Genomic DNA, 52,419 nt, shown 5'->3' on the forward strand with positions numbered 1-52,419 from the left:
GTGTTCGACGACCACGCCCTTCGGCCCGCCGGTCGAACCCGAGGTGAAGCTGATGTAGGCCGCGTGCTCCGGCCGGTGGGTGCCGATCGGATCGGCTGAGAGTTGTTCGATGACGTGGGTTACCAGGGGGGTCAGAGTGGCCATGCCGTCTCGGACCGAGGCTCGGGAGCCTGCGAGGTTGACCACCAGGGTGCTGCCGGAGACTCCGACCAGGCCTCGCGAGACACCCGCTTCGACCGCGCCTGCTGCCAGGCCGGACGCGCGGAGGGCTTCCGCGATGCCCGGGATCGGGCGGTCCAGGACACCGGCCGTGGCGTCCGGGGTGACGTCCCGCGGCGACACACCGGTGCCGCCGACGGTGATCACCACGTCCACGCCGCCGATCACCGCGGTGTTCAGCGCGTTGCGGATGTCCACCGTTTCACCGGCGACCGCGACGGTGCCGTCGACGATGAACCCGGCCTCTTCCAGCAACTCGGTCACCAGCGGACCGATGTTGTCTTCCTGCTCGCCCTGTGCGACCCGGTCGTCCACCACGACCACCAGGGCCCGTCCCAAACGCTGCGCGCTGCGTTCCATGTCGGTAACCGTAGTGCCAAGGGGCGGGCTGGTCAGAGCAAGCGAGTCCGTGACTTCGGTCAACCCCCGAGGCCCCGCCAAGCGAATCCCGTCCAACATGTTCCTCCCCATCCCAAAGACCCGACCACTCAACAGCGGCCCAGTCAACGAACCCAGTCCTGCCCTACGTTTTCGTCCCTAGAAACGCCATGAAGCGTTCTGAAGTGCCTCGGCCTTGACCTTGTCGGTCATGGTCTTGAACTCGTTCTTGATCTTTTGCCTTGGAAACGCCGAAGGCGTTTAGCCCACCCCCGCAAATTGCACCTCCAAGAAAAACGAGCCCGGAAAACAGAATCCCGAACCGTCGACCGCTCCGGGGGCACGGAGGGGGCAGGCCAGCCCGGTGGGCGGTCGACGGTTCGGAACGCGGCCCGGCGGTGCCGGGCCGCGCGTTCGGTTACCCCTGCCCGCCGAGCGTGGCGTCCACGGTGCGCTCTCCGCCGTTCCCGCCGATGGTGATCTTGACGCGGTCGCCCGGGGCGTGCGAGCGGACTGCTGCCACCAACGAGTCGGGGTCTTGGATCGGCCGGTCGTCCACCTTGGTGATCAGGTCACCGCTGCGGATCCCGGCCTGTTCGGCGGAGCCACCTGGCACGACGTTGCGGACCAGTGCCCCCGGCTGGTTGCCGGCGCCGATCAGCACGCCGAGCGTGCTCTGGGTAGCCGAACCGTGGTCCTTCAGCTCGGTGGCGATGCGCTTGGCCTGGTCGATCGGGATCGCGAAGCCGAGACCGACCGATCCTGCCTGCCCCTGGCCGTTGCTGGGGCTGTAGATCGCCGAGTTGATGCCGACCACGTTGCCGTCCATGTCGACCAGCGGACCGCCGGAGTTGCCCGGGTTGATCGCAGCGTCGGTCTGCAGCGCGTTGAGGACGGTGTCCTGGCTGCCCGACTCGCCGCCGGCGCGCACCGGGCGGTCCTTGGCGCTGATGATGCCGCTGGTCACGGTTCCGGACAGGCCGAACGGCGAGCCGATGGCCACCACCGGTGCGCCGACCGGCAGGTCGTCGCTGCGCCCCAGCTCGGCCGGGGTGAGCCCGCTGATGTTGTCGGCCTTGACCACTGCAAGGTCGGACTTCGGGTCGGTGCCGATCACCCGGACCTGCGCGGTGCGCCCGTCCTGGAACTGCGCGGTGAGCTGGCCGGCGGAGCCGTCGCCGCTCACCACGTGGTTGTTGGTCAGGATGTAGCCGTCCTCGCTGAGCACGATGCCGGACCCCTCACCGGAGCCGCGCGAGGTGACCATCTGCAGCTGGACGACGCTGGGCAGCACCTTCTGCGCGACCTGCTGCACCGAGCCCTGCGGCGCGTTGTTAACGCTGCGCGCCGGGCGCGGCTGGTCCAGCGACGTGGCACCTGACGACCGGTCGCCGCCGAACTGGTAGCCCACGAACCCGCCGACCCCGCCGCCGACCAGACCGCACACCAGCGCGAGCGTGGCCACGCCCGCGACGAGCCCACCGCGGCGGCCGTGCGCCTTGTGCAGCCCCGGCTGCACCGCGGTGTGCCCATCGGCGGAGGGCCAGGGCGCGTGCTGCGGGAACTGCTGCGTCGCATGCGGCTGCGCTCCCTGCGCCGCGTACGACTGCTGGTTCTCCGACGGCCCGTACGACGGCTGGCCCTCCGGCTGCGCCGCGTACTGCTGGGGCGAGTACGGGCGCTGTGACTCGGATTGCTGCGCACCGTAGGGCTGCTGGCCCTCCGGCTGCGGCATCGCGTGCGACTGGGCGGGATCCGGCTGCTGCGTCTGCGGTTGTTGTGGCTGCTGCGGCGGCACCCCGGCAGGCGGCGTGTCGCCAGTAGTGCCCGCAGGACTGGCCTCGGTCTGCGGCGTCGGCTCTTCCGGCTGGTTGCCGGAACCCGGGGTGTGATCGGTCATGACTCCACTTTGCGTCACGCGGCTGAGAAGTGCCTGAGACCGACCTGTGGAGCTGCCGGGCAAACGCTGATTCCGGCTGTGATCTATACCGCGCCAAACGAGTGCGTCAGACAGGTCCTCATGCCCGAAGGCGATCGGCGATCTGCTCCGGGGTGGCGTCGTTGATCCAGACGCCCATGCCCGATTCGGAACCGGCCAGGTACTTCAGCTTGTCCGCGCTGCGCCGCACCGAGAACACCTCCAGGTGCAGCCAGGACAGGTCCCGACCCACGCGCACCGGGGCCTGGTGCCAGGCGGCGATGTAGGGCAGCGGACCGTCGTAGAGCCCGTCCAACCGCCGCAGCACGTCCAGGTAGGTCGTCGCGAAGTCGTCGCGCTCGGCTTCGGTGAGAGCCGCGATGTCCGGCACCTTCCGGTGCGGAACGACGTGCACCTCGACCGGCCAGCGCGCGGCCGCCGGGACGTAAGCCGTCCAGTGCTCCGAGTCGACGATCACCCGCTGCCCGGAAGCGCGTTCCGCGGCCAGGACATCGCCCTGCACGTGACGGCCGTGCTGCGCCAAGTACTCCTCGGCGACCCGCAGCATCTTCCCGGTCTTCGGTGTGACGAACGGATATCCGTAGATCTGGCCGTGCGGGTGGTGCAGCGTCACGCCGATCTCCTCGCCGCGGTTCTCGAAGCAGAAGACCTGCTCCACACCGGGGGTTTCGGCCAGCGCAGCGGTCCGATCGGCCCAGACGTCCAAGACGTCGCGCACCCGGGACGGGCTGAGCGCGCTGAACGAGGAGTTGTGGTCGGAGGTGAAGCAGACGACCTCGCAGCGGCCGCTCGCCGGGGCGGACGGCACCACCGGCATGCCCTCCACAGTGGACTCCTCGCCGGGAATCCCCTGCGCGAATGACGGGAACTGGTTTTCGAAGACCACCACGTCGTAGTCCGGTTCTGGGATCTCGCTGGGCCGCCCCGGAGCGCTCGGGCACAGCGGGCACATCTCGGCCGGCGGCTTGTAGATCCGCGACTGCCGGTGGGCGGCGATCGCCACCCACTCGCCGGTCAGCGGATCCCGCCGCATCTCCGAGGCAGGGGCCTGCGGCGGCAGCTCGCGGGTGTCGACGGCCTCCCGGACCTGCGCCGGGTCGGCGTCGAAGTAGATGATCTCCCGGCCGTCGGCCAGCCGTCGTGCCGTGCGCTTCACAGCGCCGCCTCCCCCGCGATTCACACTGGTGGTCACGTTCGGAATTAATCTCACGTTCCGAGGTTTCTCGTGGCTAAGTTGCGCCACGGTCCCCTGAGGTGCGGTTGAGCTGTGCTGGGGTTGGCACGAGGTTGCTCATGACTCCTCCTCGGCGCCTTCGTGATCCGCCAGCTCCAGCTCCACGTGCTCGCCCAGCAGCTGCCGGGCTTCGGCTGGCAGGCCTTGGTCGCTGATCAGCAGATCGACTTCGTCGAAGTCGACGATCGTGGAGATCCCGACGGTCGACCACTTGGAGCTGTCGGCGACCACCACCAACCGGCCAGCCGCCTCGGCCAGCGCGCGGTTCGTCTCGCCCTCGTTGAGGTTCGGCGTCGTGAAGCCCGCGCGGGGCGCCATGCCGTGCACGCCGAGGAAGACCATGTCCAGGTGCAGTGAGCGCAGCGCCTGCACCGCGACCGGCCCGACCAGCGCGTCCGACGGGGTCCGCACCCCGCCGGTGAGCACGACAGTGCGGTCGGTGCGGCCACGTCGCTGCAGGGCGTCGGCCACGCGGACCGAGTTGGTCACCACGGTCAGGTCCGCGACGTCGTCGAGGTGGCGGGCCATCGTCCAGGTCGTGGTGCCCGCGGACAGTCCGATCGCCGTACCCGGGCGGACCTGCTGGGCGGCGAGCGCGGCGATGGCTTCCTTCTCAGCGAGCTGGCGCACCGACTTGGCCTCGAAGCCGGGCTCGTCGGTGCTGCGGCCGATCACCGAGGTCGCACCGCCGTAGACCTTCTCGACCAGACCGCGGCGGGCCAGCGCATCGAGGTCCCGGCGGATCGTCATGTCCGACACGCCAAGCCGCAGCACCAGGTCACCGACCTGCACCGCGCCGGTGCGCCGCACTTCGTCGAGGATCACTTCCTGGCGCTGCCGTGCGAGCACACCCGCCCCCTTGAGATCACGAACGAACAAGAACCAACACTACCTGAACGGGTGATACACAGAAGCGTGGCATAGTTCTACCGCTTCAGGCGTATTGCTGTTCATTGCTGTTCGGTCTGCGGGGTGTGCCCGGGCAGCGACATGCGCAGCAGGGCGCCGCCCTCCGGTGCTTCACCGGCCCAGACCGAACCGCCGTGCCGCTCCGCGACCTGCTTGACGATCGACAGGCCCAGCCCCGATCCCGGCAGCGTCCGCGCGTCCGACGAGCGGTAGAAGCGCTCGAAAACGTACGGCCGGTCCACCTCCGCGATGCCGGGACCGCTGTCGGCGACCTCCAGGACGATCTGCCCGGTGCTCTGATCCGGCAGCAGGTCCACCCGAACCCGGCCATCGTCCAGACTCCACTTCGCGGCGTTGTCCAGCAGGTTCAGCACCGCTCGCTCCAGCGCGGTGGCGTCGCCCATCATCACCCAGGGCTGCACCCGCACGTCGAACTCGGTGCGCGGCGCACGCCGTCGAGCCCGGCTCAACGCGCGTTCCAGCACGTCCACCAGGTCCACCGGCTCGTGCACCGCCTGCGGGGTGTCTTCCCTGGCCAGCTCCACCAGGTCGCCGACCAGCGCGGACAGCTCGGTCACCTGGGCCTGGACGTCGGCGAACATCTCCTGCCGGTCTTCCTCGGCGAGCTTCGGAGCGTCCGGCCGGGCCGAGGCCATCAGCAGTTCCAGGTTGGTGCGCAACGAGGTCAGCGGGGTGCGCAGCTCGTGCCCGGCGTCGGCCACCAGCCTGCGCTGCCGCTCCTGCGACTCTGCGAGCGCGCTGAGCATGCCGTTGAAGCTGGTCGTCAGGCGGGAGAGCTCGTCGTCGCCGTCGACCGGGATGGGGCGCAGGTCACCGGTCAGCGCCACGCGCTCGGTCGCGGCCGTCAGCCGCTGCACCGGGCGCAACCCGGCGCGCGCGACCGCCGTCCCGGCCGCTGCGGCGAGCAGGATCCCAGCGCCGCCCATCACGACCAGGACCACGCTGAGCTGGGCGAGCGTGCGCTGAGTGGGATCCAGCGACGTGGACATCACCAGCGCGGCGTTCTGCCCGGTCGGCACGGCGACCACGCGGCTGTTGGTGCGCTCGTCGGTGCGCAGGGACTGCGGCGCTTCGCCTCGCGCGACCGCGAGTTCCGCGAAGCTCAGCGGCGGCCGCTGGTCCTTCGGGCCGATCTCGGAGCCGTCCGCACCCAGCACGCTGATCTTGAAGTTCGTCGCGGTGAAGAAGGCCACCGGCACCTGCTGCAGGTCCGAGGTGCGCACCAGCGGCCCCTCGGCGGATTCCACCGCGCGTTCGGTCAAGTTCTGGTCCAGCTGCTGGTAGAGGCTGTCGCGCACCGTCACGAACGCCGCGACCGACACCAGCGCGACGGCTCCCGCCACGCACATCGCAGCCAGCCAGGTGACCCGATTGCGCAGCGAAACGCGCTGGAAGCGGCCTCTGGGCTGGTGCAGGCCGAGGTCCGGCGGCGGTGGGGCGGGAACGGTCACGGCGGCGTCTCGCGGAGGACGTAGCCGACGCCGCGGACCGTGTGGATCAGCCGGGACTCACCATCGGCCTCGGTCTTGCGGCGCAGGTATCCGATGTAGACCTCCAGGGCGTTGCCCGAGGTCGGGAAGTCGTAGCCCCACACGTCCTCCAGCAGGCGGCTGCGGGTCAGCACCTGCTTGGGGTGCGCCATCAGCAGCTCCAGCAGGGCGAACTCGGTGCGGGTAAGGCTGATCGGGCGCTCGCCGCGGCGGACCTCGCGGGTGCCGGGGTCCAGCTCCAGGTCGGCGAAGCGCAGCGCGGCCGGGTGGTCGTCGAGGCCGTCCTCCAGTGGGCTGGCGCGGCGCAGCAGCGCGCGGAGCCGGGCGAGCAGCTCCTCGAGCGCGAAGGGCTTGGGCAGGTAGTCGTCGGCGCCCGCGTCGAGCCCAGAGACCCGGTCCGAGACGGCGTCGCGGGCCGTGAGCACCAGTATCGGCAGGTCGTCGCCGGTGCTGCGGAGCCGCCGGGCGACCTCCAGCCCGTCGAGCCGGGGCATCATCACGTCGAGCACCATGGCGTCTGGCCGGCTGACGGCCAACTGGTCCAGGGCCTGTTGACCGTCCGCGGCGAGCTCCACCTGGTACCCGTTGAACTGCAGGGACCGACGGAGGGACTCGCGCACGGCACGATCGTCATCGACGACGAGGATGCGCATAGGGACAGTCTTACCCCTGGCCCTGAGAACGAGCTGAGAGCCTCACCTGACGACGCGAAATGCCGTGATGACCGTCTCATAGCCGGCCCGCGCCGATCACCCGCGGTGATCAGCACGGGCCGGACGGGTCACCCCTGGTGGAAGTGCCGGATGAGCGCGCGCGGCACCAGCTTGCGCTTCCCGTCGACCACGATCGGCACCAGATCCGGCGCCGCCGCCTTCCACTGCGACCTGCGGTGCCGCGTGTTGCTCCGCGACATCTTCCGCTTCGGAACTGCCATTGTTCGCTCCTCTTCTTCAATTCCTGTCTTTGAAACGCCGGAGGCGTTTAGCCCACCTACGGCGCTGGCACCGCCGCGGGTTCTCAGCGTTCGCCTGGCGAGGACGGCCCGGCCGCCGTGTATTTGGCATACATAAGGCTGGGCACCCGCAGTCCAGGCGGGCGCTGAGGTTCCGCTACCGGCACCGCCACGCAAAACGAGCTCGTCAGACGGGTACTTAAATCAGCGGGTCCGGCCGCCGTAGCGGCGGCGGAACTTCTCGACTCGGCCTTGGGTGTCGAGCACTCGTTGGTCACCGGTCCAGAACGGGTGCGAGTACGCGGTCACGTCGATCACGATCAGCGGGTAGGAGTTGCCGTCCTCCCACTCGACGCGCACGTCGGACGTCGCGGTGGACCGGGTCAGGAAGCTCTGGCCGGTGGCCCGGTCCTGGAACACGACCGGCCGGTACTCGGGGTGGATTCCGGGTTTCACGATGTCTCCTCGCGGTTCAGGGGTCGTGAGTGCGAAAGCCGGTTGGAGCCGGTTTCCGCACTCACGACCGGTTGTGCCGTTCGCCGGCGGCGTCGGCGGAGCGCTCCGCCGGGTCGTCGCCGCACGGGTCGGTGTGCCACTCGCCGAACGGGTCGGTGTAGTTCGCCCAGGCCTGCTCACCGGCAGCCAGCTCGTCGTCGGTCAGCAGGGCGTGGCGGAGGGCGTGGACGATGTCCTGCGGGTTGGCCTCGTGGGCGATCACGACCATCTCCTGCATCCGGTCGCCGTAGTAGTCGTCCCAGCTCAGCGAGGCCCTGACCTGACGTTCGGCGGAAACCTCGGCCCACTGCCCGGATTCCAGCGAGGCCAGCCACGGGCCTCCGTGCGCGATGCCGAGCCCACCGCCAGCGGACTCGATCCACAGCGCCACGTCCGGCTGGCTGGCCACCCAGACCCGGCCGCGGGTGCGCACGACGCCGTCGAGCAGCACGTCGATCGCCTCGTGCAGGCGCTCCGGGTGGAACGGCCGGCGCTCCTCGAACAGCACCGTCGACACCCCGGCATCGGTCTCCAGCGACGGCTGACCGCGCAGCAACTGCCCCTGCGGCCCGTCGATCTCACCTCGCCGCGCACCGCCCGGAATCCGCCCCAACAGCGCGGCGACGTCCAGGTCCACACGCGATTTCAATGGAAATCGGACGTGCGATTTCCATTGAACTTGCGTGACCGGAGCCGTCGGGGTGAGCCGGGCGATCACGGCTTCGGTGCGCACCTGGGTCCAGCGGTCCTCGGCGTCGCCGAGCAGCACGATGGCGTCGGCGAACTCGACCTGGCCGACCGCGACCTGGGCCACCGTCCGCTCGTCGTCGGGACTGCCGCCGATACCGCGCTCGACCAGCTCGTCCTCACCGGTCGCATCGGCCAGCCAGGTCGCCGCGTCGACCGCGGTGATCACGGCTTCGACGCGGACGTCGGTGATCAGCGGACGACCGTCCACCTCGACGTGCTGCAGCGCCCAGCAGATCATGTCCGGCTCGAGGGCCGAGTCGAGCTGCACGACGATCCTGCTCACGTCCGGCGCGGCGGTGAGCCTGCGCAGCAGCGGCAGCAGGTCCTCCCGCAAGGTGCAGGACACGCAACCGTGCGCCAGCTCGAGCACCTCGACCTGCTCGGAACCTCCGTGGCGGATCAGGCGCCGGACCACGCCTTGGGCGACTTCGCGCAGGTCGTGGTGCACGAGCGCGGTGCCGGCCGGATCGTCGCGCCGCACCGCCTCGGCGGTCGACGCGGTCTGGTCCGCGCGGATCCCGGCCACCGCGATCAGCGGCGTCCAGCGGTCGGACTGGGTTTCCATCCCCACCTCAATCGACAACGGTTTTCATCTACGTCGACCACACGGTACCCTCGTCCGAGTCATAATGAAAATGGATGTCATTATCGAGAGGAAGGTCATGTCCGTCCGCTGCCAGGTGACCGGGATGCGCCCCGGTTACGGCAACCAGGTCTCCCACTCCCACCACCGCACCCGTCGACGCTGGCTACCCAACGTCCAGCGCAAGCGCTACTGGCTGCCCACCGAGGGCCGCTGGATCCGGCTGCGGGTGTCGACCAAGGGGATGAAGACGATCGAGAAGCGCGGCATCGAGGCGGTCGTCGCCGAGATGCGCGCCCGAGGAGAACGATTCTGATGGCCAAGAGCACCGACACCCGCCCGGTGGTCAAGCTGCGCTCCACCGCGGGCACCGGCTTCACCTACGTGACGACCAAGAACCGCCGCAACGACCCGGACCGGATGGTCCTGCGCAAGTTCGACCCGGTCGCGCGCAAGCACGTGGAGTTCCGCGAAGAGCGGTAGCCCCCGGTCAGGACCCGTGAGCACTTTTCGTTGCTATAGCCCCGCAAAGTGCTCACGGCTGCCCAAGCCGAACACTGCTGGAAGACGAGAGGAAAGGCCAGTGGCCAAGAAGTCGAAGATCGCCCGCAACGAGCAGCGGCGGGCGGTCGTGGCCCGGTTCGCCGAACGGCGGGCTGAGCTGAAGAAGATCATCGCCGCTCCGGGCACCAGCCCCGAGGAACGCAGCGCGGCCCAGCTCGAGCTGCAGCGGCAGCCGCGGAACGCGAGTCCGGTCCGGGTGCGGAACCGGGACGCCATCGACGGTCGACCCCGCGGGTACTTCCGCAAGTTCGGGGTGTCCCGGGTGCGGCTGCGCGAGCTGGCGCACTCCGGCCAACTGCCCGGCGTGACGAAGTCGAGTTGGTGAGCCGTGCCCAAGACCGACCGGCGCACGTTCCGCCGCAAGCCCAACCTGCTCCAGCGCGAAGGGGTCACCGAGGTCGACTGGAAGGACACGGCGCTGCTGCGCAAGTTCGTGTCCGACCGGGGCAAGATCCGCTCCCGGCGGGTCACCGGCCTGACCGTGCAGGAGCAGCGCGAGGTCGCCAAGGCGATCAAGAACGCCCGCGAAATGGCGCTCCTGCCCTATCCGAGCGGCCGCAAGTAACAACCCGGCGGGGGTGGCGGTTCGGCTCGATGCCGCCACCCCCGTCCGCTCGTGATGATCCGGCAGGCAACATAATCGCGATGACGATCACCGGACGCTCCCAGTTGACCGATCCCGCCCCCGCCGCCGACCTCTACGAGGTCATCAACCGCCGCCGCGACGTGCGCCGCGAGTTCACCGGCGCCGAGATCCCCGAGCCGGTGCTACGCCGCGTGCTCACCGCCGCGCACAGCGCGCCCAGCGTCGGGCTGTCCCAGCCCTGGGACTTCGTGCTGGTCCGCGATCAGTCCACCCGCCGCGCCTTCCGCGAGCACGTGCTCGCCGAGCGCAGCGTGTTCGCCGCGCAGCTCGACGAGGAACGCGCCGGAACGTTCTCCAAGATCAAGGTCGAGGGCATCGCGGAGTCCTCGCTCGGCATCGCCGTCACCTACGACCCGAACCGCGGCGCGCCCCAGGTGCTCGGCCGCCACGCGATCGCCGACGCCGGCCTGTACTCGGTGTGCCTGGCCATCCAGAACCTGTGGCTGGCCGCCACCGCCGAAGGTCTGGGCGTCGGCTGGGTCAGCTTCTACCGCGAGGAGTTCCTGCGCAGGTTGCTGGGTATCCCGACCGGAGTGCGACCGGTCGCGTGGTTGTGCGTGGGCCCGGTACGTTCCCTCGCCGATGTGCCCGACCTGGAACGACACGGGTGGCGGCAACGGCTGCCGCTGGAGCAGGTCGTCCACTACGACAAGTATGGTCACGGACGCAGCCGGTAACGTGTAACCCGGCAAGACGGCACCGGCACGCGAATCCACGACGGTGCGTTCCTTTGCGAGGAAGCGGTGCAGCACGATGACCCACTGATGGTCGGCTACATCCCGGCCCAGGACCGCCAGGTGCGGTTCTTGCTGGACTGCGGCCGTTTCGTCGAAGCCGACGCGGCCTTCGACGAGCTGATCGCAGTCGGCGCCAACCGCGTCGACGAGCAGTGGGATCGAGCGGCTGTGCTGGTCTCGCGTGCGCAACTGACGTGGCGGCTGGGGCGCATCCCGCTCGCGCTGGAGCTGCTCGCCGAGGGCTGGACCGCGCTCGACGCGCACCATCCTTCGGGTGCGGGCGCGGCCCACACCCTCAGCATCCTCGGCTACCTGCTGGAAACCATCGATCAGCGCGGCAACGCGCTGGACATGATGACTCTTGCCGTGCAGATCGCCCGAGGCAGCGAGGACCGGGCGGCGTTGGCCCACTGCCTGAACCGGGAGGGACAGGCGCAGGTGTTCCGCGCCGTGAACTGCTCGCCAGAGCACGCCGCAGTGCACTTCGCGCGGGCCCGCGATCTCTGCGGCGAGGTGCAGGCGATCGCGCAACCGGGGCTGGTGAAGCGCTCCGCGATGGCCGTTCTCGGGCGAGCACTGGCCGGGGTGGGCGAACTGGAGGCTGCGGAGCGGACCGCCCAGGAAGCACTCGAGCTCGGCGTGGCCGCCGACGACTGGTTCAGCGCGTCGTTGGCGAACTGGGCGCTCGCCGTGGTGCGTCGCGAGCAGAACCGGCTGGAAGAGGCGCGCACGCTGGCCAGCCGGGCGCTCGACAGGGCGGAGCACGTCCGGTTCACCAACCTGATCAGGCAGTTCTCCGTCGACCTCGCGTCGATCTGCGAGGAGCTCGGCGATCCGGTCGGCGAAGTCGCCGCGCTACAGCGAACGGTCGCCGCGAGCAACACGGCGATCAACGTGCTGCAGGCAGGTCTGGGGCAAGCCCTGGAACAGCGCCGCGTGGCCGTGCAGGCGCAGCGCATGGCGGCGGCCGCGCAGGAGGCCGCGCTGCGCGACCCGCTGACCGGCCTCTCCAACCGCCTGGGACTGGAACGGCGCGCGCCCGCACTGCTGGAGAGCACCGCCGCTGCCGGGCAGGTGCCATGGCTGGTGCTGCTGGACGTCGACTGGTTCAAGGACGTCAACGACCTCGGCGGGCACACCGCGGGCGATGTCGTGCTGCAAGAGGTAGCGCACCTGCTGCGCCACGAATGCCGCGCCGACGACCTGATCTGCCGCTGGGCCGGGGACGAGTTCGTGGTGCTGCTGGTCGGCTCCAGCGAGGAATCCCGCGAAGCGGGGCCGGTGGTCGCCGAACGCATCCGCGCAGCGGTGCACAACCACGACTGGCGCCTGGTGCTCGGCCGGATCACCAAGGCGCCGACGGTGAGCATCGGCGTCGCAGCGGGCCCGGCGAACCTGGACCACCTCTTCGCGGCCGCGGACATCGCCCTGTACCGGGCGAAGCGAGCGGGCCGCAACCGCGTGGAGATCGATACGAGCCCGGCATCCGGCCCCTCGAGCACGGCGTCGTGAGCGGCGGCGGTGGTCCTCACGACCATCGCCACTCACGAGATCAGCAGCGCCCACCGCAGTACTAGGATCGACCGTCATGCGCACCGCGCGAGAGCCCTTCCGGACATCGAATCACCCCTCCCCACCAGGTAAGATCAACGTAGGGAGCCGGGAGCCGGGAGCCGGGAGCCGGGAGCCGGGAGCCGGGAGCCGGGAGCCGGGAGCCGGGAGCCGGGAGCCATGAACCGGGCGCGTCGGTGGGATTCCGCGCCGGTCGAGCGGCGAGTACTCGGCGTCGTCCGCACCCTGACCGCCCTGGACCGTCTGCTGGACGTGCTGCCGCTGCTGGCCGACGACATGCGGGTGGAAACGCGGTTCACGGTCGCGGCGGGATCTGAGTTCGCGACGAACCTGACCGAGCAGCTGCACCGCTCCGGCGCCCAGGTCGTGTCGTGGGAGGACGTCGGCAAGGACTTCGACCTGGCCATTTCCCCCAGCGGCAACGGCCCGCTGCACGAACTCGAAGCGCCGGTCCTGACACTCCCGCACGGCGCCGGCCACAACAAGCTCCGCGCCACCGAAACTGGTGTCGCAGAAGAGGTTTCGGGACTCTCCCGAGCGCAGCTCGTGCATGAGGGCCGCGTGGTCCCGACGGTCATCGGACTGTCGCACCAGAACCAACTGCCCCAGCTCCAACAGCACTGCCCGGAAGCGGTGCCGCGCGCTGAAGTCATCGGCGACCCCTGCTACGCCCGCCTGACCGCCAGCCTCCCGATGCGGGAGCAGTACCGCAGCGCCCTCGGAGTCGGCGACCGCAAGCTCGTGGTCGTCGCCTCGACGTGGGGACCGCAGTCCCTGTTCGGCGAACGCGGAGACCTGGCAAAACTGCTGACCACGGCCTTACCGGCGGATCATCGGACGGCACTCGTGCTGCACCCCAACGTCTGGGCCAAGTACGAACAGCTCCAACTCGAAACCTGGCTGCGCACAGCCCTCCGCAACGATCTGCTCCTGGTGCCCCGACTCCGCAAGTGGCAGGCCGCGCTCATCGCCGCAGACGTGGTGGTAACCGACCACGGATCCCTCGCCCTGTACGCGGCATGCCTCGGAAAACCGTTGCTACTAGCGGCATTCGGCGACCACGAGGTGGCACCGGGCTCCCCGGTCGAACTGCTCGGCCAACGCGCTAAGCGCCTGGACCCGACCGGAGACCTGCTGGCTCAGCTCACCGCAGCAACCCCGGTCCCAGATCACCAGCAGCTAGCCGAGATGTCCTTCCAGGAAAAACCCGTTCAACACCTGCGCGAACTGATCTACCGCCGCCTGGAACTACCCGAACCAGCCTGGCCAGCCCGACCGGAACCGGTCGACCTGTTCACTCCGCGCTGAGCTTCTCCCGGACCCGCTCAGCCTTCGGGCTGTGCGACTCCTCGTAGATCGCCAACGCTTCGGCGAGGAGTTCCTGAGCTCCGGGACGTCCGGTCGCGTTGAGCGAGTCGGCCAGCAGCTCCAGTGGCTCGGCCAGGTCGAAGGACGCTCCGCGCTCTCGGATCGCTGAAATCGACTCTTGCAGCAGGGAAATCGCCTGGTCGTGCTGGTTGAGAACCTGGTGGGCGCGGGAGGCGGCGACGCGGATCCGAGCGGGGGTTCGCTTGTCCTCGGGGAATTCGGCGGTCCGGTCCAAAGCCGTCCCCAGCACCTGCAGAGCTTCGTCGTACCGCTCGAGACCGGAGAGCGACTTGCCGATCAGATACTCCTGCAGCGCCATGCCGCGTTGCTGGCCCAACTGCTCGTTGAGCTGACGTGCGCGCTCGAAGTTCTCGACGGCTGCGGCGAATTCCTCGCGAGCGTGCAAAACCTTGCCCTGGAACTCCAGCGCAGAAGCCAAGATGCGCCGATGGCCAGCACCTTCAGCTGCCGAAACAGCTTGCGCGCACTCCACATCCGCCTCGTCCAGCTCTTCGCACTCCATCAACAGCTGGCCGCGCAGGCTGCGCATCCGGGCCTCAGCGACCAGATCGCCCAGCTCCGTCGCCGACGTGATCGCCAGCCCCAAGGCCGCGAGCGTGTCCGAGTAGTGCTTGTCCTGGTTGTGCAGGGCCCACAGCGGTCCGTCGCAGAGTGCGATCACATCGATGTGGCGCGCACTTTCGGCCGCCAGCCGGACGATGCCGAGCAGATTGACGCGCTCGCTCCGCAGCCACTCCAACCCGGTCTCCGCCGTGAACGGGTTCTCCTCGTCCAGGTCCTCCTCGACGACGCGGAGCCGGTCGGGTGGTGTCACCGCCCGATCCGCGAAGCCGCCTTGCTGCCGGTACCAGGCGAAGAGGCGCTCGACGGCGTCGTCGGACTGGCCACCGTTCACCTCGAGGGTTTCCGCGGCGTGCTGGCCCACCAGGGCGTGGAGCAGGAACTGCTCCTGATCGTTCTCTTCCACCAGACAAATCCTGTGCAGCTCGGCGAGATGGGTTTCGGCGTCGATCTCGTTGAGACCGGCTAACGCCGCGACCGCCCCCACCGGCAGCGCGAACCCGCTCCAACGCCCCAGCAACGCGTACAGCCCGGCTTCTGCTCGCGAGAGCTGCGAGACCAGGAGATCCAGCTCGGAGAACGCCTCGCGGAAGTGCTTGCGCCGTCGGCTCTGCTCAGACAGCTCCTGGACCACGCGCGCAATGCGCCAAGACGTCCGCCGGTTCAGCAGGCCGACCATCACGTGCAGCGCGATGGGCAATCCACCGCACTGTTCCACCAGCTCCCCAGCGGCGTCGGGCTCGGCATCAACGCGTTCCCGCAAGTTGTTCCGCCGCAGGTAGTCGAGCGCGTGCTCGCGCTTGAGCGGCTCCAACCGAATCGGCTCAACGCCATCCGCGACGAGTTCAGCGCTGTCCTGGTGGCTCGTGCACAGCACGAAGCTCTCCTCCGACGCGGGCAGCAGCTTCACGACATCTTCCAGCTCAGCCACGTTGTCGAAGAAGAACAACAACTTCTGCTTCTGGGTCCGGCTCCGCAGCAGTGCCAACTTGCCGCTCGTGGCACGCGGAATCCGGTCGCCCTCGACGCCGAGCGAACGCAGGCAGTGGTCGACGGCGTCGTCCAGCCCCCACCGCCCGAGCTCGAAGTCGAACGCCACCTGCCCGTCCGTGAACACGTCGATCTTCCGGTGCGACCAGTGCGCGCCCAACGCGCTCTTCCCAACACCGTGAAGCCCGCTGATCACCGCACACCCCGCCCGACCGCGCCGCGGCTGGTCGAGCAAGCCGTCCAGCACGGCCACCGGAGCTTCCCGATCGACGAAGTTGGCCGGCGCGGCAAGCCACTGCCCGCGATCCTCGGTCGGCCCCTTGGCGTGCACGTGCACATCCCCGTAGATCGCCCCGGCCTGCACCAGGTTGTCCACCGACCCGTGGTTCACGTTGCCCATACCCCACCCCAGAGGCGCCGAACGGTAACGATCACCTGACGATACGCGACAGGCGCCTGCGCGCGGGCGCGGTCCGCCACCCCACCACGTGTCGGCCCCGAACCCACCCCAGGTACGCTCCAGTCAGGCCCTCGTAGCTCAGGGGATAGAGCACCGCTCTCCTAAAGCGGGTGTCGCAGGTTCGAATCCTGCCGGGGGCGCAAGCCAGGTCAGCCTGCTGACCTGCGGCGGGACGCCAGATCGATGATCTTGGCGCCGCCGGTAAAACCCCCGAATGGGGGCAAAATGGGGGCAGCATCGGGCGCCTGCTCCCCGTCGAGGGCTGCGGCGACCGCTGCCCACCGCTCGGGTGCCGCCTCGGCCAGTGCGCGCACCGCCGCGGCGATCGCATCGGAACTCAGCTCATCCGGAGTCGGTTCCGGGCCGCCGATGATGTCGCGCACCTGTGCCCAGCGGGCATCCGCCAGGTGCGCGTACCGCATGGTCGTCGTCCAGGATTTGTGACCCAACAGCGCCGACACCGTCTCGATGCCGGCACCATCCTGGATCAGCCACGACGCGTACGTGTGCCGCATGTCGTGCGGCGTGACTCCTGCCAGCCCCGCGCGCTCCGCGACGGAGTCCCAGTGCCGACGGCGCACGTTCCCGTAATTCAGCGGCGTTCCGACCTTGGACGCCAGCAGCAGCGCCCCGGTGCAACGTCCCCCGCCACGGTGCCGGGCCCGGCATCGCTTCGGCGGATTCCGCTCCACGTAGTCGTCGAGCCGGCCGCCGAGCCGCTTCGTGAACGGCACTCCTCGGCGGCGACGCCCCTTCGGGTAGGGCTTGATCTCGCTGCTGTGCTTGTCCCAGACCTCTTGCACCTGGATCACGAGTCGCTTGGTGTCGACGCGTTCCAGGTGCAGCCCGGCGAGTTCTCCCCATCGCAGACCGGTCTCGGTACCGATGTCGATCAACAGATCGAGTAGTTCGCTGTCCTCTGTCGCGACTTCGCGGAACCGTGCCACATCGGCGCGCGTCATGAAGTACTCGTCATCGGCGGTGACCGTCTCCAGCTTGATCCCGGCGCTCGGCGAGGCCGGGATCAGGCGCTCGTCGACCGCGCCTCGGAGCGTGGTGCCGAACGTGGTGACGATCTTGTTGATGGTGCGGGGCGCAAGGGGTTTGGGTTCTTCTCCCTTCTTTGTTCCCTTGGCATGTGTTTTCCGGAGCACCTTCACCCAGGACTTGATCGCGGCTGGCTCGATCTCATCGAGCGGCACCGCACCCCAGTGCGGGCGGATGTGCTGTTCGATGCAGGACACCGCGCGCTGCCGGGTTGACGGCTCCGCCGCCCAGCCGTCTAGCCACTGGTCTACCCATGTGCCCCACGGCGTACGGCCACCGTCGATGTTGATTGCACCAGGCTTGCGCTGCTTGTCTTCCTCGATTGCAGCGAGCCGCTCCGCCTCACTGGCGTGTGAGTAGGTGCCTCTGAGGTACCGCTTCCGCCCCTGCCTGTCCCGGTACACACCGCGGTAGCGCCCGTTCGGTCGTTTCTCTGACCATGCCATGCAAACACCTCCTTTTCTGTTGCGAGAAAAGAAAAAGCGCGCCTGCGTGGGCGCGCTGCTGTTGCGTGTTGGCCTACTCGGTAGCGCCCTTGTCGAGCAGGTCGCGAAGCGTGATCGCTTGGTCCGTCGTGAGTTCGATCGGTTCGACCCCGACGGCCCCCTCAAGGGTCAGCGTCACGAGGTGTTCTCGGCGGGGTGATCGGTGATGTTCGGTGCATACCTGGATCGTCCAACGCGGATTCCGGGTGTTTGCGTACCCGATCTGCCGGATCTGTGCACCGCCCGATTCGCTGTCCCCGCTCACTTGCCTCTGCCCCATTCCATCGTGGACTCCTAATGCCCTATGTGCATTGGAGCACGCGAACGGGAGTTCGAGCACTAGCCGGAACGGGGGACCCCGTGCGCTCATCATCACCTCTGCCTGCGGTAACAATTACGAACCCTGGGACGATTCGCCCAAAAGTTCGAGTTCGGCAAGTCGGCGCGCCACCTCGCGACCGAGCTCGTCGGCCGAGAAGTCGCGCAGACTGACCGGCGCCGGAAGCCCGCCGGGCACCTCATGTGGAAGCAGAATCCCGGCCGCCACAAGCCCGTGCCAGATCGGGCGATCAAGGTACTCGCAGACAGTGCGCACGGCATCGACGCCGACACCACCCTTGCCGGTGGCCCAACGGCTCACGCGTGTGTGGTCGATGCCAGTGCCCCTGATCAAGTCAGCACGAGTTAGGCCGCGTTCGTCGAGCTGGCGCTCGACCCACTTCCACCATGTGCTCATGCGCACATAGTAGGAGCTTGCACGCACGCACAGGCAGCCCTTCGAGGCGTAGACCACTCTCCGAGCTGAATTACACCCATGTAATTACTCCGTGCGCACGCGCACATTTAATGCGTGTGCGCGCACGCACGTGATACTGTGCGCTCATGCACATCGCATCGGCCCCGAAATCGGGCCCTATCCACATCCGCACCGACGCGCTCAACCAGCGCCGGGCCGCCGCAGGGCTTCACAGCAACTACGCGCTCGCCCGAGCAATGGGCGTGCAGCACACCACCGTCAATCGCGTCCTGTCCGGCCGTATCGCCCCGGGCCCGGTCGTGATCGCCGGGCTGCTCCGCGCATTGCCTGGCGCTCGCTTCGAAGACCTCTTCGCGATCGACGCCGCCAAGGACGCGGCGTGAGCTGGCTGACCCCCGCCGACGTCGCGGACCACACCGGGCACCACGTGGTCACCGTCTACCGGGCGCTGGAATCCGGCCAACTCCACGGCCACCAGCCGCGCCGCGGGGCACGTTGGCGGATCGCCGAACCCGTCGCTGATGCGTGGGTGACCGGCCTTCCTCAAACCGATGCCTGCGGCTGCACCACCGCCTTGACTCGCGGGCGCAAAACCGCCTAGCCCCAACAAAAACGCGGGCCGCCGCTCCCCTCCAAGAGCGCGGCGACCCGCTACCACGAGAGATAGGAGCTCTCAATGGCTGCAACAAAGCCTATCCCGCCGGAAACCGACGCCGAACGCACCGACGTGTCGCCGACCTTCCTTGAGGCGCTGGGCATGCACACCGAATCCCGTGCCCGCGCCGACCACGACTTGGTCGAGCAGGACAACCGCGCCTGGCTCGCACTGCCCGGTCGGCACTGCAACGGCGGCGCCTGGTACCCGTGCGCCACGCCCGGAGTGTGGGAACTGCGCGGCTACATCGGCCGCGCGTTCTGCACCTTCCACGCGGCGCGGCTGCTGATCGCCGACCAGCTCGCGGCGGTGACCCGATGACCGCCGTCGAGTCCGCCCCGCCGCTCTACGGCCCGGTGCTGCTGCCGCTGCTCGGCGCCCCGTGCGCCCTCTGCGCCCACGCCGCCCGCTACGTCGACGGTGACCGCCACGTGATCCACAACGACCTGCGCCTGCGCCCGTGCCAGCTGCCCCCGAACCCCACCACCGCACCCGCGGTTCCCACCGACTTCGCCGAGGTGACCCGATGACCGAAACGCTCGCCCAGCAGCAGGCCGCCGGACTGCGCGCCCTCGCCGACATGATCGAGGCACACCCCGAAATTCGGGCTACCTACCTCGGCGGAATCCACGGCATCCACGTGTGGCATCCGCAGAGCGCCGAGGAAATGGCCGCGATCGCCCGCGCCGCGTTGAAGCACGGAGCGAAGGTCGAGAAGGACATCGGCGTGAGCCTCTACAACCTGTCGATCTCGTGGGGACCGTTCAAGGCAATGGCTCTCGGCAACCGCGGCGCGGTGTGTGAGCGGGTGGTCACCGGCACGGAGACCGTGACGCGGAAGGTGCCGGACCCCTCGGCCGTGGTGCCGATGATCGAGGTCACCGAAGAGGTCGAGACGTTCGAGTGGCGTTGTGCTCCGCTGCTGGCCGCCGACGCGGAGGCGGTGTCGGCGTGAACCTCAAGGATGCTGCTCTGCCCGCCGCAGTACTGCGGGTGCTGGAGGAACGAGTCAAGGCCGCCCGCCAGCAGGCCAACGTCAACGTCATCGAGTCCGGCGACCCCGAGGACCGGGTCACCGCTGTCCACAACGGACGCAAGCTCGGATCGGTGTCGATCAGCAAGGGCCGCCAGTCGGCACGGGTAAACGACCCTGAGCGCTTCGCCCGCTGGATCGCCGAGCACTACCCCGCCGAGGTCGAACACAAGACGATCGTGCGCGAGGCGTTCGTGAAGGCCGTCATGGATGCCACGAAGGCCGCCGGCCAGCCGTGCATGCCGGACGGCACCCTCGACGTGCCGGGCGTGGAGATCTACGAGGGCGAGCCCTACGTGACGGTGCGGCTCACCCACGAGGCGGCCGAGATCGTCGCCGAAATGGTGCGCACCGGCGCGGTGAGCCTCGACGGTGGCATGCCCGCGCTGCAAGGCGGTGCAGCGGAATGACCAACACCGACCGACTCGACGAGATCAAGGCCCGCGCCGCCGAGGCCACGCCGGGCCCGTGGGGCTGGTTCGGCAACACCGACGTGCGACACATCTATCTGTCCACAAAGTACTGGGGCAGGCAGATCGTGATGGACTTCGCCCGCTGGGGCATGCAGTCCGCGCGTCCGCGCTTCGCCCGGGGCCGGACCTTCCGCCCGAACCCTGGCGGTTGGCACGACTTCGACGGCTCCGCGCTCATGGTCGACGCCGACCAGCTCGCCCGCTTCGAGGTCGCCCCGAGCGCCACCAGCCGCACCGACCCCGCAGTCTACCGGGCCGACATCACCGGATTCCGGAACCCCGACGCGACGTTCATCGAGCACAGCCGGGCCGACGTCGACTGGCTCGTGGCCGAGGTCGACCGGCTGCGCGCCGCGATCGCCGCAGTGCGCAAGACCCACCAGCCCGACGAGTACGGCAACTGTCCCGCGTGCGGGGTCGACGCCTACGAGGACCCGATCCCGTGGCCCTGCGCCACCATGCGGGCCCTCGACACGCCGTCGGTGGTGACCACATGACGGCGTTGGTTGTGGCCTTCGCGCCCCGGACTGTCTGCCTGGTGTGCGGAGGCCACCGAGCCCTCAAAGCGCAGCCCCTAGACGGCCGCCCACCGGCGCGGACGCCGTGCCCGCTGTGCGTCGACCCCGAACCTCTGCGCGACTTCCTCGCGCCGATTTCCACCGGAGCACCAGCGTGAACACCGAACAGCACACGAAGTTACGGGAACCGTTCCCGACCGAAGTGATCGGCAACAAACCGAAGATCACATGCAGGGCATGCAGCAAGGCCGACGGCCGCGTGTGCGACAAGCACAGCGCATTTCGTTGCGACACCTGCGGGAACTTCATCACGAGCGCGCACATCCACCTGGAGTTCGTCGGCCACGCCGACCTCACCGACCGACTCCTGTCGGTCGACCCGGAGTGGAACTGGGAACCGATGGCGGTCGACGCCGCCGGACGGCCCGCGCTGGATGACAACAACGGGCTGTGGATTCGCCTCACGGTGTGCGGCACCACCCGGCTCGGATACGGCCACCCGGACGGCAAGCGCGGCGGCGACGCCGTCAAGGAAACCATCGGCGACGCCTTGAGGAACGCGGCCATGCGGTTCGGTGTCGCGCTGGACCTGTGGAGGAAGGAACCACACATCGAACCCGCCGCCGAGCCGCCCGCGTCCCCGGCAAGTAAGGCCCGGTCGCAACTCGCCGAGCAGTGCAAGGCCGCCGGGCTCGACTTGGACGCGGTCGCCGCCGAGTACCACGCCCGCACCAAGGTCGCGCTCGGCGACGAAACCAACGTCGAGTCCATCCGCACGTTCGCCGCGGCGCTTGCCGCAAATCCGTCGGCGGTGCTGGGGACCAAGGGTGGTGACGCATGAGCAGTACGCCGCACACACCAAGCGCGATCATCGGCGATTTCCTGCGCAGCGGAACGAAAGCGCTGGATCTCCACTACGCCGAGAACGTTTCGTTGGAAACCGCCCGCGACCTGCTGCGGGCCCTGGTGCCCGTCAACGCGCTGGCCATCGTCGCGCTCATGGCCGAGTTGGAACAGGTCGCGCCGGACCGTGCGCACCGGATCGCCGAACGGCTCGGCCACGCGTGGGAAGCAGGCGACGACGTGTGGGAACTCCTGCACGAGTGGCACGACCAGCACGCCCGCGGCATTCCGGTCGGGTTCGAGCCGCCCGCCACGCTCGATGTGGAGGTGCGGCGATGAGCGCCGGGCAGCTCGCGCTGGGCCTGGCCGACCGGCACGAGGGGCAGGCCGCCGCACTCGCGGCGGCCACCGCCGGCCACCGCGACTACCGACACCGGCTCGAAACCGCGCTCGCCGAATTCGTCGCCGCCCGCGCGCCGTTCACCGCCGACGACATCCGCCAGGCCGCCGGGGAACCCGACGATGATCGGCCGAACCTGCTGCCGTCGGTGATCGGTGTGGCTGCCGCGCAGCGCGTGATCGTGCCCGCCGGGGAGTACCGCAGCTGTCGCCGGGAACGCCGGGCGTCCCGCAACCGCGTGTGGATCGCATGCCCGCAGGAAGACGATGCCGCATGACCGCGCCGTATGAGCCGTTGTCGCCGGTGCAGATCGAGCAGAAGCTGCGCCAGTGCGTCACCGACCTCACCAAGGCCGAAGGCGCGTTGAGTACGGCGCGGGACGCCGAGACACAGGCCGATATCGCCTACCGCTCGGCGTACCGGCGGGCGATGCTGTCCCCGGACTGCCCGAGGGTCACGCGTGGCGGATACACCACCTCAGAGCGCGACGCGTGGGTGGACGAGCAGTGCGCCGAGCAGTGGCAGGACTACCGGATAGCCCAGACCAAGCGTGAGGCCGCGCAGGACCACTTGCGCACCGTGCGGGATGTGGCCACTGCGGTGCAGTCGCTCGGCGCGCTGGTGCGCACCGCCTACGCGATGGCGGGCACGTCATGAGCAAAGCTCCGACCGCCCACACCCGCACCGTCGTGCACCACCGCGCCGAACGCGGCGGCTGGCCGCTGTGCGAGCGCTGCGGGCACGCCCGCGGCACCAACATCCACCACCGGCGCCCGCGTGGCGCTGGCGGCAGCAAGGACCCGGCGACGAACCTGCCGTCAAACCTCCTGCTGCTGTGCGGATCCGGCACCACCGGATGCCACGGGTGGATCGAGTCCAACCGCGCCATCGCCTACCAGCACGGTTGGCTCCTGCGCTCCTGGCAAATCCCGCTCGACACCCCAGTGCGGATCCATGACCGCGGCCTGGTGCTGCTCGACGACGTCGGCGGCATGACCCCGGCTCTGCCGCTCGGGGGCGCGGCGTGAATCCCCGTGCACAACCGATCGCCGAGCGGGCGCGCTACCGGGCGTGCCTGCTCGGCGAGCAGCCCGCCGAAGTGCTCGACACCGCCGGCCGCGAGCGCCTAGTGGCCGAGCTGCACGACCTCGGCTGGACCGATCCCCAGATCGCCGCCCACTGCCGCATGACCACCTACACCACCGCGCGCATCCGCGACCGCCTGCGGCTCGCGCCGAACCACCCACGAAAGGAGGCGGCGTCCTGATGCCCTGGTTCCCCGTTGATGACGGCTTTGCCTTCCACCGCAAGGCAGTCCGAGCAGGTAACGCCGCGATCGGCCTGTGGACCCGCGCCGGATCCTGGTGCGCCCAGCAGCTCACCGACGGGTTCGTGCCCGAGGACATGGTGACCGTACTCGGGACCACCCCGCAGGCCGAGAAATTGGTGCGCGCTGGGCTGTGGGTGCGCGCCGAGGGCGGCTACCAGTTCCACCAGTGGACCGAAAACGGCCGGAATCCGACGCGCGAAGAAGTTCTTTTGCGCCGAAAAAAAGACGCCGAGAAGAAAGCGCGAGCACGCGCGGCGAAAGCGGCGAAATCCGAAGCGCACCAGGTCAACGAGGACTGTCCCCAGGGGACGCCCGAGGGACGCACCGAGGGACTCCCCGAGGGAGTCGGCTCTACCCCTCCCCTCCCCTCCACTCCACAAGAGAAGAAGACTTCGTCTTCTTCTGGGCCGCGCAAGCGCGCCACCCGCATCCCCGAAGACTTCACGGTCACTGCCGAAATGGTCACGTGGGCTCGGGAGAACTGCCCGAACGTCGACGGCCGTCGGGAAACCGAGATGTTCGTCAACCACTGGACGGCGAAGTCCGGCAAGGACGCCACCAAACACGACTGGGAACGCACCTGGCGGAACTGGCTGCTGCGCTCTCAGAAGGACGCAGAGCGCCGCGCACCCGCCCGCACAGGGCAAACCACCAAGGCGGACCGGATCGACGCTCTCGATGCGTTCCTGGTCCCGGATGAGCCCCACCTGCGCGCGCTACCGGGCGGTGCGGCATGAGCCTCACGCAGAACGAAATCGTCGGCGTGCTCAAGACCGCCACCGCCTACGACGGACGCCAGCGCGGCGAGGCCGACGTGGCCGCATGGCTGGACTCCGCCGCCCGCGCCAAGTGGACCTACCCCGAGGCACTGGAAGCCGTGAAGGACCACTTCGCGTTCGACGGCAGCTGGATCGGCCCCGCGGTGGTGACCAAGCGGATCCAGGCCCGCCGCGACGCCGCCGAGCGTGCCCGGCTCGCCGAGATCGGCGCGGCCAAGCGCGCCGAGATCGAGTCCGGCACCGATGGCGCAGCCGACCCCGACCGCGTCCGGTCCGCTATCGAGGCCGTGGCCGACCGGCTCGGGTGGCAGCGCAAGCCCAAGCGGACCCACGCGGCGCTCGCCGTCGCCTGCCCCCACTGCGGAGCAGCCCCCGGCCGCAAGTGCGCCCGCACCATCCGCCGCGGCCACCGCGCCGGCGAATTCGTGCCCCTGTCCACCGTCCACGACTCCCGCGTGGGCGCCTTCCAGAACGGAGACCGCTGACCATGTCCCTGCCCAAGATCAACGGCGACGTCGCCCGGCTGTGGGCCGATCCTGAACTGCGCTGGACCCCTGGCGGTAAGGCCGTGGTGACGGTGCCGCTGGTGTTCAACAAGCGCAAGCGCACCGACGCTGGGGAGTGGGTGGACGCCGGCTCGATGTTCGTCCGCGCGCAGGCGTGGGAGCAGTTCGCCGAGAACATCGCCGAGTCGCTGTCCAAGGGCGACGAGGTGATCGTGTCCGGCGAGCTGTCGGTGCGCGACTACGACCGCAAGGACGGCAGCAAAGGCCAGTCCATCGAGCTGGCGCTGTTCGCGATCGGCCCGAACCTCAAGCGCCACATGGCGAAGACGCTGCGAATCGACCGCCAAGGCGTACCCGAGTCCGCGCCCACCGCCGACCCGTGGGGCAACGCGCCCCGCGGCGGCAACTCCACCGACGAACCCCCGTTCTGACCCCGATTCCCGGCCCCAGATTCCCCGTGCAGCCCCGAAACCCGACCGGAGTACCGGATGGACCCCGAAACGCTCAAGGAGCGATCGTGACCAACTCCAGCAAGCCGACCACGCTCGACCCGATCCGGCCCGCCGAGCGGCAGGCCACCCCCGACCAGCTCGCCGTCCTCGACTGGCTCGTGTGCGACCTCCGCGCCGCCGCCTCATGGCACGCCCCTGACTGCGAGCTGATCGACCCGGCCGAGATCACCGCCGCCGACCGGGCCGCCGCCGAAGCGCTCCGCGACTACGCCGACCGGCTCGCCGCCCGCATCGCAAAGACCCGCCACGAACAGCGCCAGGAGACCAAGCCGTGAACGACCCCCGCACCTTGCTCGACGAGCTCGAAGACCGACTCGTGCTGAGCGGCTTCACCCTCGACGAGTTCCGCGACCGGCACCCCGACCGCGTCGTTGCCGTCGACGCCCTGCGCAAGGTGCTCGACCTGACCCCGCCGCCGATACACCCCGGCGACGATCCCGAGCTGCACAACCTCCTGACCGAAGGGTGGTCGACGTGCCTGGACACCGTGCGCCGCACCATCACCGAACAGCTCGGCGGTGCCCGATGACCCACACCCGCAACCGCCGGTCGGCCAAGGCAGCCGGCACCCGCTTCGAACGCGACATCGCCGACTACCTCGCCCGCTATGTCGACGACCGGATCGACCGCCGCGCACGCACCGGAGCGAAGGACCGCGGCGACATCGGCGGACTGCGCACCCCCGGCGTAGTCGGCGGCCGGATCGTCGCCGAATGCAAGAACACCACCCGTGTCGAGCTCGCCAAGTGGGCGGCCGAGACCGAGCTCGAACGCGGCAACGACGACGCCGTGGCCGGGCTGATCGTCCACAAGCGAAAAGGGGTCGCCAACCCCGGGCAGCAGTGGGTGACCTGCACTGTCGATGACCTGGTCGCGCTGCTCACCGGCCACCGCCCGCAAGACGACGACGCCGCGGCCGACGAGTGGGTACAGCGCATGGCCCAGCTGCCCGCCGCCAAGGTGCGGGCGCTGCTGGTCGAGTCGGGATGGTGGCCAGCCGACAAACCGTTCGTCGCCCCGGAGGTGCCCGCGTGACCGCCGCCGACACGCGTGTCGCCGTCGTCGTGTTCCTGGCCGTAGACGACGAAGACGACCGGATCGACCGCCACCACACCGCCGAACTCGCCGTACGGCAGGCACTCACCGCGGCAGGTCACCGCGACGGCCGAAACCTCACCCTGCCCGCACGCTTCCTCGACAACGCCGAGTCGACCGCCACCGTGCACGACGTCGCCGAGCTCGGCCGAGCCATGCGAAGCGGCTACGTGTCCGCCTGGCCCACCCCACACGCCTACCCGCGGGAGGTGTCCCCATGAACGGCCGGAAGTCATCGCGCCGCGTGTCCGTACCCGTCTACCTGCGAGCCGGTGACGGCCCCGAACACCACATCGGCAACGTCGAAGCCGACCCACTCGCAAGCCGCGAAAGCGTCGCCGCGTACCTGCGCGCCGTCGCCGACGAAATCGAACGAACGGAGACCCAGCAGTGACCGCCACCGAAACCACGGAACCGACCGACGACCCCGCCACCGACCCGATCGGCACGGTCCGCGTCCACCCGGACGGCAGCCCCGAGGACCCCGATACCCGCCGCGCCTGGAAGGTCGGCCAGATCGACTCCTTGGCGTGGTGGGAGGACGGGCGGCAGGAGTGGCGTCGAGACGAAGATGTCGCCACCTGGCCCCGCCAGCCCCTCACCGACGTGGCGCGCGTGCTCGGACACTCGGACACGTCCGCCCGCCCGGACGTCGTGCCGGACACGTCCGGACTGCGTACCGAACTCGACAACCTGCGCCGTGAGTTGAGAGAGATCCTTGGTGTCGCCGACGGCGCGAACGACGAATTCCTGTTGCTACAGGTGCGGGGAATGGTGGATCACTGCCTCAGCAGCGAGCCGCAGCCCATCGGCGCCGACATGGCCGCGATCTCCCGACAGGTCAACGCCTACAACGCCCGCACCGATCGCCGCTGACCCGCCATCCCTCGGACCTGCACAGCGAACATCGCGGTGCAGGTCGCCCCACGGAACGGAGGTAGCCCCGTGCTCGACGCCCACACCGAGCCCTGCATCATCGACCGCTGCCAGCGCACCGCCGAGCCCGGCCGTTACGCCTGCGAGCCCTGCGCCGAGCGGATGCGCTGCTGGCTCCGCGAAATCGACGACTACGCCGCCACCCTCACCACGGCACCCGGCCGCGGTGGCGATGGTGGCCGGCGGTCCCCCGGCTACGCCAGCAGGCCACCCGCGAACCTCGATGTGATCGCCGCATTTGACCCGCGCAGCGTCGGACACGTGATCGGACCCGACGACACCGACAGCGCCACCCGATCCATCATCGGCACCATCGGGCGCCTGTGCGGCTGGGTGCACTCCGAACTGCGACGGCTCGACGCGGACCACCACGCGCCGCCACGGGAATTGACGATCACCAGGGGCACCGGGTGGCTGCGCGGATACATCGACTGGTGCACCACGCAGCCATGGGCCGACGATCTCGCCGATGACCTCCACGAACTCCACGCCCAGGTACAGCGGCTCGCCGGAAACTCCACCCAGCCCCTCGCACCCTGCCCCGACTGCACCGGCCCGCTGTGGCCCGTCGGCGACACCGACACCCTCGCAGTCCGGTGCGGGGACTGTGGCGACACCTACAACGGCCTCGACCTGCTGAACATCGTGCAGCAGGTCGCGTGATGACGGGGGCCGCATGATCGGGCGACCTCACCGTGCACCCGCCGTGTCGCGCTGGAGCAGCACCGCCAGCAGCAGCATGATCCGGGCCATGATCACCCTTGACCTTGACCAGCTGCGCGCGAGCATGAAAACCGCGAAGGCCGCCGAAGCCCAGTTTTGGGCGCGCACTGCCGCGCTCGGCGTCCCCGACGGCGAAGCCTGGGACGCACTGTGTGTAGCCCTCGCCGAGATCCAGGACGGCGCCGACCACGCCGACCCGTGGGCCGTTGCTGCCGACCGACACGCTGACCAGTAACGACCGGGTGGGCCTGCGCCGATCGTGTACTTGAGGGGCGACCCTCACGGTCTCGACTTGCTGCGCTTCGGCGCAGCCATCACCCAAGGGGCAGCATGAACGAGCTCGTCGGTTTTCTCCGCGCACGACTGGACGAAGACGAGATGGTCTACCGGCACGCCATGGGCGAGCTTTCCGAAGACGATTTGCCCACCCACCTGTCGGGCAAGCTCGAAGAAACGTTCCGGCGCATCACGGCGCTCAACGGGAAGCCCGAGCGGCGGATGAACGAGGTTTCGATCCTTACACACGTGATCCACACCCGAGCGTTCCTCAACGACTACGAGAAGGATCCGAAGAACACCCTCCGCCAGGCCGCGCTACTGAGGATCGCCGAATCCTACTCAGCACACCCGGAGTACCAGAAGCGTTGGGCATGATGCCGCACCCTCCGATCGTGCGCTACCGCGACGGCCACACCCTGGTCGACCGGGCGAGCCTCGCCCGGCTCACCGGCCGCTCGGTGCACACCATCCGCGGTGCCTGCCCCATCGCCGATCGCGACCGCAGCACCGGCCGACCGCTCTACGACGCCCAGCAGTGCGGCGCGATTCTCGGTTCTATTCCCACCCGAAAAACTGGCGGTCACCGTCATTTGACAGTGACTGCCACTTCTGCTTAGATCACCTTTTGCAGGGAGAGGTGTGCTCGTTTTGCTTGGTTGGACCGTGTACAACTGTCCATAATGGACGTGGCGAGATACTGTTTCGCCACGTCAAACAGCGTACCTAGTCAACCGCCTACCGCGCTTAACATGTAACCGAGTACAGTACCTCGGTGAGGCGGGGTCGGGGATGACTCTGAACGGTTCCGCCAGCTGCGACGGCCAAGCCGAGGCGCTGGGAACGCCTTGGGCCGACTTGGCCGCCGCGTGGGAGGGGCTGTCAGGCCAGTGGCAACATGCCCTGGCCTGCCAGCATCAACCCATGCGCCAGCGTCGCGATCGTGACGATCAGCATGCGCATTGTGCGGTGCCATTCGGCACAGCAGCAGGGTTGTTGCTTCACTCGTCCCACCCCCTTTCTTCCGATCGGGAGCAGTGCGAGCAGGCTACCGGATCACGATCAAGCCCCGTCGTATAGACCCCCCTGTACCTGCAGTTTTGGTCTGTTCGGTATGTACCGAAACCCTGTTCGGTACATACCGAACAGACCAAAGTGGAGCTTGACCAGGGGTGACCAAGCGGCCGCTTCCCCGATCACAGATTCGGACCGGACTCGGGCTCGCGAGCTGCACGAGCAGGGCAAGACCCGCAACGACATCGCGAAAACCCTGGGGCGCTCGCCCTCGACCGTGTCCAAGCTCGCCCGCGAGCTCGGTCTGTCCTTCGCCCGCTCACACCCAAGAAGTGCCGATGGCGCCGGCCGAAACCGGAACCATCGTCGTAGCTCGCTACTTCGCCAATGTGGTTAGCGCTTCTTCGAGCTTCGCCCGCTGATCTTCCGGCGTTCGCGCCGCGGCGTACTGCAACACCACTGCACCACGTCGGAACGCATCCTCGCCGTACTGGTCCGCGATCCTGGTAGCCGCAGCCTCATCCGGGAACGACATGACGGTGACCGCATCTGTCGTGATCATCTGGGCGCAGCCGAGCCGCTCGCAGTTCCCGCTCGTGTTGTCCCGTGGGTTCGGCACCGGCAGGCCGTCACGCTGGAACGCCTCGACCACCTGTTGCGCCGTCGGCGCCTCGCTCGCCGAGCCGCCACCGCACGCCGACAAACCTGCCAGGCACGCGCCCACCAGGGCAGCGGACCACCACCGCATCATCGATTCCTCTCGGTCATCCGGGGTAGCCGAGCGCCACCCCTCGACCCGTACATCGTCGACCGGATCCGATCGAGCATCCGGCAAACGGGTGAACCCATGCCAACAGCACCACCCACCCGATGCAGCGCAGACGGCTGCACCGAGCTCACCACCACCGGCCGATGCGAGCAGCACAAGCGCAAGCCGTGGCAGCAGCGCAGCCGACACCAGCCCCGCGGTCGACTCGCCCGGCGCGATATCGCGTTCAAGGCCGAGCACCTGCGCGTCGAACCGAACTGCCGCAGCTGCGGACAACCCGCCGAGCAGGTCGACCACATCCGGCCCCTGAGCCAGGGCGGCGCGATGTTCGACCACGCCAACGCGCAGAGCCTCTGCGGGCCCTGCCACGACGTGAAAACCCGCGCTGAGAACGCCGCTCGCAACCGATCAGGCGCCCGCCATGCTGACGGGTGGGGGTAGGGGAGTTCAGAGCACAGCGTCCACCAGGGAGGCAGGGCGCCGCCGGAACTCGGCTTTTCGCGTCTCAGAATCCGCGACCGGGGGGATCGGGTGACCGAGGACGACCGCATCCCGTACTAGGTCTTGATTTCGTATGGTATGCGTGTGGTTCTGCGGAGGTACACCCCTGAGGAGTGGCGCGATGACCTCGACGTGTTGGTTCCTTACGGAACTTACGATGAGTCGGCAGCGCACCTCGGATCCCTTCTCGTCGACTTCGATGACCTTCGCGACCTGGTCGAATTGCTGCGGAGTGGTGACCGGTCTGGCCACGAGGTCGAGATTCTCTTTGTGTCGGGAAGGGCAACAGAGGTAGATGACCTCCGGGAAGTGACAGATCAAGAACTAGCCGAAGGTATCTCCGTTAGGGTTGGCAACGTTCTCGTCGAGCTGTATCCAGAGTCAACGCTTGTACGTGGGCCAGGTCTCCTTGTTGCCTGTGTGAAGGACATGTGGGCAAAGTATCGACGTACTCAGGCGTGGTCCAGGTACGGGCGGACGTTTTGGGCACAGTTGCTTTCCTTGAGTTCGGTGTCTCTTACCACCTTCCTGATCGGCTTGTACGGTTTTGCCACCACGCCCAAATGGATCTACCCGACGCTGGTGTTTCTCGCCATAGCAACACCGACTCTTTTGATTCGGCGCCGGCGGCGCGGCACGACCGTGTTTTTCCCTGGAACACGGCAGGAAAGACGCCAGGATCGTCCCTTGCAGAGGCGTCATCGCTTCCAAATGAGCATGACGATGCTCGGCTCGATCGTCGTCCCTGTGATCAGCCTCGTCCTGACCCTGGTTTTGAAGAAGTAGCCGTCTAAAGGAGGTGTCCGTGGGACGTACGGCGCAGCCTGCCGCTTTGAAGCTGCTTCACGGTCGCGGGAACGGCACGGATTCGGGTGGCCGGAAGGTCGCCACGGGCCCCGGTTTCCGCCGGATCGCCCCGGAGGCTCCTGAGTGGTTGTCGCCGGAGGCTGCGGCGGAGTGGGATCGGGTGGTGCCGGGGTTGCAGCGGCTCGACATCCTCAAGGAAGAGGACCGGGCGGTGCTGGCCGCGTTCTGCGAGACGTGGGCGCGGTTCGTCGAGGCGACCCGCGACGTGCAGGACAACGGGCTGACGATCGTGAACCGGTCGACCCGCAAGGACGGCACCGAATCCGAGTGGACCACCACCAACCCGGCGGTCGGGATCGCCAAGGCAGCCGGTCAGGAGTTGCGCGCGTTTGCGGCGCACTTCGGGTTGACACCGTCGACCGAGGCCGCCCTGCCCAAGGGGGGTTCGGGTGGCAACGAAGAGGACGACAACCCGTTCTGACCTGCAGCTGCCCGACGACGCCGAACTGGCGCGGCTGAAGATCAGCCCCGAGGTCGCTTGGTACTTGGCCGATCGCGGTATCCCGTTGCCGGACTGCCCGCCGCTGATCAAGACCCCCGAGCCCCGAGACGTGGCGGGCGCGGTGTTCGACGCCGAGCGCGTCGACAAGGTACTGAAGGCGTTCGGCGCGCTGGTGCATACGCAGGGCCAGTGGGCGGACAAGCCGTTGAAGCCGGACCCGTGGCAGATCGCTTACATCCTCGGCCCGGTGTTCGGGTGGGTTCGCCATGACGAGGACGCCGACGGGTACGTGCGGGTCATCAACAGTCTGTATGTCGACGTGCCACGCAAGAACGGAAAATCGAGCCTGTCGGGTGGGATCGCGATCTACATGGCGTGCGCGGACGGGGAGAACGGCGCGCAGGTCGTCACCGCGGCGAGTTCCGAGCGGCAGGCCGGGTTCGTGTTCGGCCCGATCAAGACGCTGGCCGAGAAGTCGCCGGCCCTCAAGGGCCGGGTGCGGGCGCATCAGAAACGGGTCGTGCACCCGAAGTCCGGCAGCTATATCGAGGTCGTGTCCTCAGCCGCCGACGCCCAGCACGGCGCGAACCTGCACGCCGGGATCGTCGACGAGCTGCACGTGCACAAGACTCCGGACTTGGTCGAGACGATCGAGACCGGCACCGGCTCGCGGACGCAGCCGTTGATCGTCATCATCACCACGGCGGACTCGGGGCGGCGCGGCACGATCTACGACCGCAAGCGGCGCCGGGTCGAGCAGCTGGCCGCCGGGGTGCTCACCGACCCCACCACCTACGGGGTGGTGTGGGCCGCCGAGCCCACCGACGACCCGTTCACCGAATCGACGTGGAGGAAGGCCAACCCCGGTTTCGGGGTGTCGCCGACGCGCGCGTACTTGGCGCGTGCCGCGGCCGAGGCGCAGCAGTCGCCGGCGGACTTGGCGAAGTTCCTGCGGCTGCACTGCGGTTTGCGCACGAAGCAGGAAACCCGGTTTCTCACGCTCGACAGCTGGGACCGCAACGCGTCGATCGTTGACGAGACCCAGTTGGCCGGCCGCGAAGCGTTCGGCGGGCTCGACCTCGCCTCGACCTCGGACCTGTGCGCGCTCTGCTGGTTGTTCCCCGACGACCAGGCCGGCGGCTACGACGCGCTGCTGCGGCTGTGGACGCCTGAGGCGAACCTGCCCGCGCTTAACAAGCGCACCGCCGGTGATGCGTCGGTGTGGGTCCGTCAGGGGTTGCTGACGGTGACGCCGGGCAACGTGGCCGACTACGACTGGATCCGGGCGCAGATCGAGCGCGACATGGACGCCTTCGACGTCCGGTCGATCGGGTTCGACCCGTGGAACGCCACCCAGTTGACCAACGACCTCGCCGAGGACGGGGCACCGCTAGTGAAGGTCCGGCAGGGGTTCGTGACGCTCTCCCCGCCGCTGAAGGAGCTACAGCGGTTGTTGTTGGCCGGGACCGAGGAACGGCCGTTGCTGCGGCACGGCGGTAATCCGGCGTGGCGGTGGCAGGTCGACAACCTCGCCGTGACGACCGATCCGGCCGGAAACGTCAAGCCGGACAAGGCCAATTCCGGCGACAAGATCGACGGCGTTGCCGCGTTGGTCAACGCCCTGTCCGAGGCCATGGCCCGTAAGCCGGTGGCGCGCTCCGCCTACGAGGACGACGACGCCGAGCTGATCATCATCTGAACAGGAGGCCGTGATGCGCGAGTACCGACGGCACCTCGGCCGCCGCGTGCTGCTGCACCTGGACGGCGCGACCCTCGACGGCGTGCTGGTCCGTGCCGATCGCGACACCGTGGCACTGCGCGAGGCCCGGATGCTGTCCGCGCTGGAACCGTCCGACATGGACGGCGAGCTCATCGTGGAACGCGTCGCGCTGGTGTGGATGCAGGTGGTGTGAGGTGGCCGTGTTCTCCTCCGGCGGCCAGCTCGCCGGGTCCGCGTTCCCGTCGCTGTCCACGCCGTGGCAGGTCGACGGCACCGTGATCGTCCCCGATCCCGGCATCCCCCTGGTCGAGGCCGCCAGCGACGCCCCCGGTGTGTGGCGATCGCAGCCGAGCGTGCGCAAGGTCGTGGACTTCATCGCCCGCAACATCGCCTCGGTGCCGCTGCACGTGTTCGAGCGGCGCGGCGACACCGACCGGCGGCGCGTCACCGACCATCCACTAGCGCAGGTGCTCGCCGCACCCGGTCCGCGTGTGACGCCGTTCCGGTTCTGGCACGGCATTCTCGTCGACTTCCTGCTGCATGACCGGTGGTGCGCCCAGCTGCTCCCGAACGCCGACACTCTCTCGGGGTACGAGCTGCGGCGCATCCCCGCATCCCGCATGCGGCTGCTCGACGACGGCTGGGGCCAGGTGGCCGCGGTGCACATCGTCGACCCCGACGGCCAGGCCTCCGAGCACGACCCCGCCGGGTTCGTGTTCGACCACGGCTGGGGCGGGGCCAACGGGGTACCGCCAACGGAGACGTTGGCCGACATCCTCGCCGAGTCGTCCGAGGCCGTGCGATACCGGCGCGGGGTGTGGAAGAACGGCGCGCGCGTGCCGCTGGTCATCCAGCGCCCGGCCGAAGCGCCCGACTGGTCGGAGTCCTCGCGCAACCGGTTCGTCGAGATGTGGCGCCGCTTCACCCGTGGCGGCGGCATGGAGGGCGGAACGCCGCTGCTGGAAGACGGCATGACCGTCGAGAAGGTCGACGCGTTCACTCCGAAGGACGTCCAGGACATCGAGGGCCGCAAGCTCACCGACGCCGAAGTGGCGTCCGCGTACCACATCGCGCCCGAGCTGGTCGGCGCACGCGAGGGCACCTACTCGAACATCGAGGCATACCGGCAGATGCTCTACCGCGACGCCCTCGGCCCGTTCATCACGCAGGTTGAGCAGACGTGCAACGCGCTGCTCACTCCGCAGCTCGACGGCGCCGGCGGGCTCTACGTCGAGGCCAACGTGGAAGCGAAGTTGCGCGGCAGCTTCGAGGAACAGGCCCGGATCTTGCAGGCGTCCACCGGCGGCCCGTGGTTGACCCGCAACGAGGCCCGCGCTCGCGCGAATCTGCCCGCGTTGGAGGGCGCCGACGAGTTGGTGGTGCCGCTCAACGTCACCGAGGGCGGGTTGGCGTCCCCGCAGGACACCGCGCCTGATGAATCCACGAGGGAGTCGTGATGCCGCAGACCAAGGATTTCGGCGCGCGCGTGAAGGCCGCTGGGGACGCTGACGGGCTCGCCGAGGGCGAGTTCACCGCGTTGGTGTCGGTGTTCGGCAACGTCGACTCGGTGGGCGATGTCGTGGTGCCGGGTGCGTTCGCCGACTCGCTCGCGGAGTGGGCTGCCAAGGGTGACCCGCTGCCGGTGATCTGGGCGCACGACTGGTCCGACCCGTACTCGCACATCGGCCACGTCACCAAGGCCGAGGAAACCGGCGACGGGCTGATGGTCACCGGCCAACTCGACCTCGACAACCCCAAGGCGCAGCAGGTCTACCGCCTGCTCAAGGGCCGCCGCGTCACGCAGTTTTCGTTCGCCTACGACATCCTCGACGGCGCACCGGCCGAGCGGGACGGCGTCGGGGTCTACGAGCTGCGCAAGCTGCGGGTGCACGAGGTCGGGCCGTGCCTGATCGGCGCGAACCAGGAAACCCAGCTCCTCGCCGCGAAAGCCCGCCGTCTCGCCGACGGCGCGAAGGCCGGGCGGGTGCTCTCGGCGAAGAACTACGAGGCGCTGCGCGCCGCGTACGAGCAGATCGGCGAAGTCCTCACCGCCGCCGACCAGGTGCCCGACGAGGGCACCGAAAAGTCCTCCGCACCGTCCGGTGCGGACATCCCCGAGCAGGACGCCGGCCAGTCCGGGCCCGCCGCCGCCAGCGACCCCGACGGGTCGCCCGCGAAGTCGGCCAGCCCGAGGCCCGCCCAGGTGGCCGCTTGGTCGCAACTCCATTCGCTACTGACGGGAGACCGTAATGCCGACGCTGCGTGAGCAGTACCAGGCGACCCTGTCGCGCGCGGCCGAGCTGGCCAAGAGCGCGACCGACGAGGGCCGCGAGTTCACCGACGACGAAGTCACCGAGGTCACCGAGCTCAAGGTCAAGGCCGACGAGCTCGGCGCGAAGGTCAAGGCCGCCGACGAGGCTCAGGCCGCCGCCGCCGAGCTGGCGGGCAAGTCCGCCACCGCCACCGCGGTCACCTCGACCCGCGACCGCGACGAGGACGCCGACGCCGCCACGTTCGGTGAGGCGTTCGTGAAGTCCGCCGCCTACAAGGAGTTCCGCGCCGAGCACCCGGCGGGCGTGGGGCAGGGCACGCCGGTCAACATCGGCCGCGTCAAGGTCGGCACGGCCGCCGACTGGTTCGCCCGCCGCAAGGCCACGATCGACACCACCGTGGCCCGCATTCAGCCGGTGCGGATGCCGATGGTCGACATGATCGACCGCGACCGGCTGACGCTGCTGGACCTGATCGACCGAGGCCGGACCGACGGCAACTTCGAGTACGTCCAGGTCACGTCGGTGACGCGCAACGCCGCGATCGTGGGCGAGGGCAACCTCAAGCCGGTCAGCGACCTGGCAACGCAGCTGGCCGACGCCAAGGTCTACACCTACGCCGACGGCTACGACGTCACCAACCAGCTGCTCGCCGACGCCCCGGCGTTCGCCTCCTACATGAACAACGAGCTGCGCTACTCGCTCGACTCCGTGGTCGAGGACAAGCTGCTCAACGGCAGCGGCGCGAACGGCGAACCGCGTGGCCTGCTCAACACCACCGGCGTGCAGGAGCAGACCTACACCGCCGGCGCCGACGCCAAGGAGCTCGTGCGGGCGATCCGCAAGGGCATCACCAAGGTCACCCGCTTGCAGGGCGGCCAGGTCACCGCGGTTCTGATGAACCCCGAGGACGACGAAGCGCTGGACCTCATGGAAGACGCCAACGGACGCTTCTACGGGCAGGGCCCGTTCAGCTCCGGCCCGGCAACGATCTGGGGCCGCCCGCGCGCGATCTCCGAGCGGGTGCCGGCCGGAACCGTGATCCTCGGCGACTTCAAGCAGATGGCGCTGCTGGACCGCGAGGGCCTGAGCGTGCTGGCGTTCAACCAGCACAAGGACTACGCGCAGCGGAATATGACCTACGTTCGCGCCGAGCTGCGCGCCGCGCAGGTCATTTGGAAGCCCAACCGCCTGGTCGTCGTCAAGACCGCTGCGGCTGCCGGCTGATGGACGCCGAGCACCGCATGGTGACGGTGAACGGCATCCGCTACCGGATCGAGGACGCCCAGCGTCTCGGCCTGGTGGCGGATGCCGCCGCCGACACCGTCACCGCGGAACCCGAGGCGGACACCAAGACCACCGAGAAGCCCGTGCGCCACAAGGCACGTCGACCGGCAAGGGGTGCGCATGGCGGAAACGACACCGCTGGCTGACCCGGCCGCCCTCGCCCGGCTCACCGGGTTGCCAGCCGACGACCCGGACCTGCTCGACGCCCTCAACCGGGCGTCCGAGCGGTTCCGGGGCGCGGTCGGGCACCCGGTGACCGCCGTGGAGCGCGACGACATCGTGGTGGACGGGGACGGGTCGCGGTCGCTGCTGCTGCCCGCCGTCCCTGTCACCGCCGTGCACTCGGTCAAGGTCGACGGCAAGCCCGTCACCGGCTACCAGTGGTCGCGCACCGGGGCGCTGCGCTCGGCCGGGTGCTGGCCGGATCGGCTCGGCGCCGTCCGAGTCGTCTACGACCACGGCTATCCGCCGGGTGAGGTTCCGGGCGACATCGCCGATGCCGTGCTGGAGCAGGCGCAGATGATTCTCGACCAGACGCCCGGCGTGGCGTCGATGTCCACCGGGGGCGTCTCGGTGTCCTACCTGCGTGTCGGAGTCACCGAGGCGTGGTCGCAAGCCGTGGAGCGGCACCGGATCGGGCGGGGTGATGCAGCGTGATCTACGGCGACACCATCACCATCCTGCGCGCACCCGTCACCACCGACCGCTACGGCAACGAGGTGCGCGACTGGCCCAACGCCACCCGCACCACCGTCGCCGGGGTGTCGGTGCAGCCACGTTCGGCGACCGAATCCGGCAGCGATGAGGCGCGGGAGATGGTGACCACCGGCTGGAGGATCTTCACCCGTGCCGGGGTCGATCTCGACGTGGAACCGATCGACCGCATCGAGTGGTCCGGCCGAACCCTGGAAGTCATCGGGGAAATCGCCCGGTGGCCGCACCCGGTCCGGCCCACCGCGGTGCACCACGTTGAGCTCGACGTGCAGAGGTGGAGCGGCTGATGGCGCGTGCTCAGATCCGCATCACCGACCGGGAGTGGCGGCGCATCGTCGCGCTGCCCAGCGTTCGCGCCGCACTGCGCCAGCGTGCGCAGGCTATCGCCGGGCGGGCCCGTGGCATCGCCGCCACCGAAACGCCCAGCGCCTCGATCATCACTGAAGAGGGCACCCGACCGCAGGGCCGCACCTACGCCCGTGTCGCCAGCGACGACCCCGAGGGCGAGTTCGGCACCCAGACCCGACAGCGGCGCCGCGTGCTCGGCCGCGCCGCGAACACCAAGGAGTAGAACCGATGCAGCGAGTTGAGATCGCGTTCGACGCCGACCTGTCCCGCATCGGCAAGACCGTGGAGGTCGACGAGGACCAGGCGGCCACGATGATCCGTGAAGGCCGGGCCCGTCTGGCGCCGGCCACCGGCCCGAAGCCCGGGAAGGCCGCGCCGCCGAAGCCCACCAAGGCGGCGAGCGAGACGTGATCGACCCCGAGGCGCTGGTGGTCGACTGGCTGCGCGAGCGGCTGCCCGGCGTCCGGGTCCTGGTCGACCTGCCCGCGAAGTTCGACGAGACATTGCCGGTGGTGCAGGTGACCTGCATCGGCGGCGCCGGCCAGTGGCAGCCCTGGAACCCCGGCACCGCGCCGCTGGCCCGCCAGGCACGCATCGACGTCGACGCCTTCGCCGCCACCCGCGAGCAGGCCGCCGACCTCGCCGTGCAGGTGTCCAACGAGCTGTTCGCGCTGCGCGGCCACGGCAACCAGTGGGGTGCCGTCGCCGCCGTGCTGCAGGAGTCCGGGCCCGCGTGGCGACCGGACTACAACCCGAACATCCGCCGGTTCGGGCTGACCGACGTGCTCACCATCCGGCCCGCGTAGGCCACCCCCCACCCGATCCGCGAACCCCGCCACCGTGCGGGGGTTTTCGCATGTCCACTTTGGAGTTTCCTATGGCTCTCAATGCAGAGTTGGCGCGGCTGGGCGTGACCGGCGCGCTCTACACCGGCCCTGTCGGCACCACCGCCCCGACCGGTCTCGACGCGTGGGCGTCCGGCATGGTCGACCTCGGCTACATCTCCGAGGACGGCATCACCGAGTCCACCGACGAGGACAAGCAGGAGTTCACCCCCTGGCAGTCCTCGACGCCGATCCGCACCGAGATCACCCGCTCCACCAAGACGTTCCAGGCCACGCTGTGGGAGTCGAACTTCAACACGATCAGCCTGTACTACCGGGTCGGGCTGGAGGACATGACCCAGACCGGCACCGGCGCGGATGCGGTCGTGTCGTTCGCGGAGAAGGGCAAGCCCAAGCGGGACCTGCGTGCGTTCGGCATCGACGTCATCGACGGCACCTATCACCGGCGGATCTTCCTGCCCTACGCCGAGGTCACCGAGCGCGGCGAGATCACCTACAAGTCCGACACGTTGATCGGCTACCAGGTCACCATCACCGCCTACCCCGGGACCGACGAAATCTCGGTGCTGCGGCTGTTCAAGGAGGGGTGGACGCTCCCCGCGGCCCCGCCCGAGCAGCCCGCCGGCTGACCGGCGCCCCGGGACGGGGGCCGCCGTGGCGTCCTGGTGAGCACGCCCGGCGGCCCCTACCTGCTCACCACCAGCTCACCAGGAAGAGAGATCCCCCGTGTCCGACATCGATATGGATGCGATCCTCGCGCAGCGCGAGGAAAAGACCGGCTCCGCCGACACGTTCAGCTTCACGTTCAAGGGCGAACGCTGGGTGGCCAAGGACCCGGTCATGGCCGACGACGCCTGGAAGGACGACCTCGCCGACCTGGCCACCGATGTCGAGGTGGCCGAGCACTACATGGGCGCCGAGCAGTACGCCAAGTTCATCGAGGCCGGCGGCCGCAACGGCGTAGTGCTGCTCGCCGTCGCCGAGCACACGAAGCGGATGCAGGCCGAGGACCGAGACGGACGCCCTACACGATCGTCGGTCTCCTCGGCCAGGCGCCGGAAGCGATAGAGGCCGACCTCTGCGCGACGTACGCGCCGCGCGATCCCATCGCGGAGTTCTGGCGCGGCGAAATCACGCTGCGCCACCTCCGCGTCCTGATCGAGAACTTGCCGCCCGGCGGCGCGTTCGCACGCGCCCGGGGCGACGGGTGGACCGACCTTGAGCACCTGGTGGCCAACGTGGTCGACGCCGTGCAGGGCTCGGCCTACTCGGTCGTCGGCGCGCTCGGTGCGAAACCGAAGCGGCCGAAACCGCAACGGCGCCCCGGTGGGAAGGACGCCAACCGGCTCGGCGACTGCGGCGGCTACTCCACAGAAGACGTCGTCGCGTACCTCGACAGCCTCAAACCCGCAGCAGCGTAAAGGGGGTGCGCCGTGGCCGAAGGCTCGGCGGTGTGGATCGACGTTCTGCCCAGCATGCGCAACTTCGGTGCCAACCTCGCGAAGGAAGCGGCCGGAGCCGGAACCCGCGCTGGGCGGCAGGTCGGTGCCGAGCTGGAGAAAGCCGCGGGTGATGCCGGCCGCCGCGCCGGTGAGTCGATGGGATCGGGGTTGGAGGCCGCCAAGGCGCGCGCCGACAAGCTCGGCGAAGCCCTCAAGACCGCCCGCGACAAGGAAGCCGACGCCGCCGGGCGCGTGCGGGTCGCCGAGCAGCGGTTGGCCGAGGTCCGGGCGAACGGCAACGCCAAGGCGTCGCAGATCGCCGCCGCCGAGGAACGCCTCGAAACGGCGAAACGAGGCCTGTCGACGGCCTCGGACCGTGCTACGGCGGCGCAGAAGAAGTTCGAGCGGGCGCAGGCCGACGCGCAGGACGCGACCGACGCGGTGTCGCTGTCGATGGGCAAGGCCGAACGCTCGGCGGGCGGGTTCGGGTCCTCGCTGGGAAGCGCCGCCAAGACCGCCGGCGCATTCGCGGCCGGGGTGCTCGCCATCGGCGGCGCAGCCGACACCGCCGCGCGTGCGTTGGAGGCTGCGCAGCTCGGCGACAAGCTCGCCGCGCAGCTCGGCGCGACCCCGGAGATGTCCGCGGACTTCGGCCGGATCGCCGGATCGCTCTACAGCCAGGCGTACGGGGAATCGCTCGGGCAAGTCAACGACGCGATCCGCGGCGTGTGGCAATCCGGGCTCGTCATGGAAGACGCGACCAACGCGCAAATCGAGTCCGTCACGGCCAAGGTGCTCAACCTCGCCTCGGCGTTCGACCTCGACCTGGGCGAAGCGACGCAGGCCGTCGGGCAGCTGCTCAAAACCGGGTTGGCGCCGGACGCCGAGACGGCGTTGGACATCGTCACCCGCGGTTTCCAGCAGGGTGCCGACCGGTCCAAGGATTTCCTCGACACCCTGACGGAATACTCGGTGCAGTTCGCCAAGTTCGGGCTCGACGCGCAGACCGCGACCGGGCTGTTGGTGCAGGGCATGCAGGCCGGTGCCCGGAACTCGGACTTGGTCGCCGACGCGATCAAGGAATTTGCGATCCGGGCCGTTGACGGCAGCAAGACCACCGCCGACGGATTCGCCGCCATCGGCCTGTCCGCCGACGACATGGCCGCCCGCATCGCCCGCGGCGGGCCCGAGGCTACTTCGGCGCTCGACCTGGTGATGGACCGCCTACGCGGCATGACGGACCCCGTTGCACAAGCTCAAGCCGCGGTGAACCTGTTCGGCACGCAGGCCGAGGATCTCCAATCCGCTCTGTACGCGCTGGATCCGTCGCGAGCCATCGGCGCGCTCGGCCAGATCGGCGGCGCTGCCGACGCGGTGGGCGTCACGCTGCGGGACAACGCGCAGACCAGGCTGACGGAGTTCGGGCGGGCCCTGCAAACCGGGCTCGTCGACGTCCTCGGCGGCCAGGTCATCCCCGCGATCGAGGGATTCGTTGGCTGGGTCCGGGACAACTCCGCGTGGTTGACGCCGCTCGTGATCGGCGTGGGTTCGTTCGCTGGGGCGATCGCTCTGGTGAACGGCGCCATGACGCTGTGGGCTGCTCGCACCGCAGTCGTGACCGGCGCGCAGTGGGCACTCAACGCCGCCATGTCCGCCAACCCGGTCGGCTTGATCATCGCCGGGATCGTCGCGCTCGGCGCCGTGCTCGTCTACGCCTGGAACAACTCCGAGACATTCCGGTCCATTGTGGTCGGTGCTTGGGATGCGATCTCAGCGGCGGCCTTGTGGGCGTGGGAGAACGTGCTGCGCCCGGTGATTGACGCGATCGCCGCCGCCGCGACCTGGCTGTGGTCGACCGTGCTCCAGCCCGTGTTCGGCTTCATCGGATGGGCGTGGGAGACCAACCTTCGCGCCATGCAGCTCATGTGGGACACCATCCTCCGGCCAGCTTGGGACGCCGTCGCCGCGGCGGCGAGCTGGCTGTGGACCAACGCGCTACGCCCCGTGTTCGACTTCATCGGATGGGCTTGGGAAACGAACCTGCGCGCCATGCAGCTGATGTGGGTGACCATCCTCAAACCGGCGTGGGACGCCGTCGCCGCGGCCGCGTCCTGGCTGTGGACGAACGCGCTGCGGCCGGTGTTCGACGCCATCGGTGTCGGGTGGCGGGCTCTCCTGGACGGCATCAACTGGGTGTGGCTGCACATCCTCAAACCCGCCTTCGACGCGATCGGCTGGGCGGTTGATCTGGTCGGCCAGGCATTCGACCGGACGGCGATCTGGATCCGGGACGCCTGGTCGCAGATTCAGGAGTACGCGAAGGCGCCGATCCAGTTCGTTGTGGACGTCGTCTACAACCGCGGCATCTTGCCGGTCTGGAACGGCATCGCGGGAGTGTTCGGGCTCGGCAGGCTCGACGAGGTCCGGTTGGCCGGCGGTGGCGTGCTGCCCGGCTACGCGCCGGGTGTGGACTCGGTGCCCGCGATGCTCTCGCCCGGCGAGGCCGTGCTCACCCCCGAAGCCACCCGATTCCTCGGCCCGGCCACCATCCTCGCCCTGAACCGCGAGCTGTCCGGCCGCCCGCCAGGCTCCACCGGTGGGCACAGCGTCGGGCACTTCGCCGGCGGCGGCATCGTCGACGGGCTCGCCACGATCGCCGGGTGGATCCCCGGCATCGGCGGCGCGATCACCACGCTGCGCGACTTCCTCAACGGCGACGCGGCCGGCGCGGGCGGCATGTGGCGTGACCTGGTCACCAGCATCCCCCGCAAGGCCATCGAAGCGATCACCGAGTGGTTCAAGTCGGATTCCGGCGGGTACGGCGCTGTTCCGGTGGCCAACGTCGGCGCCGGGGTGCAGCGGTGGGCACCGCTGGTATTGCAGGCGCTCGCGATGCTCGGGCAGCCCGCCGACTACTTGGGCATCACGCTGCGGCGGATGCAACAAGAGTCGGGCGGGAACCCGAACGCCTTCAATGGTTGGGACATCAACGCCCAGCGCGGCACCCCCTCGATCGGCCTCATGCAGGTCATCGGTCCCACGTTCGCCCGCTACCGCGACCCACGCGCGGCGAACAACCTCTACGACCCGCTCGCCAACATCCTCGCCAGCATGCGCTACGCACTCGCCCGCTACGGCAGCCTGCCCGCGGCCTACAACCGGCCCGGCGGCTACGACTCGGGCGGCTACCTGCCACCGGGCGATTCGCTGGTGTGGAACCGGACCGGGCGGCCGGAGCCGGTGCTCACTGCTGAGCAGTGGGACACCGTCCGCCGCTACCTGCCCACCGACGGCGAGGGTGGGGCACCGCCGATCGAAATCAAGGTCTACCCGCGCGCCGACCAGTCCGAACAGTCCATCGCCACCGCGGTCCGCCGCGAACTGGCCCTCAACCTACGAATGGGGTGATCAGGCGTGGTGTCGGGCCGGATGCTCAACCAGGCGTTTCCGCAACCGGCGACGTGGACCGTTGACGGCCTGGTGCTCGGCGACGTCGACCCGGAGGGCCGCGAATGGCTGGTCACCGGCGATACCGGATGGTTCGACGGGCCCGCGCCACGGACCGAGCGCACCGCACGCAGCGGCGACGGCTCGTTCCGCGGCCGGGCCCACCGTGGCGAACGCATCATCACCCTCGAAGGTGTTTGCGCATGCCCGTCGGTGGAATCGCGGCGGGCCGCGCAACGCCTCATCACCGGAATCTGCCCGGACGGCGGTCGGCTCTACAAGCTGGTCGGCGTCGAGGGCGGGCACCGCCTGGTCGCCGACGTCGAGCTGGACGCCGCACCGAGCGCGGCGCCGATCAGCGACACCGTGTTCCGCTGGTCCATCCAGCTCGCCGCCCCGGATCCGGGGCTGTACGCGCCGTGGGAATCCACCTCCACCGGCATGCCGCTGCCCGGCACCGGCGGGGTCGATGCCACCGATCCCGGGGTGGACGCCACCGACCCGGGCGTGGACGCGGGGGAACCGGCCAACACCGGCATCGCCCGGATCTACAACGGCGGCAATGCCCCCACATCGCCGCTGCTGACCATCCGTGGCCCGATCTCACGCCCAGTCGTGCGCGCCGTCGACTCCGGCACGACGTTGTCCTACTCCGGCGAGCTCGGGCCCGCTGACTTCCTGGTCATCAACACCGGAGCGTTCACCGCCCAGGGCTACCCCGGACTGCAACCACTGCTCGGCGGCACCGCCAACCGCCGCTCGCTGTTGACCCGCGACGGCCCGTGGCCCGAAATCCCGCCCGGCGGCACCGAAGGTTTCGCCCTGACCGCCGACGCCGTGAACCCCGATGCGCTGCTGATCGTCGAGCACCGTCAAGCCTGGTACTGAAGGAGAATCGGACATGTCTGCTGTCCTCGAAGGGCTGTCGCCGTGGTTCGTCAACAAGCGCCTCGATCCGCGCGACATGCGCGCCGGGCTCGCCGCGGCGTTCGCCGGTGGCTACGACACCGCACCGGGCAACCTCACCCGCGAAGGCGGTGTGCTCCCCGGCGGTGGGGGTTCCAATGGGCAGCTCGGCGTCGTCGCGCTCGACCAACCGGGCATGGGTGTCAAGGTCATCGCCGGGCAGTGCGTGATCCCGGTGGCCGGGGAGCTGGGCTACGTCGGCACCTTGCCGACGTCCGGGACGCTCGATATCGCGCCGGCCGACCAGACCAACCCGCGCATCGATCTCATTGTGGCCCGCGTCGTCGACTCCGCGGAGGACACCGGGGCCCGCAAGTTCACCGTCGAGGTCGTCCAGGGGGTGGCGGCGGCGATCCCGTCCGAGCCGTCGGTGTCCGGCATGAACTGCGTGGTGGTGTCCGCGGTGCGCGTCAAGGCCTCCGCTACGTCGATCACGCTGGCCGACATCACCGATCGGCGCCTGTTCACCCGCGCACCTGGTGGCATTCGCTTGTCCTACAACGACAACAACCGGCCCGGCGGTGGGGCTGGGGACTTCCGCTACGACCTCACCACCCGCGAACTCGGAGTGTGGACCGGCACCGAATGGTCGGTTGCGGCCTCGGCCGCGGGCTGGAAGTCGTGGAACGCCGTGCTGAAATCCGAGTCCGACGGGAGCACTGTCAACCTCGGTACCGGCGGCAGCGTGAACGCCAAGTACCAGCTGATCGGCAAGATGCTCACGGTCCGCATGTTGTTCCGGTGGGGCAGCGGCAGCTACTACGCCGCGCCCGGCAACATCTACACCGAACTTCCGCCCGGGCTCACCAACGGCGCCGTGCACCAGAAAATCAGCTGCTCGCTGTGGGTTCCGGGTGGCCCGTCGAACAACCGCGGCGACTACATCGGACAGTGCCTCGTCTGGGAGAACAGCAGGCGGCTGTCGCCGATGTTCCCTGCTTCGCCGTCGGACTGCCGCCAGAACTACTACCGCATCACCGCAGCGGTCGGTTCTCCCGGTTCCGGCGTCCCGACTATCCCCAGCGGCTACCCCGAGGGCGGCAACGTCGCGATCTGGGGCGTCATCGAACTGCCGTAGGAGGCGATCGTGGCCGACTACCGGCAGCGCAACAGCGCACCGCGGTTCGAGGTGCTGGTGTTCCACACCCGGTCCGGGAACGTGCTGGCCGAGCTGGACTACTCGGCGCTGAGCTTTGACGAGCAGCTCAACGCCGGCGGCACCGCGTCGATCACGTGCCCGCTGGATGCCGCGACCGGCCGCGGCACCTGGGACGACCGATCCCCGGCCTACGCGCTGCGCGGCATCATCTCCGGCCCGTGGCGGTTCAGCCTCGCGATCGTGTGGGGCAACACGGTGGCATGGGCCGGGCCACTGGTCTCCCCGGTCCCGGCCATATCCGGTGTGGGGCTGAAGTGCTCGACGCTGTGGGCGCTGTTCGGGCGCCGACGGTTGATGACCTACGCCGCCGTCGACCCCGCCTCGCCGAGCGCCACCGTGTCGTTCACCGGCCGCTCGCTGGCGGGGATCGCGCAGGGCATCGTCGAGCACGCCACCGCCGAATACGGCCGGGAACTCCCGCTGGACTACCTGCCGATCACCGTCGACGGCGACCACGAGCGCACCTATCACGGCTACGACTACAAGCCCGTCGACGAGGCCCTGCGGCAACTCTCCGAAGTCATCGACGGACCCGACATCGACTTCCGGCCGGTCCTCGTGCGCACCGCCACCGGCGAGCAAATCCGCTGGCAAGTCCGCATCGGGCAACCCGAGCTCGGTGACCCAGCGGCGCCGCTGATCTGGGACCAGGGTGCCGGCCTGGTCGACATGGCATTCGACGTCGACGGCTCCCGGATGTGTAGCTACGTCGCGGTTCCCGGTGACGGGCAGGAGAACGCCAAGACCTTCGGCACCGCGTTCAGCAACGACCTGGTCGACGCCGGGTGGCCCGCGCTGGAAGACGCCAACAGCGACCACTCATCGAGCACCAACCGCGACGAACTCGACGCCTACGCCGCCGCGCACCTGCAGGCGTACAAACGCCCGTTGGTCGCACGGTCGGCCACCATCGACCCCGCCGTGTACCCCAGGCTCGACGTGTGGCGACTCGGCGACTGGGGCGAATTCCACCTGAACGACAACCCGTTCGTCGACGGCCCGCAGCGGGCCCGCATCACCGGATCGTCCTATTCGGACGGCCGGATCAAGCTGGAACTCACCGGCACCCTCGCGGAGGTGTGACCGTGCCGACGATCCCCCGCCCTGGCGGCGACCCCTTCGACGAAATCCGCAAGTTGCAGCAGCGGGTCGCCGAGCTGGAACGCCGCTCCAACACCCGGCTCATCACCAAGGACGCAGGCGGGGCCACGCTGGTCGCGCCGGACAAGCTCACCGGCCGCGGCCTGGCCCGCCCCTACATCCCCACACCCATGATCCCAACGGATGTCCCCGAGTGGCCCGGTACGCAACAGGCCACGTTCACGGGCAAGTGGGTGCAGAGCATCTACCACCAGCACCCCAAGATCACGCTCGTGGTCTACGCCGCCGCCGACACCGCCGGCACCACCGGGGAAATCCGGGTGATCATCGGCGGTGCGGTGTTCTCCGACTCCGCCCAGGTGACTGCCGTGGGCAGCAGCATCTACCAGGCCAACGCCTTCCTGTTCGGGCCCGGACTGTGGCCCGGCAACCACATGGCACCGGTCACCATCGAAATCCAGGCCCGCCGCACCGCAGGAACCGGCTGGGTCCGGCTGTGGCCCGCAGTGTGGGGAGTGGAGGCGTGATGCCCGAAATCGTCCTGCTGACGACGCTGGCCCTGGACTGGTTCGGCGGACTGCCGGTGCCGCCCGGCGTCGGCGACAACACCGGATGGGCACCACCCGCATCGTGGGACACCGAAACCGGCGGCCTGGTCGACGAAACCGGCGCCCCCGTGCTCCCGAGCGATCCACCGCCCTCGGCGTACCCACCCGAAGTCGTCGTCATCCAACCGCCCCCCGCCGATGAACAGGCACCCACCGACCCTGAAACGGGCGCCTGACCACCGCACGCACTGGGGGTGATCCGTGGATGCGGCTATCACCGCCGTGATGCAGACCGCCCCACAGCTCGGCGGTGCCGGCGCGCTGCTCGCCCTGCTGGTCTACGTCATGCGCAACGCGGCCAGCGACCGCGGCGACTACCGCTCCGCGCTCGATGCCGCCGAGTCCCGCCACGCCGCGGAGCTGACCCGGATCGCCGAGGCGCACGACGCCGAGCTGCGCGAGCTCCGCGACGACGTCGCCGCACTGCGCAAGCAACTCGACGAACTGCACCTGGCGCTCGACGTCGAACGATCCGAGCGCCGCCGCGCCGAGGACCAGGCCGCCGAGCTGGCGCGCCGCGCAAGGGGGGATGCGCCATGACGCGACGGCTCAACCGGACCCGACTACTACTGCTCGCCGTGGCCGTGGCGCTGCTGGCCTACCTCGTCGGCGCCCAGGTGCTCACGCAGGTACGCGCCAACGAGCAGTCCGACCAACGTGCACAGGCCCAGCAGCAGGCAGCGGAGTCGGCGCAGGACGCCCGCGCTGTGGCCGACCCGCTCGCCGAGCTCTGCCGCACGGATCCGAGCGTGGCGGCCCGGGTCGGCGACGCCTGCCGCATCGCGGCCGAGGTGAAAGACGACCCCGAGCCGCCGGCGGTGTCGCGCGCGGACATCGCCGCCGCGGTCGCCGACTACCTGCGCCGCAACCCGCCCCCGGCCGGACGCTCGGCGACGCTCGACCAGATCACCGCCGCGGTGGCCGAGTACCTGACCGCTCACCCGCCGCAACCCGGACGACCGCCCGCTGCCGGCGAGATCTCCGCTGCGGTCGCTGGCTACCTCGCGGACAACCCGCCGCCCGCCGGGAGCGATGGCGCCGACGGCGAACCCGGACGGCCGCCCACGGCCGAGGAGATCGACGCCGCGGTGGCCCGCTACTTCGCGGCGAACCCGCCGCCGGCTGGCCCGCCCGGTCCGCAGGGCGAACAAGGCGAACCAGGTCCGACGTGTCCGCCTGGCTACGAGCTGCGGCCTGTGCTGCTGCTCGCGCCCAACGGCGGCACCTACGACGGCATCGGCTGCGTCGACGGCCCAGTCACCCCCGGCACACCGTCCACCGAGGACGGCAAGCCCACAACACCCCCAACGAGGTGATCCCCTTGGCCCTCCCCCTCGTGTGGCTCGCCGACGTGCTGCGCGCCGCCGGGCTCCGCGTCGTCGAAACCCCCGGTTGGCGCGAACGCACCGCGTCGGGCCCGCAGCCGCGCCCGGTCGGCGTGCTCGAACACCACACCGCCACCCCGGCCAGCTACGCCCGCCCCGCGCCCACGGTGCAGATGTGCATCAACGGCCGCCCCGACCTCGACGGCCCGCTGTGCCACGGCGTGATCAGCTACGACGGCGTCGTGCACCTGATCGCCGCCGGACGCGCCAACCACGCCGGAAAAGCTCGATCATCCGGCCCGAACCCTGCCGGCGACGGGAACACGCTCTACGTCGGGTTCGAATGGGACTACCACGGCGTCAACCAGTCGCCCAGCCCCGAGCAGTACGCCGCCGCGGTGCGCGCGACGCGGGCAGTGCTCGACCACCTTGGCCGCCCTGCCGACGCCGCGCGCGGCCACAAGGAAACCAGCGTGACCGGGAAGATCGACCCCGGCCGCGTGGACATGGATCTCTTTCGAGCCGCTGTCGCCAGCGGAGACAAGGAACTCGACATGGCCACCACTGACGAACTGTTCGAGCTCGTGCGCCGATACAGCGGCGGCGATTCGGCGTTCGGCTACACGATCCCGCGCAGCCCGGAACGGGTGCGCACGTTCGCCGCGGCGATCCCCCCGAAGTTCGGGCGCGTGACCGGAAACGACGGCGAGCTGTTCGTGTCCCTGGTCGCCGGCGAGAACGTCGAGGTGCGCGAGGTCTACGCCTGCGAGGACTGGCAGGCAGACGGCAAGCCCGGCCGCAAGTACGGCTTGCAAGGTCCGTACACCCTCGTCGCGAACGACCGGCAGTCGTGGCCGATCCCGGGCGCCGCGACGCAGATCTGCGTCGTCTATCGCTCGGACTGCGACCTGTCCCTGTCCGTCGAGATCGACGCCAAGTGGAAGTGAGGCACCCCGTGTCCGACCAGCTCACCGCGTGGCTTCGCACGATCGTCCCCGCCGCCTGGTCCGCCCTCGTCGCGTACCTGGTCACGCTCGGCGCACCGGACTGGCTCGTCAATGCGCTCGGCGACGCTGGGCCGACTCTTGCAGTCCCGATGATCCTTGGAACCGTGTACGCCGGGCTCCGCGCGCTCGAACCACGCATGCCCGCGTGGCTGACGCGCATCGTCCTCGGAAGCAACACGCCGCCTATCTACAGCTCAGCTGGCGACGGAAAGTAGGAGAGGCGCCGCGCCCAACTGCGGGGCACGGCGCCCTTCGGCAGTCGTTACCGGAGTGGCAACACTTCGAGTGCTCCTGCGACAAGGCCGGCCACGCTCACGGAACCGGCCGCCCACGCGAGATTGCTACGGAAGTGCCGGAACGCCTCGCCTCGGCGGCGCTTGCTCAGACTCATCAATGCTTGAACACCAGGAGTAACCACGAGACACGCGGCCGCGGAGACCCATCCCAGCAGGAAAAACGTGGACATCTACACCCTTCCATCGTGACCAAATGCGGTTAGGAAGGGGAGGAACGACTACGGAACGCTACGCATAAAAGGGCGACCCCGAAAGTTCCCTGCCCTCAATCCTGCCAGGCGCGCGTCACACCACGATCTTGGGCTTGACGAGGTGCCGCCGACCCGGCAGCAAACGCCCCACGCCGCAACGGTGCAGGCTTCGACGCAGGGCGCATAGTCGCGGAACGGCTAACGAAGTGCGCGGAACATCAAGACCTCGTCCCGGTCATCACTGGGCCCCAGGCGCAGTGCGCTAGGCCATCGTCCAACTTCCTCCCAGCCGAGACGGCTGTAGAAATCTTCCAAGCCGGCGCCGCCCCGCACTGCGAGGTGGAGTTGCTCCAGCTTCATGCCGTCGCGTGCGGTTCTGTGAACATGGCGCATCAGGACTGTTGCAACCCCCTGGCCCCGCGCAGTGGGATGGGTTTGGAGATGACTCACGATTCCCCAGTGAGCAATGAGCGGTTTCGGGTCTCGGTGAAGGTTGACCCAGCCTGCGATCTTGTCGTGTTCCAGAGCCAGGAGCAGTCGAGAGCGGTCGGGGTGTAACCGCTTGATCAGTTCATCGGCGACGGGTGCGACGTCGTCGACGGAGATCGGCGGGAAAGGAAAGCCCACCGCTCCTCCTGCGTTGGTCACGGCCACCCAGCACTCGATCAACTGCTGGCGGAGCATCGAGGTGACAGAAGAGGGATCAGTGAGCTCGCAGATCTGCGGCGATGCGTCAACCATCCCGTCAGCATGCACCCCCGAGATCAGGTTGTTGGCCCGCGATGCTCAGCACGTCGACGACGACACCCCTGGATAGCACCTTTGGAGCAGCGCGTAAGTGGCGCCGCAAACACGTAGACGCCCCACGCCGTAGCCCTGTACGGGTTCGGCGTGGGGCGCTTCGTCGTTGCGGCCTACGCCACGAGCTCGTCGACCAAGCGCCGGAGCGGTGCCGCGAGCTCGGGGTGGTCACCCATGTCTACCCGGCGCAGCAGGCGTGCAGCGACGTAGAGCAACGCCGTGGTGCCGTTCGGGGCGTCGAGAACATCAGCGAAGGCGTCCCACACGGTCGCCGCGGTGCGGGGTGCCAGCAGGCTGTAGCAGTACAGCGACGCCGCATCGGTGCCGGCCGGGCCGCGGCCCCAGAGCTCCCAATCGAGGATGCCGAGCTCGGGTTGCAGCAGGTTCGCCCAGTGCAGATCACCGTGCACGGTCTCCCACTCCCGCACCTCGATCGACAACCCGAGCGCATCCCGGATCGCCTTTCGAATGGCCGGTTCGTCCTTGCGCATCCGCGCCGTCGGGGTCGACCTGATCACGTCGAGGCTGCGGCGCAGCTCGCCCCACCACGCCGACGGCAAATCGACCTCGATCCGTAGCGCGTCGGTGTCCGAACACCGCCGGCCGGATACGTAGCTCATCAGCTCGGCGCGCTGCCGCCGCACCTCCGGGATCTCCCACTCCGCGGAGTCGAGCACGTGGGGTTTGCGGATGCCGGTGATGGCGTTGGCGTCGGTGTTACCCGTCCACCAATCGCCTTGTGCCCACTGGATTTGCTCGGAGACCACCCGCAGCCATCGGCGGCCGTGCGGGCTGTTCGCGGGGGCGCTAATCGACCGCAGCCGCCACCCGAATACCGGCTCGCCGTCGACCTGCACTCCGAAGCGGTCGGCGGCGCGTGCGAGGTTGCTCCGCATCCACTCGGCGAACTGGCGGTCGGCCTCGGCGACCTCGGCGGCGGTCGGGCTCATCAGTCGACGATGTGCCGGAGGTAGCTGTCCGGGTTGGCCAGGTAGCGGCGCCAGTGGTCGACGAGTTCGAGCTCGTCCCACTTAATCCGCCG

Annotated in this window: 78 protein-coding genes, 1 tRNA gene and 1 pseudogene (1 of these 80 only partly in view); 62 read left to right on the forward strand and 18 right to left on the reverse strand. The window is 69.2% G+C overall.

Annotation, left to right across the window (positions count from 1 at the left end):
- The 10 genes and pseudogenes from ACWCO2_RS24140 to mrf form a co-directional block, all read right to left on the reverse strand.
- The coding region (locus ACWCO2_RS24140; RefSeq protein ID WP_450130128.1) for an AMP-binding protein at window positions 1-111 on the reverse strand (111 nt) is incomplete at its 3' end.
- Window positions 97-579 (reverse strand): annotated as a pseudogene (locus ACWCO2_RS24145) (MogA/MoaB family molybdenum cofactor biosynthesis protein); the annotation flags it as partial. The pseudogene ACWCO2_RS24145 and the gene ACWCO2_RS24140, both read right to left, overlap by 15 nt.
- A gap of 436 nt (window positions 580-1,015) precedes the next feature.
- Window positions 1,016-2,497 carry a S1C family serine protease gene (locus ACWCO2_RS24150; protein WP_450130031.1) on the reverse strand — a complete coding sequence of 494 codons (1,482 nt, stop codon included), beginning with the start codon at window positions 2,495-2,497 and terminating at the stop codon, window positions 1,016-1,018.
- Between the two features lie 118 nt (window positions 2,498-2,615).
- Entirely contained in the window at window positions 2,616-3,692 is a 1,077-nt protein-coding gene (gene galT / locus ACWCO2_RS24155) for a galactose-1-phosphate uridylyltransferase (protein WP_450130032.1), read from the reverse strand.
- A gap of 135 nt (window positions 3,693-3,827) precedes the next feature.
- Window positions 3,828-4,619: a DeoR/GlpR family DNA-binding transcription regulator gene (locus tag ACWCO2_RS24160; protein WP_450130129.1), complete on the reverse strand. Its 792-nt coding sequence runs from the start codon at window positions 4,617-4,619 to the stop codon at window positions 3,828-3,830.
- A gap of 101 nt (window positions 4,620-4,720) precedes the next feature.
- On the reverse strand, window positions 4,721-6,151 hold the full coding sequence (locus ACWCO2_RS24165; RefSeq protein ID WP_450130033.1) for a HAMP domain-containing sensor histidine kinase: 1,431 nt from the start codon (window positions 6,149-6,151) through the stop codon (window positions 4,721-4,723).
- Window positions 6,148-6,843, reverse strand: a complete 696-nt coding sequence (locus tag ACWCO2_RS24170; protein WP_450130034.1) for a response regulator transcription factor — start codon at window positions 6,841-6,843, stop codon at window positions 6,148-6,150. Before ACWCO2_RS24170 ends, ACWCO2_RS24165 begins: the two co-directional genes overlap by 4 nt.
- A gap of 128 nt (window positions 6,844-6,971) precedes the next feature.
- Window positions 6,972-7,124 (reverse strand): 50S ribosomal protein L32, encoded by a 153-nt coding sequence (gene rpmF / locus ACWCO2_RS24175; RefSeq protein ID WP_450130035.1) that lies wholly within the window; start codon window positions 7,122-7,124, stop codon window positions 6,972-6,974.
- A gap of 222 nt (window positions 7,125-7,346) precedes the next feature.
- Complete coding sequence (locus tag ACWCO2_RS24180) at window positions 7,347-7,598, reverse strand: type B 50S ribosomal protein L31 (RefSeq protein WP_450130036.1); 252 nt, start codon at window positions 7,596-7,598, stop codon at window positions 7,347-7,349.
- 61 nt (window positions 7,599-7,659) lie between these two features.
- Window positions 7,660-8,952 (reverse strand): ribosome hibernation factor-recruiting GTPase MRF, encoded by a 1,293-nt coding sequence (gene mrf, locus ACWCO2_RS24185; protein ID WP_450130037.1) that lies wholly within the window; start codon window positions 8,950-8,952, stop codon window positions 7,660-7,662.
- Window positions 8,953-9,049: 97 nt separating this feature from the next.
- Here mrf and rpmB point away from each other — a divergent pair, with 97 nt between their 5' ends.
- The 7 genes from rpmB to ACWCO2_RS24220 all read left to right on the forward strand — a co-directional run bounded on the left by rpmB (window position 9,050) and on the right by ACWCO2_RS24220 (window position 13,797).
- Window positions 9,050-9,286 carry a 50S ribosomal protein L28 gene (gene rpmB / locus ACWCO2_RS24190; RefSeq protein WP_270948581.1) on the forward strand — a complete coding sequence of 79 codons (237 nt, stop codon included), beginning with the start codon at window positions 9,050-9,052 and terminating at the stop codon, window positions 9,284-9,286.
- The gene (gene rpmG / locus ACWCO2_RS24195; protein WP_450130038.1) at window positions 9,286-9,453 is read left to right on the forward strand and encodes a 50S ribosomal protein L33; all 168 of its coding nucleotides are present in this window, start codon (window positions 9,286-9,288) and stop codon (window positions 9,451-9,453) included. The genes rpmB and rpmG overlap by 1 nt, the downstream gene beginning before the upstream one ends.
- 100 nt (window positions 9,454-9,553) lie before the next feature.
- Window positions 9,554-9,859, forward strand: a complete 306-nt coding sequence (rpsN, locus tag ACWCO2_RS24200; protein WP_450130039.1) for a 30S ribosomal protein S14 — start codon at window positions 9,554-9,556, stop codon at window positions 9,857-9,859.
- 3 nt (window positions 9,860-9,862) lie between these two features.
- On the forward strand, window positions 9,863-10,099 hold the full coding sequence (gene rpsR / locus ACWCO2_RS24205) for a 30S ribosomal protein S18 (RefSeq protein WP_450130040.1): 237 nt from the start codon (window positions 9,863-9,865) through the stop codon (window positions 10,097-10,099).
- 80 nt (window positions 10,100-10,179) lie between these two features.
- Window positions 10,180-10,857, forward strand: a complete 678-nt coding sequence (gene bluB / locus ACWCO2_RS24210; protein WP_450130041.1) for a 5,6-dimethylbenzimidazole synthase — start codon at window positions 10,180-10,182, stop codon at window positions 10,855-10,857.
- 66 nt (window positions 10,858-10,923) lie between these two features.
- Complete coding sequence (locus ACWCO2_RS24215) at window positions 10,924-12,429, forward strand: diguanylate cyclase (protein WP_450130042.1); 1,506 nt, start codon at window positions 10,924-10,926, stop codon at window positions 12,427-12,429.
- 219 nt (window positions 12,430-12,648) lie between these two features.
- Window positions 12,649-13,797 carry a hypothetical protein gene (locus tag ACWCO2_RS24220; protein WP_450130043.1) on the forward strand — a complete coding sequence of 383 codons (1,149 nt, stop codon included), beginning with the start codon at window positions 12,649-12,651 and terminating at the stop codon, window positions 13,795-13,797.
- Here ACWCO2_RS24220 and ACWCO2_RS24225 read toward each other — a convergent pair.
- Window positions 13,784-15,829: an NB-ARC domain-containing protein gene (locus ACWCO2_RS24225; RefSeq protein WP_450130044.1), complete on the reverse strand. Its 2,046-nt coding sequence runs from the start codon at window positions 15,827-15,829 to the stop codon at window positions 13,784-13,786. The two genes, ACWCO2_RS24220 and ACWCO2_RS24225, sit on opposite strands and share 14 nt — an antisense overlap.
- 127 nt (window positions 15,830-15,956) lie before the next feature.
- Between ACWCO2_RS24225 and ACWCO2_RS24230 the strand changes: the two genes are divergently transcribed.
- A tRNA-Arg gene (locus tag ACWCO2_RS24230) sits at window positions 15,957-16,029 on the forward strand.
- Between the two features lie 9 nt (window positions 16,030-16,038).
- Here the strand turns inward: ACWCO2_RS24230 and ACWCO2_RS24235 are convergent.
- A complete protein-coding gene (locus tag ACWCO2_RS24235) occupies window positions 16,039-17,382 on the reverse strand; it encodes a tyrosine-type recombinase/integrase (protein ID WP_450130045.1) in 1,344 nt (447 codons plus the stop codon).
- Between the two features lie 433 nt (window positions 17,383-17,815).
- The gene (locus ACWCO2_RS24240) at window positions 17,816-18,157 is read right to left on the reverse strand and encodes a helix-turn-helix domain-containing protein (protein WP_143060952.1); all 342 of its coding nucleotides are present in this window, start codon (window positions 18,155-18,157) and stop codon (window positions 17,816-17,818) included.
- A 146-nt stretch (window positions 18,158-18,303) separates the two neighbouring features.
- Between ACWCO2_RS24240 and ACWCO2_RS24245 the strand changes: the two genes are divergently transcribed.
- From ACWCO2_RS24245 to ACWCO2_RS24370, 26 genes are all read left to right on the forward strand, one after another.
- Window positions 18,304-18,561 carry a helix-turn-helix domain-containing protein gene (locus ACWCO2_RS24245; protein ID WP_245761149.1) on the forward strand — a complete coding sequence of 86 codons (258 nt, stop codon included), beginning with the start codon at window positions 18,304-18,306 and terminating at the stop codon, window positions 18,559-18,561.
- The gene (locus tag ACWCO2_RS24250; RefSeq protein WP_450130046.1) at window positions 18,558-18,779 is read left to right on the forward strand and encodes a helix-turn-helix domain-containing protein; all 222 of its coding nucleotides are present in this window, start codon (window positions 18,558-18,560) and stop codon (window positions 18,777-18,779) included. The genes ACWCO2_RS24245 and ACWCO2_RS24250 overlap by 4 nt, the downstream gene beginning before the upstream one ends.
- A gap of 75 nt (window positions 18,780-18,854) precedes the next feature.
- Window positions 18,855-19,154: a hypothetical protein gene (locus ACWCO2_RS24255; protein WP_450130047.1), complete on the forward strand. Its 300-nt coding sequence runs from the start codon at window positions 18,855-18,857 to the stop codon at window positions 19,152-19,154.
- The gene (locus ACWCO2_RS24260; RefSeq protein ID WP_450130048.1) at window positions 19,151-19,363 is read left to right on the forward strand and encodes a hypothetical protein; all 213 of its coding nucleotides are present in this window, start codon (window positions 19,151-19,153) and stop codon (window positions 19,361-19,363) included. Before ACWCO2_RS24255 ends, ACWCO2_RS24260 begins: the two co-directional genes overlap by 4 nt.
- Window positions 19,360-19,788, forward strand: coding sequence for a hypothetical protein (locus ACWCO2_RS24265; RefSeq protein WP_450130049.1), 429 nt, complete (start codon window positions 19,360-19,362; stop codon window positions 19,786-19,788). The genes ACWCO2_RS24260 and ACWCO2_RS24265 overlap by 4 nt, the downstream gene beginning before the upstream one ends.
- Window positions 19,785-20,276 carry a hypothetical protein gene (locus ACWCO2_RS24270; RefSeq protein WP_450130050.1) on the forward strand — a complete coding sequence of 164 codons (492 nt, stop codon included), beginning with the start codon at window positions 19,785-19,787 and terminating at the stop codon, window positions 20,274-20,276. The genes ACWCO2_RS24265 and ACWCO2_RS24270 overlap by 4 nt, the downstream gene beginning before the upstream one ends.
- Window positions 20,273-20,836: a hypothetical protein gene (locus tag ACWCO2_RS24275; RefSeq protein ID WP_450130051.1), complete on the forward strand. Its 564-nt coding sequence runs from the start codon at window positions 20,273-20,275 to the stop codon at window positions 20,834-20,836. Before ACWCO2_RS24270 ends, ACWCO2_RS24275 begins: the two co-directional genes overlap by 4 nt.
- Window positions 20,837-21,011: 175 nt before the next feature.
- Complete coding sequence (locus tag ACWCO2_RS24280; RefSeq protein WP_450130052.1) at window positions 21,012-21,698, forward strand: hypothetical protein; 687 nt, start codon at window positions 21,012-21,014, stop codon at window positions 21,696-21,698.
- Entirely contained in the window at window positions 21,695-22,039 is a 345-nt protein-coding gene (locus tag ACWCO2_RS24285; RefSeq protein ID WP_450130053.1) for a hypothetical protein, read from the forward strand. The genes ACWCO2_RS24280 and ACWCO2_RS24285 overlap by 4 nt, the downstream gene beginning before the upstream one ends.
- Entirely contained in the window at window positions 22,036-22,377 is a 342-nt protein-coding gene (locus ACWCO2_RS24290) for a hypothetical protein (RefSeq protein ID WP_450130054.1), read from the forward strand. The genes ACWCO2_RS24285 and ACWCO2_RS24290 overlap by 4 nt, the downstream gene beginning before the upstream one ends.
- Window positions 22,374-22,757, forward strand: a complete 384-nt coding sequence (locus ACWCO2_RS24295; protein ID WP_450130055.1) for a hypothetical protein — start codon at window positions 22,374-22,376, stop codon at window positions 22,755-22,757. The genes ACWCO2_RS24290 and ACWCO2_RS24295 overlap by 4 nt, the downstream gene beginning before the upstream one ends.
- Window positions 22,754-23,128: a hypothetical protein gene (locus ACWCO2_RS24300; RefSeq protein WP_450130056.1), complete on the forward strand. Its 375-nt coding sequence runs from the start codon at window positions 22,754-22,756 to the stop codon at window positions 23,126-23,128. The genes ACWCO2_RS24295 and ACWCO2_RS24300 overlap by 4 nt, the downstream gene beginning before the upstream one ends.
- Entirely contained in the window at window positions 23,125-23,367 is a 243-nt protein-coding gene (locus tag ACWCO2_RS24305) for a hypothetical protein (protein WP_450130057.1), read from the forward strand. Before ACWCO2_RS24300 ends, ACWCO2_RS24305 begins: the two co-directional genes overlap by 4 nt.
- On the forward strand, window positions 23,367-24,167 hold the full coding sequence (locus tag ACWCO2_RS24310) for a hypothetical protein (RefSeq protein WP_450130058.1): 801 nt from the start codon (window positions 23,367-23,369) through the stop codon (window positions 24,165-24,167). The genes ACWCO2_RS24305 and ACWCO2_RS24310 overlap by 1 nt, the downstream gene beginning before the upstream one ends.
- Window positions 24,164-24,694, forward strand: coding sequence for a zinc finger domain-containing protein (locus ACWCO2_RS24315; protein WP_450130059.1), 531 nt, complete (start codon window positions 24,164-24,166; stop codon window positions 24,692-24,694). The genes ACWCO2_RS24310 and ACWCO2_RS24315 overlap by 4 nt, the downstream gene beginning before the upstream one ends.
- 2 nt (window positions 24,695-24,696) lie before the next feature.
- Window positions 24,697-25,146, forward strand: coding sequence for a single-stranded DNA-binding protein (gene ssb, locus ACWCO2_RS24320; RefSeq protein ID WP_450130060.1), 450 nt, complete (start codon window positions 24,697-24,699; stop codon window positions 25,144-25,146).
- An 86-nt stretch (window positions 25,147-25,232) separates the two neighbouring features.
- A complete protein-coding gene (locus ACWCO2_RS24325; RefSeq protein WP_450130061.1) occupies window positions 25,233-25,502 on the forward strand; it encodes a hypothetical protein in 270 nt (89 codons plus the stop codon).
- Window positions 25,499-25,756 carry a hypothetical protein gene (locus ACWCO2_RS24330; protein ID WP_450130062.1) on the forward strand — a complete coding sequence of 86 codons (258 nt, stop codon included), beginning with the start codon at window positions 25,499-25,501 and terminating at the stop codon, window positions 25,754-25,756. The genes ACWCO2_RS24325 and ACWCO2_RS24330 overlap by 4 nt, the downstream gene beginning before the upstream one ends.
- A complete protein-coding gene (locus ACWCO2_RS24335) occupies window positions 25,753-26,262 on the forward strand; it encodes a hypothetical protein (RefSeq protein WP_450130063.1) in 510 nt (169 codons plus the stop codon). Before ACWCO2_RS24330 ends, ACWCO2_RS24335 begins: the two co-directional genes overlap by 4 nt.
- On the forward strand, window positions 26,259-26,543 hold the full coding sequence (locus ACWCO2_RS24340) for a hypothetical protein (RefSeq protein WP_450130064.1): 285 nt from the start codon (window positions 26,259-26,261) through the stop codon (window positions 26,541-26,543). Before ACWCO2_RS24335 ends, ACWCO2_RS24340 begins: the two co-directional genes overlap by 4 nt.
- Window positions 26,540-26,716, forward strand: a complete 177-nt coding sequence (locus tag ACWCO2_RS24345; RefSeq protein WP_450130065.1) for a hypothetical protein — start codon at window positions 26,540-26,542, stop codon at window positions 26,714-26,716. The genes ACWCO2_RS24340 and ACWCO2_RS24345 overlap by 4 nt, the downstream gene beginning before the upstream one ends.
- Window positions 26,713-27,198 (forward strand): hypothetical protein, encoded by a 486-nt coding sequence (locus tag ACWCO2_RS24350; RefSeq protein ID WP_450130066.1) that lies wholly within the window; start codon window positions 26,713-26,715, stop codon window positions 27,196-27,198. Before ACWCO2_RS24345 ends, ACWCO2_RS24350 begins: the two co-directional genes overlap by 4 nt.
- 69 nt (window positions 27,199-27,267) lie before the next feature.
- Window positions 27,268-27,921, forward strand: a complete 654-nt coding sequence (locus ACWCO2_RS24355; protein WP_450130067.1) for a hypothetical protein — start codon at window positions 27,268-27,270, stop codon at window positions 27,919-27,921.
- An 88-nt stretch (window positions 27,922-28,009) separates the two neighbouring features.
- Window positions 28,010-28,216, forward strand: coding sequence for a hypothetical protein (locus ACWCO2_RS24360; protein WP_450130068.1), 207 nt, complete (start codon window positions 28,010-28,012; stop codon window positions 28,214-28,216).
- Between the two features lie 95 nt (window positions 28,217-28,311).
- Entirely contained in the window at window positions 28,312-28,635 is a 324-nt protein-coding gene (locus ACWCO2_RS24365) for a DUF6221 family protein (RefSeq protein WP_450130069.1), read from the forward strand.
- Between the two features lie 17 nt (window positions 28,636-28,652).
- Entirely contained in the window at window positions 28,653-28,877 is a 225-nt protein-coding gene (locus ACWCO2_RS24370; RefSeq protein ID WP_450130070.1) for a hypothetical protein, read from the forward strand.
- A gap of 262 nt (window positions 28,878-29,139) precedes the next feature.
- Here ACWCO2_RS24370 and ACWCO2_RS24375 read toward each other — a convergent pair whose 3' ends face one another.
- Window positions 29,140-29,262 (reverse strand): hypothetical protein, encoded by a 123-nt coding sequence (locus tag ACWCO2_RS24375; RefSeq protein ID WP_450130071.1) that lies wholly within the window; start codon window positions 29,260-29,262, stop codon window positions 29,140-29,142.
- 109 nt (window positions 29,263-29,371) lie between these two features.
- On the opposite strand from ACWCO2_RS24375, the gene ACWCO2_RS24380 reads away from it, so the two are divergent.
- Entirely contained in the window at window positions 29,372-29,668 is a 297-nt protein-coding gene (locus ACWCO2_RS24380; protein ID WP_450130072.1) for a helix-turn-helix domain-containing protein, read from the forward strand.
- Here ACWCO2_RS24380 and ACWCO2_RS24385 read toward each other — a convergent pair.
- On the reverse strand, window positions 29,648-30,019 hold the full coding sequence (locus ACWCO2_RS24385; protein ID WP_450130073.1) for a hypothetical protein: 372 nt from the start codon (window positions 30,017-30,019) through the stop codon (window positions 29,648-29,650). The two genes, ACWCO2_RS24380 and ACWCO2_RS24385, sit on opposite strands and share 21 nt — an antisense overlap.
- A 99-nt stretch (window positions 30,020-30,118) precedes the next feature.
- On the opposite strand from ACWCO2_RS24385, the gene ACWCO2_RS24390 reads away from it, so the two are divergent.
- The 27 genes from ACWCO2_RS24390 (at window position 30,119) to ACWCO2_RS24520 (ending at window position 50,304) form a co-directional block, all read left to right on the forward strand.
- Window positions 30,119-30,481: an HNH endonuclease gene (locus ACWCO2_RS24390; RefSeq protein WP_450130074.1), complete on the forward strand. Its 363-nt coding sequence runs from the start codon at window positions 30,119-30,121 to the stop codon at window positions 30,479-30,481.
- A gap of 144 nt (window positions 30,482-30,625) precedes the next feature.
- Window positions 30,626-31,327, forward strand: coding sequence for a hypothetical protein (locus tag ACWCO2_RS24395; RefSeq protein WP_450130075.1), 702 nt, complete (start codon window positions 30,626-30,628; stop codon window positions 31,325-31,327).
- 46 nt (window positions 31,328-31,373) lie between these two features.
- Window positions 31,374-31,829 (forward strand): phage terminase small subunit P27 family, encoded by a 456-nt coding sequence (locus tag ACWCO2_RS24400; protein ID WP_450130076.1) that lies wholly within the window; start codon window positions 31,374-31,376, stop codon window positions 31,827-31,829.
- On the forward strand, window positions 31,798-33,549 hold the full coding sequence (locus ACWCO2_RS24405) for a terminase large subunit (protein WP_450130077.1): 1,752 nt from the start codon (window positions 31,798-31,800) through the stop codon (window positions 33,547-33,549). The genes ACWCO2_RS24400 and ACWCO2_RS24405 overlap by 32 nt, the downstream gene beginning before the upstream one ends.
- A 13-nt stretch (window positions 33,550-33,562) precedes the next feature.
- Window positions 33,563-33,763: a hypothetical protein gene (locus tag ACWCO2_RS24410; RefSeq protein WP_177227030.1), complete on the forward strand. Its 201-nt coding sequence runs from the start codon at window positions 33,563-33,565 to the stop codon at window positions 33,761-33,763.
- A gap of 1 nt (window position 33,764) precedes the next feature.
- Window positions 33,765-35,027: a phage portal protein gene (locus ACWCO2_RS24415; protein ID WP_450130078.1), complete on the forward strand. Its 1,263-nt coding sequence runs from the start codon at window positions 33,765-33,767 to the stop codon at window positions 35,025-35,027.
- Window positions 35,027-35,836, forward strand: coding sequence for an HK97 family phage prohead protease (locus ACWCO2_RS24420; RefSeq protein WP_450130079.1), 810 nt, complete (start codon window positions 35,027-35,029; stop codon window positions 35,834-35,836). Before ACWCO2_RS24415 ends, ACWCO2_RS24420 begins: the two co-directional genes overlap by 1 nt.
- The gene (locus ACWCO2_RS24425) at window positions 35,820-37,067 is read left to right on the forward strand and encodes a phage major capsid protein (protein WP_450130080.1); all 1,248 of its coding nucleotides are present in this window, start codon (window positions 35,820-35,822) and stop codon (window positions 37,065-37,067) included. Before ACWCO2_RS24420 ends, ACWCO2_RS24425 begins: the two co-directional genes overlap by 17 nt.
- On the forward strand, window positions 37,067-37,273 hold the full coding sequence (locus ACWCO2_RS24430) for a hypothetical protein (RefSeq protein ID WP_450130081.1): 207 nt from the start codon (window positions 37,067-37,069) through the stop codon (window positions 37,271-37,273). Before ACWCO2_RS24425 ends, ACWCO2_RS24430 begins: the two co-directional genes overlap by 1 nt.
- The gene (locus tag ACWCO2_RS24435; RefSeq protein ID WP_450130082.1) at window positions 37,248-37,784 is read left to right on the forward strand and encodes a hypothetical protein; all 537 of its coding nucleotides are present in this window, start codon (window positions 37,248-37,250) and stop codon (window positions 37,782-37,784) included. Before ACWCO2_RS24430 ends, ACWCO2_RS24435 begins: the two co-directional genes overlap by 26 nt.
- Window positions 37,781-38,128, forward strand: a complete 348-nt coding sequence (locus ACWCO2_RS24440) for a hypothetical protein (RefSeq protein ID WP_450130083.1) — start codon at window positions 37,781-37,783, stop codon at window positions 38,126-38,128. Before ACWCO2_RS24435 ends, ACWCO2_RS24440 begins: the two co-directional genes overlap by 4 nt.
- Window positions 38,128-38,412: a hypothetical protein gene (locus ACWCO2_RS24445; RefSeq protein WP_450130084.1), complete on the forward strand. Its 285-nt coding sequence runs from the start codon at window positions 38,128-38,130 to the stop codon at window positions 38,410-38,412. The genes ACWCO2_RS24440 and ACWCO2_RS24445 overlap by 1 nt, the downstream gene beginning before the upstream one ends.
- A 5-nt stretch (window positions 38,413-38,417) precedes the next feature.
- Complete coding sequence (locus ACWCO2_RS24450) at window positions 38,418-38,600, forward strand: hypothetical protein (protein WP_450130085.1); 183 nt, start codon at window positions 38,418-38,420, stop codon at window positions 38,598-38,600.
- Window positions 38,597-38,995: a phage tail termination protein gene (locus tag ACWCO2_RS24455; protein WP_450130086.1), complete on the forward strand. Its 399-nt coding sequence runs from the start codon at window positions 38,597-38,599 to the stop codon at window positions 38,993-38,995. The genes ACWCO2_RS24450 and ACWCO2_RS24455 overlap by 4 nt, the downstream gene beginning before the upstream one ends.
- 71 nt (window positions 38,996-39,066) lie before the next feature.
- On the forward strand, window positions 39,067-39,663 hold the full coding sequence (locus ACWCO2_RS24460; protein WP_450130087.1) for a phage tail tube protein: 597 nt from the start codon (window positions 39,067-39,069) through the stop codon (window positions 39,661-39,663).
- Between the two features lie 97 nt (window positions 39,664-39,760).
- Complete coding sequence (locus ACWCO2_RS24465; protein ID WP_450130088.1) at window positions 39,761-40,102, forward strand: hypothetical protein; 342 nt, start codon at window positions 39,761-39,763, stop codon at window positions 40,100-40,102.
- 98 nt (window positions 40,103-40,200) lie between these two features.
- Window positions 40,201-40,455, forward strand: a complete 255-nt coding sequence (locus tag ACWCO2_RS24470) for a hypothetical protein (RefSeq protein ID WP_450130089.1) — start codon at window positions 40,201-40,203, stop codon at window positions 40,453-40,455.
- A gap of 12 nt (window positions 40,456-40,467) precedes the next feature.
- Window positions 40,468-43,884 (forward strand): phage tail tape measure protein, encoded by a 3,417-nt coding sequence (locus tag ACWCO2_RS24475; protein ID WP_450130090.1) that lies wholly within the window; start codon window positions 40,468-40,470, stop codon window positions 43,882-43,884.
- A 6-nt stretch (window positions 43,885-43,890) separates the two neighbouring features.
- Window positions 43,891-44,811 carry a hypothetical protein gene (locus ACWCO2_RS24480; protein WP_450130091.1) on the forward strand — a complete coding sequence of 307 codons (921 nt, stop codon included), beginning with the start codon at window positions 43,891-43,893 and terminating at the stop codon, window positions 44,809-44,811.
- 13 nt (window positions 44,812-44,824) lie between these two features.
- Window positions 44,825-45,967, forward strand: a complete 1,143-nt coding sequence (locus ACWCO2_RS24485) for a hypothetical protein (protein WP_450130092.1) — start codon at window positions 44,825-44,827, stop codon at window positions 45,965-45,967.
- 9 nt (window positions 45,968-45,976) lie between these two features.
- Window positions 45,977-47,131, forward strand: a complete 1,155-nt coding sequence (locus ACWCO2_RS24490) for a hypothetical protein (RefSeq protein ID WP_450130093.1) — start codon at window positions 45,977-45,979, stop codon at window positions 47,129-47,131.
- A 2-nt stretch (window positions 47,132-47,133) separates the two neighbouring features.
- The gene (locus ACWCO2_RS24495; RefSeq protein WP_450130094.1) at window positions 47,134-47,676 is read left to right on the forward strand and encodes a hypothetical protein; all 543 of its coding nucleotides are present in this window, start codon (window positions 47,134-47,136) and stop codon (window positions 47,674-47,676) included.
- Window positions 47,676-47,933 carry a hypothetical protein gene (locus tag ACWCO2_RS24500; RefSeq protein WP_450130095.1) on the forward strand — a complete coding sequence of 86 codons (258 nt, stop codon included), beginning with the start codon at window positions 47,676-47,678 and terminating at the stop codon, window positions 47,931-47,933. Before ACWCO2_RS24495 ends, ACWCO2_RS24500 begins: the two co-directional genes overlap by 1 nt.
- Window positions 47,934-47,982: 49 nt before the next feature.
- Window positions 47,983-48,297, forward strand: a complete 315-nt coding sequence (locus ACWCO2_RS24505) for a hypothetical protein (protein ID WP_450130096.1) — start codon at window positions 47,983-47,985, stop codon at window positions 48,295-48,297.
- Window positions 48,294-49,073, forward strand: a complete 780-nt coding sequence (locus ACWCO2_RS24510) for a hypothetical protein (RefSeq protein ID WP_450130097.1) — start codon at window positions 48,294-48,296, stop codon at window positions 49,071-49,073. The genes ACWCO2_RS24505 and ACWCO2_RS24510 overlap by 4 nt, the downstream gene beginning before the upstream one ends.
- A 5-nt stretch (window positions 49,074-49,078) precedes the next feature.
- A complete protein-coding gene (locus tag ACWCO2_RS24515; protein WP_450130098.1) occupies window positions 49,079-50,029 on the forward strand; it encodes a peptidoglycan recognition protein family protein in 951 nt (316 codons plus the stop codon).
- An 8-nt stretch (window positions 50,030-50,037) separates the two neighbouring features.
- A complete protein-coding gene (locus ACWCO2_RS24520) occupies window positions 50,038-50,304 on the forward strand; it encodes a hypothetical protein (protein ID WP_450130099.1) in 267 nt (88 codons plus the stop codon).
- Between the two features lie 470 nt (window positions 50,305-50,774).
- On the opposite strand, the gene ACWCO2_RS24525 is transcribed toward ACWCO2_RS24520, so the two are convergent.
- From ACWCO2_RS24525 to ACWCO2_RS24535, 3 genes are all read right to left on the reverse strand, one after another.
- Window positions 50,775-51,317 (reverse strand): N-acetyltransferase family protein, encoded by a 543-nt coding sequence (locus tag ACWCO2_RS24525; RefSeq protein WP_450130100.1) that lies wholly within the window; start codon window positions 51,315-51,317, stop codon window positions 50,775-50,777.
- Between the two features lie 173 nt (window positions 51,318-51,490).
- Window positions 51,491-52,327: a phosphotransferase gene (locus ACWCO2_RS24530; RefSeq protein ID WP_450130101.1), complete on the reverse strand. Its 837-nt coding sequence runs from the start codon at window positions 52,325-52,327 to the stop codon at window positions 51,491-51,493.
- Window positions 52,327-52,419, reverse strand: partial view of an AAA family ATPase gene (locus tag ACWCO2_RS24535; protein WP_450130102.1) — the 3' end only. The gene runs 654 nt beyond the window's last position; the window shows 93 of its 747 coding nt (coding positions 655-747); its start codon lies off the right edge, out of view; it ends in the stop codon at window positions 52,327-52,329. The genes ACWCO2_RS24530 and ACWCO2_RS24535 overlap by 1 nt, the downstream gene beginning before the upstream one ends.

The sequence above is a fragment of the Saccharopolyspora sp. NPDC002376 genome (assembly GCF_053593195.1).

Excerpts from the sequence above, each read along its gene's own strand:
- ACWCO2_RS24460 (WP_450130087.1), top strand. The coding sequence starts at position 39,067 with ATGGCTCTCAATGCAGAGTTGGCGCGGCTGGGCGTGACCGGCGCGCTC.
- ACWCO2_RS24240 (WP_143060952.1), bottom strand. The coding sequence starts at position 18,157 with ATGAGCACATGGTGGAAGTGGGTCGAGCGCCAGCTCGACGAACGCGGC.
- ACWCO2_RS24500 (WP_450130095.1), top strand. The coding sequence starts at position 47,676 with ATGCCCGAAATCGTCCTGCTGACGACGCTGGCCCTGGACTGGTTCGGC.
- mrf (WP_450130037.1), bottom strand. The coding sequence starts at position 8,952 with ATGGAAACCCAGTCCGACCGCTGGACGCCGCTGATCGCGGTGGCCGGG.
- ACWCO2_RS24285 (WP_450130053.1), top strand. The coding sequence starts at position 21,695 with ATGAGCAGTACGCCGCACACACCAAGCGCGATCATCGGCGATTTCCTG.
- ACWCO2_RS24150 (WP_450130031.1), bottom strand. The coding sequence starts at position 2,497 with ATGACCGATCACACCCCGGGTTCCGGCAACCAGCCGGAAGAGCCGACG.
- ACWCO2_RS24420 (WP_450130079.1), top strand. The coding sequence starts at position 35,027 with ATGCCGCAGACCAAGGATTTCGGCGCGCGCGTGAAGGCCGCTGGGGAC.
- ACWCO2_RS24245 (WP_245761149.1), top strand. The coding sequence starts at position 18,304 with ATGCACATCGCATCGGCCCCGAAATCGGGCCCTATCCACATCCGCACC.
- ACWCO2_RS24255 (WP_450130047.1), top strand. The coding sequence starts at position 18,855 with ATGGCTGCAACAAAGCCTATCCCGCCGGAAACCGACGCCGAACGCACC.
- ACWCO2_RS24445 (WP_450130084.1), top strand. The coding sequence starts at position 38,128 with ATGGCGCGTGCTCAGATCCGCATCACCGACCGGGAGTGGCGGCGCATC.
- ACWCO2_RS24225 (WP_450130044.1), bottom strand. The coding sequence starts at position 15,829 with ATGGGCAACGTGAACCACGGGTCGGTGGACAACCTGGTGCAGGCCGGG.
- bluB (WP_450130041.1), top strand. The coding sequence starts at position 10,180 with ATGACGATCACCGGACGCTCCCAGTTGACCGATCCCGCCCCCGCCGCC.
- ACWCO2_RS24510 (WP_450130097.1), top strand. The coding sequence starts at position 48,294 with ATGACGCGACGGCTCAACCGGACCCGACTACTACTGCTCGCCGTGGCC.
- ACWCO2_RS24485 (WP_450130092.1), top strand. The coding sequence starts at position 44,825 with ATGTCTGCTGTCCTCGAAGGGCTGTCGCCGTGGTTCGTCAACAAGCGC.
- ssb (WP_450130060.1), top strand. The coding sequence starts at position 24,697 with ATGTCCCTGCCCAAGATCAACGGCGACGTCGCCCGGCTGTGGGCCGAT.
- ACWCO2_RS24450 (WP_450130085.1), top strand. The coding sequence starts at position 38,418 with ATGCAGCGAGTTGAGATCGCGTTCGACGCCGACCTGTCCCGCATCGGC.
- ACWCO2_RS24220 (WP_450130043.1), top strand. The coding sequence starts at position 12,649 with ATGAACCGGGCGCGTCGGTGGGATTCCGCGCCGGTCGAGCGGCGAGTA.
- ACWCO2_RS24345 (WP_450130065.1), top strand. The coding sequence starts at position 26,540 with ATGAACGGCCGGAAGTCATCGCGCCGCGTGTCCGTACCCGTCTACCTG.
- ACWCO2_RS24300 (WP_450130056.1), top strand. The coding sequence starts at position 22,754 with ATGAGCAAAGCTCCGACCGCCCACACCCGCACCGTCGTGCACCACCGC.
- ACWCO2_RS24435 (WP_450130082.1), top strand. The coding sequence starts at position 37,248 with ATGGCGGAAACGACACCGCTGGCTGACCCGGCCGCCCTCGCCCGGCTC.
- ACWCO2_RS24410 (WP_177227030.1), top strand. The coding sequence starts at position 33,563 with ATGCGCGAGTACCGACGGCACCTCGGCCGCCGCGTGCTGCTGCACCTG.
- ACWCO2_RS24530 (WP_450130101.1), bottom strand. The coding sequence starts at position 52,327 with ATGAGCCCGACCGCCGCCGAGGTCGCCGAGGCCGACCGCCAGTTCGCC.
- ACWCO2_RS24295 (WP_450130055.1), top strand. The coding sequence starts at position 22,374 with ATGACCGCGCCGTATGAGCCGTTGTCGCCGGTGCAGATCGAGCAGAAG.
- ACWCO2_RS24430 (WP_450130081.1), top strand. The coding sequence starts at position 37,067 with ATGGACGCCGAGCACCGCATGGTGACGGTGAACGGCATCCGCTACCGG.
- ACWCO2_RS24290 (WP_450130054.1), top strand. The coding sequence starts at position 22,036 with ATGAGCGCCGGGCAGCTCGCGCTGGGCCTGGCCGACCGGCACGAGGGG.
- rpmF (WP_450130035.1), bottom strand. The coding sequence starts at position 7,124 with ATGGCAGTTCCGAAGCGGAAGATGTCGCGGAGCAACACGCGGCACCGC.
- ACWCO2_RS24425 (WP_450130080.1), top strand. The coding sequence starts at position 35,820 with ATGCCGACGCTGCGTGAGCAGTACCAGGCGACCCTGTCGCGCGCGGCC.
- ACWCO2_RS24170 (WP_450130034.1), bottom strand. The coding sequence starts at position 6,843 with ATGCGCATCCTCGTCGTCGATGACGATCGTGCCGTGCGCGAGTCCCTC.
- ACWCO2_RS24335 (WP_450130063.1), top strand. The coding sequence starts at position 25,753 with ATGACCCACACCCGCAACCGCCGGTCGGCCAAGGCAGCCGGCACCCGC.
- ACWCO2_RS24275 (WP_450130051.1), top strand. The coding sequence starts at position 20,273 with ATGACCAACACCGACCGACTCGACGAGATCAAGGCCCGCGCCGCCGAG.
- ACWCO2_RS24310 (WP_450130058.1), top strand. The coding sequence starts at position 23,367 with ATGCCCTGGTTCCCCGTTGATGACGGCTTTGCCTTCCACCGCAAGGCA.
- ACWCO2_RS24315 (WP_450130059.1), top strand. The coding sequence starts at position 24,164 with ATGAGCCTCACGCAGAACGAAATCGTCGGCGTGCTCAAGACCGCCACC.
- rpmB (WP_270948581.1), top strand. The coding sequence starts at position 9,050 with ATGTCCGTCCGCTGCCAGGTGACCGGGATGCGCCCCGGTTACGGCAAC.
- ACWCO2_RS24260 (WP_450130048.1), top strand. The coding sequence starts at position 19,151 with ATGACCGCCGTCGAGTCCGCCCCGCCGCTCTACGGCCCGGTGCTGCTG.
- ACWCO2_RS24380 (WP_450130072.1), top strand. The coding sequence starts at position 29,372 with ATGTACCGAAACCCTGTTCGGTACATACCGAACAGACCAAAGTGGAGC.
- ACWCO2_RS24365 (WP_450130069.1), top strand. The coding sequence starts at position 28,312 with ATGAACGAGCTCGTCGGTTTTCTCCGCGCACGACTGGACGAAGACGAG.
- ACWCO2_RS24525 (WP_450130100.1), bottom strand. The coding sequence starts at position 51,317 with ATGGTTGACGCATCGCCGCAGATCTGCGAGCTCACTGATCCCTCTTCT.
- ACWCO2_RS24360 (WP_450130068.1), top strand. The coding sequence starts at position 28,010 with ATGATCACCCTTGACCTTGACCAGCTGCGCGCGAGCATGAAAACCGCG.
- rpmG (WP_450130038.1), top strand. The coding sequence starts at position 9,286 with ATGGCCAAGAGCACCGACACCCGCCCGGTGGTCAAGCTGCGCTCCACC.
- ACWCO2_RS24385 (WP_450130073.1), bottom strand. The coding sequence starts at position 30,019 with ATGCGGTGGTGGTCCGCTGCCCTGGTGGGCGCGTGCCTGGCAGGTTTG.
- ACWCO2_RS24390 (WP_450130074.1), top strand. The coding sequence starts at position 30,119 with ATGCCAACAGCACCACCCACCCGATGCAGCGCAGACGGCTGCACCGAG.
- ACWCO2_RS24235 (WP_450130045.1), bottom strand. The coding sequence starts at position 17,382 with ATGGCATGGTCAGAGAAACGACCGAACGGGCGCTACCGCGGTGTGTAC.
- ACWCO2_RS24505 (WP_450130096.1), top strand. The coding sequence starts at position 47,983 with ATGCAGACCGCCCCACAGCTCGGCGGTGCCGGCGCGCTGCTCGCCCTG.
- ACWCO2_RS24265 (WP_450130049.1), top strand. The coding sequence starts at position 19,360 with ATGACCGAAACGCTCGCCCAGCAGCAGGCCGCCGGACTGCGCGCCCTC.